Here is a 55,265-nt window from a genome sequence, read left to right on the forward strand (position 1 = left end):
TAGATTTATTGGGAGTTTCCCTGATTTGTACCCAGTAACGGGGTGCTGTAAATTCTCTTAATCCCTTCTACAGCACAGGTTATGGCCTTTTGTCAACGGGGAAGTCCAGGTATAATAGACGGACTACTATATGTTAAATCTATGGAAGCTCTAGATTTTTGCGATCAACTACAATGGACAGCAGAAGCAAAAGCAAAACTGAAAAATATTCCCTATTTTGTCCGTTCCCAAGCGCGTCAAAGGATAGAAGAATTAGCTCGTCATGCCGGTTCCTATCGAGTTACCGTGGAAATGGTAGAACAGGCTAGAATAGAATTCGGACAGTAGATTTTTAGCCGCCAATTTGCGACATAGTACGGGTATAAATGCCACTTGATGTGCCGGAATCACGCAGTTTAAAGTTTATTTCTGCCTTCAGTTCTATTAATTCCCGCACTCTTTCCCTGATTTCTGCTGGCGAAATTCCCTGACGGAGGGCAGTTTTTAGGTCAATTTGTCCGGTTTCGTTGAGAAGACAGGGACGCAACCAACCATCGGCCGAAAGACGTAGGCGGTTACAGCGATCGCAAAAACATTCCGACATCTGACTGATAAAGCCAATTGTACCCTTAGCCCCCGGAATTTGAAAAACATCGGCCGGACCATTTCCCCGCACTTGACCCTCATTTAAGCCCCATTTTGCCCGAATTCGCCCCCTTAATTCCTCGCTCGCAATCCAAGCTTTTTCTTGAAATAAATCACCGTTACCGATGGGCATAAACTCGATAAAACGGACGTGCCAACGCTTATCGATGGTCAAAGCCGCTAAATCTTCCACTTCTGCCTCATTTATCCCCGGAATCACCACCACATTCAATTTTAAGGGGTCAAAACCCACTCTCTGGGCTGCTTGAATACCTGCCCAAGTTTTTTGCCAACGACTCCGGCCGCGATTACCGATAATTTTATCAAAAGTGTCGGGGTCGAGGGAGTCCAAACTGATATTAATCCTTCTTAGTCCGGCTTCATACAACATTTCGGCTAAATTGTCAAGTAAATAGCCATTAGTGGTCAAGGCTAAATCGCTAGTGGCAGATAAAGAGGCGATATCGCGCACAATCTCCACTACTTCGGGATGTAAGAGAGGTTCCCCACCAGTAAGGCGAAATTTGCGGAAACCGAGGGGAATAAAGACATTTTTGACTAAAGTAAGAATTTCCTCCCGGGTGAGTAAGTCTTGCGCTCGAACAGATGCCAATTCTGCATCTTCAGGCAGACAATACTGACAGCGAAAGTTACAGCGATCGATTAAACTAATCCTGAGATAGTCAATTTGGTTCATGTTCACGAGCAAATACTGTTATAAAACTTCATGAATTTATCATAACAATTCTGGCTCGATCGATATCTAGACATCGGCTACATCTAGATTTTAGTCTATGATGACAATAGATTTGCTCAATGGCAAGGGCAAATAACGATTGGTAAATTTGATAATTTTTCTTGATTGTACTTAAGTAGGTAGGCGTTAAAAATTATCAGACACCCCCCTTATCAAGGGTAGGGTTGATTCATGAATCAACCCTACCTTATCAAGGGGGGATTAAAGGCAAAATCGATTTTTAATTTAATTATAACCAACTACTTAACTAAAAAGGTCGGCTAACACCCCAAAGAAATATTAAACAATCCTCTAGATATGGACAAACAGAATACTATCTAAATGGAGCGAGCCAGTAATGCTATGATCAAAAAATAATTATCTTGAGATGGTAATTTGTGTGATTTTACCTTTTTTACTACCCATTGCCCAAACTCCTCCTATTGTAGAAATAATTCGACCGGCGCAGGTGCGTCCTTTGCCGAATCAACTAGATCAAGTTCCCGTTTTTAATAGCAATAGTCCTGAATTATTGCTAGGAGAAGGGATTTTGCTTTCGACTTTTCCCCCCCAAGAGAAAAGTTTCCCCTCGGCCCATTTAAATTATGCTTTTCAGGGACGCTTTGATATTTTTGCCCACCATGTAGCGAGGGGGAGTTTTCCCGATAATTTACGCACCCTTTATCTGGGTATATTACTCCACAATCCCAGTCCTAATCCCGTCACCGTTAAAATTCTGCAAGGGGCCAGTTATTTGAGTCAACCGGATGCAGCTTTTATCGATTTACCTGCACAAGTGGAAAATAATCAGGGGACAGTTTTTGCAGGTCCAGGAAGTCGGGTAATGGGGGATATTTTAATGGGGCAGCGTCAGGATATTTTTCCCGATAGTCAGGATATTTTTCCCGATAGGATTATTATTCCGGCGGGGGAGAGTTTTATGGTCTTAAATGCGGCGATTCCCGTGCGCGATTTGACTCCCCCTTTAAACGGTAGGTCCACTTATCTCCGTCTGGAAAGTGACGGTCTTCTCTACGCTGCTAGTTTAGCTCTTTATGCACCCCTAGATGAAAATGGACAGGAAAGACCACCAAATCTGACAGAGTGGCAAAATTTGCTAGAAAAAGGCGATTTATCGACTCCGCGCGATCGAGCGCCCACTCCTCCCCATAGTCAAGGACAGATAATTTATGGACGGGTAGCGGGGGTGTCCCAAGGTTCAGCCTGGCCTGCCCGATTGGTCGATCGAGCTTCTTTATGGTTAAATATTCCTGATTCTGGTCAATCTATAGCCTATGGGATTAGTACCCTACCCGGGGGCAAATTGGGAACGGAACAAAATCAAAGTGCTAGTATGTTAGTTCGCTATCCCGATACGGCCTATCAAGCTCATGGTAATTACGGTGTGGAATATAGGTTAAGTTTACCTCTATTTAATGGGAGTGATGAGGCGAAAACGGTGACTATTGCGCTAGAAACACCGATTAAAGAGGATATTATCGGGCAGGGTTTGCGTTTTCTCGATCCGGCTGCCCCACAAGTGTTTTTTCGGGGAACAGTAGCCGTCAATTATAGCGATGACCAGGGACAGGCACAAAGCAGATTTTTCCATCTCGTCCAAAGACGCGGACAAGAGGGGCAATCTTTAGTGAGTCTGACTATTCCTCCGGGGGATTGGCGTGTAGTACAGGTAAATTTTTTATATCCACCAGATGCCACTCCTCCACAGGTTTTAACGATTAAGACCGAGTAGAACAAGTTTAAAATTGGCCGTTAACGATCGCAATATTCCATTGACCGTCTTGGTTGGTTTCAAAGGCAATTTGGCGACCATCACCGCTAATAGTGGGATTGCGGACGCTTCCCCGCAGGTTAGCGGTTAACAGGGTTGCACGGGATCTGGAACGATCATAAACCATAACATCACTTTTACCGCGTTCGCTGGAGATATAGGCAATTAAACGACCGTCAGCATTTAAAGATGGCTGATCTTGGCTAGAATCGCCACGATTTAGGTTAGGAAGATTAACTAGGCGCTTTTCTTGCAGATCGAATAAATATATACTACGACGACCGGAGCGATCGGAAGCGAAGGCTAAATAGCGACCATCAGCACTATAACTGGGAAATTGATCGGGAGCAAAACTATTTAAACCACCGGTGGGAACTTGAGGAGTGATCAAAAGAGGGGAATTACAGCCACTTATCCCCGATAACAGCCCAAAAGAGGCCAAAAACCGCCCCAGCCAGACAAAAAAAAATTTTTCTTTCATCTTGACTTTTGACCCCAAATGTGCTAGTAACTTTCTTCCTTGCCGACGGTTTTGAGGGTCAGTAGTTGATTGCCTTGACTGAGACTATCGGCGATCGCTTCTCGAATCGGCAGGTCAATACTGGTTTCAGCGAGGATTTCTTGGGCTTTTTGCCGCAAATCTGCCCCGGTATCGGCATCTACTTGGTCTAGATCGAGTAATTCCTGCGATAGCTGTTCGATCGAATTCGGGTTAGTCATAGCTCAGGCTCCCAACAAGCTTAATTACAATCCCATTGTAAAGAGGGTCCGGTCCCTAATTGGGGATTTTTTGGCTTTAATTCAGGATTGATAAGCTGTTCGTAATTTAAATTGCTTGTTGAGATCAGGCGGTCGGCAGGAGGCCGGAGATTATTTTTATTTATTCTCCCCACTCCCCTCTCCCCCCGCAACGGCTCGCAGTGGTCTCCCCCCACTCCCCAATTCATAATTCCTCCTCTCCCCACTTCATAATTCATCATTCATAATTCATAATTCCCTCCCCCTCAAAAAAATTTTCCTGGAGGTGCTTGACATAACCCTGATGATGAAGTTACAATCAGAATTGTCGCAAAAATGGGATTGTAGTTCAATTGGTTAGAGCACCGCCCTGTCACGGCGGAAGTTGCGGGTTCGAGCCCCGTCAATCCCGTAGAAATTTAGGTTAGAGTCACCCAGGGCTAGTTAACCTGTGGGCAGTAAGATAAATGAACAGGATCCCACTGCCTAGATTTGTTCTAATTTACCGATAAACCAGCATTAGCTTGAATATAATCGGGTAATTCAATCTTTACCGGTTGTATCCGCCAGATTTCCTCGCAATATTCCCGAATCGATCGATCGCTAGAGAATTTTCCCATGCGGGCCACATTAAGAATTGCTAAACGACTCCAATGTTCTTGATCTTGATAGGCGCGACCGACTTCTTCCTGACAGTCGATATAGGATTGATAATCGGCCAGTAACATATAGGGATCATCGTAGATAAGATTATCCACAAGCGGACGAAATAAACTACTATCACCCCGGCTAAAAAATCCCGAACCAATGAGGTCTAATACTGCCCGCAATTCTTCGTTATGGTAATAGTATTCTTGGGGATTATAACCGGCAGCTTTCTTAGCATAAACCTCCTGGGTGGTCAAGCCAAAAACAAAGAAATTTTCCGCCCCCACCTCTTCACGAATTTCGATATTTGCCCCATCGAGAGTACCGATAGTTAAAGACCCATTCATGGAGAATTTCATATTACCAGTTCCCGAAGCTTCTTTCCCGGCGGTGGAAATTTGTTCGGACAAGTCGGCAGCCGGATAAACCCGTTGACCGAAGGTGACATTATAATCGGGGAGGAAAACCACTTTTAACCGTCCTCCAATTGTCGGATCATTATCGATCACTTCTGCCACAGAATTAATCAATTTAATGATTAATTTCGCCATAAAATAACCCGGGGCTGCCTTACCACCAAAAATAAAGGTACGGGGGGTAATATCGAGATTGGGATTATTTTTGAGGCGATGATAGAGAGTAACGATATGTAAAACGTTGAGATGTTGCCGTTTATATTCATGAATGCGTTTTACCTGCACATCAAAGAGGGTACTAGGATCAACTTTAATGCCGACTTTTTTATCGATATAATTGGCTAAATCTGCCTTAATATCGTATTTAATTCGTCGCCAAGAGTCCCGAAATCCCCCATCATTCACATAGTTCTCTAAACCGCGTAAATCCTCCAGATGTTTAATCCAATTTTCGCCGATTTTTTCGGTAATCGCAAAAGTTAAGCGGGGATTACTAGAAACTATCCAGCGCCGGGGAGTAACTCCATTGGTTTTGTTGCTAAACTTTTCGGGAAAGAGTTCATAGAAGTCGCGCAGAACATCTTTTTTAAGTAATTCTGTATGGAGGGCTGCCACCCCATTAATTGCCTGGGAACCCACACAGGCGAGGTGAGCCATACGGACGTATTTTTCGCCGCTTTCATCGATTATAGACAAACGGGACATTTTGCCGTCATCATGGGGATAAATAATGCGAATTTTATCCAAGAAACGATAGTTAATTTCGTAGATAATTTCCATTAATCGGGGGAAAAGACGACCAAAAATACTCAAAGGCCATTTTTCTAAAGCTTCTGGCAAAAGAGTATGATTAGTATAGGCGAAGGTATTTTGAGTAATAAACCAAGCTTTATCCCAATCGAAATGATGCACATCAATTAACAAGCGCATTAACTCAGCTACCCCGACGGAAGGGTGAGTATCATTCAATTGTACTGACCATTTTTGATGAAAATTATCGAGACTGGGGTTCTCATGTAAGTGAATACGAATCATATCCTGTAGGGAACAGGAAACAAAGAAATATTGCTGTTCTAAACGCAGTTCTTTGCCTTGAATTGGTTCATCGTTAGGATAGAGAACTTTACTGATATTTTCCGAGTGAACTTTATTATCCACCGCACCATAATAATCGCCACGATTAAAGCGACCAAAATCAAAAGATTCACAAGCTTCTGATTTCCAGAGACGCATGGTATTAGCGGTGTTAACTCGATAGCCGAGAATTGGGGTATCGTAGGGAATTCCTTTGACTACATAATCGGGAATCCAACGACTGCGATAATTACCATTTTCGTCGGTATAGGATTCGGTATAACCGCCAAATTTTACCTCTACCGATGATTCTGGTCGGGCAATTTCCCAGGGATTTCCATACTGTAACCACTTATCGGTTATTTCCACCTGCCAACCGTCGTGAATTTCTTGATCAAAGATACCAAATTCGTAGCGAATACCGTAACCAATAGCCGGAATTTCTAGGGTAGAAAGGGAATCAAGATAACAGGCAGCTAAACGACCTAAACCACCATTTCCTAACCCTGGTTCTTCTTCCTGGGCAATTAATTCTTCTAGTTTTAATCCCGATTCGCTGACAGCTTTCTGAACCTGTTCGTAGATACCGAGATTAATTAAATTATTAGCTAAATGGGGACCGACTAAAAATTCGGCCGAGAGATAACAAACGGTTCTGACATCTTTTTTTAGATAGGTTTGTTGGGTGGTTAACCAACGCTGCAATAAACGATCGCGTATGGTATAGGCCAGGGCCATGTAAAGATCGTTTTTGCTGGCTAATTCCGGTAATTTACCTTGAATATAGAGTAAATTATCCCTTAAAGCCCGTCGGATAGTTTCTGTGTCTAATCCTGTTCTGTCGTCTTCGATGATAATCGGACAAACAAAAGTTGACTCTGGAGATGGATCCATAGGAGTTTTTTTACTGAAGATTGGCTGCTCTTAGTTTAAGATAACCAGACCCAAAATTATATCAAGAAAAGCTTAAATCTTGACTAAGATTAAGGTATAGTAATGACAGAGTTAAAGTGATTAAATTTCAATTACCGACAGAAAGTGAAGACAGGGGAAAGTTTGAACAATGGGTGCTTTTGTGACGGGTGGAACGGGTTTGAGCGGGGCGATAATCTTGGGAAAATCGCCCTCTATACCCCTTGATGGCGTGAAAATGTCAAAACAGTCCATTTACTAAGATTCCTCGAAGGCAGTTGGTTTCAAACCAGTGGAGATATTACTTATTAAGACTGAGTAGGAAAGGAAAAAGATGGTCTCAACTGTGCTGAGATGCTTAAGTAGTTAGGTGTTAAAAGTTGTCAGACACCCCCCTTATCAAGGTAGTAGGGTTGATTCATGAATCAACCCCATGAATCAACCCTAGGGGCAGGGGGGATCAGACGCAAAATCTATTTAATAACTCATCTAGGAAAACCTGTTCTTGCTAAAATAACTCCAATTTTAAGTGCCATCATCCCCCCAAGAACACTGCCCAACCAGTAAATTAAACCGAAAGTTAAGTTTCCCTGCTCTAAAAACTTGTTGACCTCTAAACTATAGGTGGAAAAAGTTGTATAGGAACCACAAAAACCCGTGGCAATCATCAATCCTAATTCTGGGGCAATTATGCGAATATTTTCCCTAATCATAGTAAAAATATAGGCAATAATTAAACAGCCAGAAAGATTAACAAAAAATGTCCCCAAAAATTGCCATTCTTGACCGAAAAGACTTTCAACTAATTTTGCAATATAAAAACGACTCAAAGCCCCAAAAATAGCCCCAATCGCCACGGATAAACTATAACGTCCCCTGAAAAAATTCATGCTGTCTCTCCTGCCCTTCAATAGTCAATAAATTGGAGAATTAAGTAGCTGGTTATAATTAAATTAAAAATGGATTTTAGGTTCGATCCCCCCTGCCCCCCTTAATAAGGGGGGTGCCGATAGGCGGGGGGATCCCCCCTGAGTCCCCCCTTAATAAGGGGGGCATCTGATAGTTTTTAACGCCTACCTACTTAACCTAGAAAAACTTCGGCAATAGCTGCCCCAATTCTCACGGCAATCAATCCGAAAATGATACTAGCAACGGCAAAAAAAAGACTGAGAAAATTTTGTTGATTGCGCCAGAGTATCAGGGTATCTAAACTATAGGTAGAAAAGGTGGTATAAGCTCCTAAAAATCCCGTTCTAACCATTAAATCTAGTTGGTGGGAATAAAAGGAAAAACTGGGTAAAATAGCCAAAAAGAAACCGATAGCTAGACAGCCAGTTAAATTAATAATAAAGGTTCCAGATGGAAAGCGCAAGCCGAATTTTGCTTTTGTCCATTCGGTAATGTGATAACGAGATAACGCCCCCGGAACCGCTCCTGCTACAATTGCGAAAACATCGTTCAAATCTGACATTGTCTCTAATTTTTTTGCTATCTTTGCCTAGGCTCTATGATAATTGATGCGGTTATCGATCGCATGACCCATATTTTCAGGGGTGTTATTGTCGAGGACAACCCTCTGATTTTAAAATAGAGGTATGAAAATTCAACCGCGTAAACGTTTTGGACAACATTGGTTAAAAGATGAATCGATACTCGATCGCATCATCGGCGCTGCTAATTTACAATCAGAGGATCGGGTATTAGAAATCGGCCCTGGTACAGGCATTTTAACCCGTCGTCTTCTCGATGGCGCTCAATTGGTTGTCGCTGTAGAAATTGATCGAGATCTATGGACAATTTTAAATAAAAAATTTGGCCAACAAGATAACTTTCATCTCATCCCGGGCGACTTTCTTAGCCTTAAACTGGAGCAACTGCCGCCGGTTAATAAAGTAGTGGCTAATATTCCCTATAATATCACCGGTCCGATCCTCGAAAAGCTGCTCGGTTCGATCGCCCATCCCTTCACCCCCCCTTATCAGAGTATTACCCTCTTAGTACAAAAAGAAGTCGCCGAAAGATTAGTCGCTGTCCCCTCCACCAAAGCTTACAGCGCTCTCAGCGTCCGCATTCAATACCTTGCCGATTGTCAATGGATTTGTGACGTACCCCGGCGGGCCTTTTCCCCCTCTCCCCGGGTAGATTCGGCGGTAATTCAGCTTTTACCCCGTGTTTTGCCGAATAATGTCAGTAATCCAGCCTTTTTATCCACTTTAATTAGCTGGGGTTTTGCCAACCGGCGCAAAATGTTACGCAATAATCTAAAAAATTGTCTAGATAGCGATCGATTAAGCCAAATCCTGACACAATTAGAAATTAATCCCCTCGCTCGCGCCGAAGATCTCAGTTTATCGCAATGGATTGACTTGGCGGAAAAATTAGGTCAATTGCCAAAATTTTAGATTTTTTTTCTTGACAAATGCACAGTTATACCCTTCTAGCCCCCGCTAAAATTAACTTATATCTAGAAATCGTTGGCGATCGCCCTGATGGTTTCCACGAGTTAGTCATGGTGATGCAGACGGTGGGATTATGCGATCGCATCACTCTCCGGCCGAACGGATTGCAGGAATTCCGCCTCTTTTGCTCTCATCCCCTCGTCCCCCAAGATAGCAGTAATCTCGCCCATCGCGCCGCCACTTTGATGGCGAGGGAATTCCCCCGCATCTTTGCCAATTACGGCGGCATCGATATCACCATCGAGAAATATATTCCCGTGGCTGCTGGTTTAGCGGGGGGTTCCACCAACGCGGCGGCGGTGTTAGTTGGCATCGATTTAATCTGGGAATTAGGCTTAACCCGTCCGGAATTAGAAACTTTAGCGGCAAGATTGGGGTCCGATACTTCCTTTTGTGTGACAGGAGGAACGGTTATCTGTACGGGAAGGGGAGAAATTCTCGATCCGATCGCTCCTCTGACCGGATTATGGGTGATTTTAGCCAAATACGACCATTTATCCGTTTCTACACCCTGGGCCTACCAAAGCTATCGGCAAAAATTTCAGGATACCTATCTGTCTTCTCCAGAGGACTTTCATCACCGTCGTCAGCAGGTGAGTTCTGGGGCTTTGGTACAAGCGATCGCCCAGAAAAAACCAGCCGCTATCGGCAAATTTATCCACAATGACCTCGAAAAGGTGGTTTTAACCGAATTTCCCCTCGTAGCCGAGTTAAGACAGGTTCTGGGCGATTTAGGCGGCTTGGGAACGATGATGTCAGGCTCTGGCCCGACGGTTTTTACTCTCTGTTCATCTCAGGAAGTGGCGGAAACTATCGTTAAAGAGGCCCGGGAAATTCTCGTCGCTCCCGATCTACAATTTTGGATAGCCCCAATCACCGATACAGGCATTCAAGTGACTTGAAAAAATGATAATTAACCTCTTGTAAAAATCAAAAATTGTTGTTAGGGTTAGGAGTCAGTAGTCAGTAGTCAGGAGAATTAAGAATGAATGATAATCAGTTAAATGGTCTATTTACAGATTTTATGCGATTTAATCCTTATTTTTGACGTTTTTGAACCCTCAAAAATTAATTATGCAAGAGGTTTCATTAACCGCCTTCACCAAGATAACCAAACTCGCGGAATAATTGCCTCTCGATCGCTCATTTCTCGCCTTAAAATTTGCCAAACCTGCTGAAACCATTGTCGCACTTCACCGCTAGAATTACCCCGATAACGACATAAAAGACCATCTCCTAAAGTGCTAGTAACTCCCATCTCTCCTTCTAGGGAAAAATCTCTCACTTTCTCAATTAAATTTCTGCCTACCGGTTGACCGATATAAACTAAAGTACCGATCAGGGCGCTATCATTTAAACCAGAAAATCCCTCGATCATTTTACCACCCAACAGGAAGGAGCGATCGAGCCATAAAGGTTGTCCAGATCGCCAAATTTCCCAATTAGAATGCCATTCTCCCGCTAAAAATTTCTCCCCTCTCGCACTGCGACCAAAACGGGTAATTTCCCATCCCAACCAACTGCTATTTTCCCCTAAATCCACTCGTAAATGTTGGCGAAATGCCGCCCCATTAAAGATAATTGTTTCTTGGGGTAGCCATTCTAAACCGGCATTGTCATCGATTTTAATCTCGATTAATTGTTGAGCTATCTGACCGTTACTCTGGTAAACTTTTCCAGCAGAAGCAGTGGTAATCAGGGCATTAGTAGCGGCTTGGAGATGAATTTTTTGTTGCAGAACATCACCGCCAACTATTCCCCCCGCCGTGTGTAAAATCACCGTATGACAAAGGTTTTTTCCTTCGGGATAAAAAGGTCTTTGTACTTTTAAAGGGGCGGTAGCATAGACGTGATTAATCTCGGTTGCGAGATTTTTTTGCTTGTAAATTAGTTCTAGGTTTCCCTGCCACATTATTGCTCCTCGGTCATGGTTTCTAAAAATTGCCGATAATTTTCGGGACTGAGATTAATTTTAACTTCTATTTGCTGTTCTTTATCCCTGATCAGTAAAATATATTCACTTTCCGCTTTTTTGCCGACCAGGAGAGGATTTTTTAGCTCGAATTTTTGATAAACCAGATGGGGTTTTGTCACCCGAATAACTAAACTAGGTTGGGATTGGGGATAAATGTATAATCGCTCCTGTTCCCGATCTAAAATTAATTGTTTAGGTGTCATGCTTCTTTCGTCAGCAAAAGTAGATTTATGCCAATAGAGGGTAATCCCCCGAATTTGGGGCATTTGAATGCTAAATTTTTCATCAAAACCTTGCTGCTCCCAATTAATATCTTCCAGAGAGCCAGTATCGGTAATTAAACGCTGTTGCCAGAAGACTTCCTTAAGATTTAAATCTTGCCACCATTGGCTAATAATTTGGAAATTATCCAGACTATCGGGGTGGGGATTGGCACTTTGCCAGAGGAGAGGAGTAAGCATTTTGGGGGAATTTTTGCGCTGGGAAAATCAGGTTAATAGTCTTCGCTGGAGTTAAGGGATCATTAATCTCAATTATCATCGATTCTCGAGCTGCCGATCGGGCCATGGTATTAACTCTCGATCGCATTTTTATTTTATCCTAATTATCGAGGGAAAAACTGCTAAAAGTAGTCTTCACCATTTGCTTTTTCCTGTTGTGATCGCTGCTAACTTGACACTATTCTAAACCCCAAAAAAGAGAGATTTTATGGTAAAATAGTCGTACAAATGGGCATATTCTGCACATCAAAAGGGTAAAAACCCGACTTTTAGCGAATTTAATCACAAAAACGCTTTTTTTGCCTTGTTATTGGAGTTAACCCCCCTATGACCGCCGCCCAGGATCATGTCGTCCCCACAGACTTAAGCAATGAAATGTCCCGTTCCTACCTAGAATACGCCATGAGCGTCATCGTTGGGCGAGCCTTGCCCGACGCTAGGGACGGACTGAAACCCGTACACCGGCGCATTCTTTATGCGATGTACGAACTAGGATTAACCCCCGATCGCCCCTTCCGGAAATGCGCTAGAGTCGTCGGGGAAGTATTAGGAAAATACCACCCCCACGGGGATACTGCTGTTTACGATGCTCTCGTCCGCATGGCCCAGGATTTCTCCATGCGCGATCCCCTGATTAACGGTCATGGTAACTTCGGATCGATCGATAACGATCCCCCGGCGGCCATGCGTTATACCGAGTGTCGTCTGCACACCCTGGCCACTAACGCCCTACTACAGGATATAGAGTCAGAAACCGTCGATTTCGCCGATAACTTCGATGGTTCCCAACAGGAACCCGTGGTTTTACCCTCTAGAGTCCCACAACTGCTAATTAATGGCTCATCGGGCATCGCCGTCGGTATGGCCACCAATATCCCCCCCCACAACCTGGCCGAGATTATCGATGGAACCGTTGCCCTCATCCATAACCCGGATCTCACCGATACGGAATTACAGCGTTATATCCCAGGGCCGGACTTTCCCACCGGGGGGCATATCCTTGGCAGAGACGGTATTCAGGAAGCTTACACCACCGGCCGGGGTTCTATTACCCTGCGGGGAGTCGCCTCCTTTGAAACCATCGAACAAAGGGGAAGACCCGATCGAGATGCTATTATTATCACCGAACTGCCCTATCAAACCAATAAAGCGGCATTAATCGAAAAAATCGCCGATTTGGTCAATGATCGCAAAATAGACGGTATTTCCGATGTGCGGGACGAAAGCGATCGCGACGGCATCCGGGTGGTGATCGAACTGAAACGGGATGCCTATCCCCGCGTCGTCCTCAACAATCTTTATAAACAAACGCCCCTCCAGTCCAATTTTGGGGCGAATATGTTGGCATTAGTCGATAACGAACCGAGATTACTGACTTTAAGGGAGTTTCTCCGGGTTTTCCTCGATTTTCGCCTAGAAGTTATCACCCGTCGTACCCGTTATGAACTCCGCAAGGCCGAGGAAAGAGATCATCTCCTTCAGGGTTTACTAATTGCCCTCGCTAGTCTCGATGCAGTCATTGCCCTGATTCGCAGTGCTGCCGACACAGCTAGTGCAAAAGAGGGATTAGTGCAGAATTTTGGTCTTTCAGAGGTGCAAGCGGACGCAATCCTACAAATGCAGCTGCGACGGTTAACCGCCCTAGAATCGGAGAAAATTCAGCAAGAACACGGGGAATTACTGACAAAAATCGGCGATCTTCAGGATATTTTAGCCAGAAAAGAACGCATCGACAGCATTATCGAGGAAGAACTGCAACAGATCAAAACGATTCACTCTACCCCCCGTCGCACTCATATTGAACAACGGGAAGGAGAAATCGCCGAAACTGACCTGATTGCCAACGAACAGGCCTTAATTCTCGTCACCGAACAGGGTTACATCAAAAGAATGCCCGTTAATACCTTTGAGTCCCAAAATCGGGCAACAAGGGGCAAAGCTGGCGCAAAAATGAAAGAAGACGACGGCATCGATCACTTTATCACCTGCCGCGATCACGATAGCGTCCTCTTTTTCACCGATCGCGGGGTTGTCTATAGTCTCAATGCCTATCATATCCCCACCGGTTCGCGTACCGCTCGCGGCGTTCCCATCGTGCAACTGTTAGAGATTCCCAAAGGGGAGAAAATTACCTCGGTGGTGGCAGTCAGCGAGTTCAGCGAGGATAATTACCTGATTATGCTCACACAAAAGGGATTTATCAAGAAAACCGCCCTCGCTGCCTTTAGTAATATTCGATCGAACGGTTTAATCGCCATTTCTCTCGAAGACGGTGATCAACTACGTTGGGTTCGCTTGGCTAAAGAGGAAGATAGCGTCATTATCGGTTCTCGTCAGGGGATGGCCATTCATTTTAAGGCCGATAGTCAACAATTGCGCTCCTTGGGAAGGGCAACTAAAGGCGTAAAATCGATGAAATTGCGCTCAGGTGACGAATTAATTAGTATGGACATCCTGCCTAGTCAAATTGTCGCCCAAATCGCTGAATCTAACGAAGAAGAAACCGAGGACGAAAGCGAAGAAATTAACCCCGAAGTGGCTAATAATGGCCCCTGGGTGTTAGCGATTACCATGGCAGGACTAGGAAAACGGGTTCCCGTTACCCTCCTACGTCTGCAAAATCGGGCGGGATTAGGAGTCAGAGTGATTAAATTCCGCAAAAAGAACGATAAATTAGCGGCTCTGCACGTTGTTAACCCCCACGAGGAATTTATGATTATCACCGAACGGGGCATTATCATCCGTCAATCCGTCGATGCGATTACTCCTCAATCGCGCTCGGCCGGAGGCATCCGGGTGCAAAAACTTGATGAGGACGATGCGATCGCTGCGGTGGCCCTAGTTCCCCCTAGTGATGCGGAGGAATCTGAAGACATTTAGATTTGCTGGGAAGTGGGGAAGTGGAGTGTGGGGAGTGGGGTGTGGGGTGTAGGGTGTGGGAATTATGAATTATGAATTATGAATTATGAAGTGGGAAGAATAAATAAAAATAATCTTCTGACTCCTGACTCCTGACTCCTGACTCCTGACTCCTGAATCCTGTCTCCTGTCTCCTGACTCCTGACTCCTGACTCCTATCTCCTGTCTCCTTTCCTGAGTATTTGGGATTAAAACTGGAAAAAGTGCATTAATTGGGAGATTTCCTGAGCGTCTAGGGATAAACGCCCTTTAAAATCCACAATATTCTTAAATAATCCCTGTTCTTCTCTGCTTTTAATAATGGCAGCTGCCAAATTATCGCTGATTAGGGGCAGGGTGGTTAACTGCTCGATCGAAGCGGTGTTAGGATTGATTTTAGGGGGTGCGAGGTGACTTTCGGGACTATAATAGGCAAATTCTAGAATCGGTTGCCAAGCTTTCAATCTAGCCACAGGAACACTCAAAGCAGCCGCTAGATCTTCAAGACAAAGCAATTCTACCCCCATACCCAACAATTCCACCAACATCCGCGCTTGATGGATGGATATCCCCGGCAATCGCAGCCAATCATCCACACCCGCTTGACTGACATTAATTTTAATGCCCAATTGCGCCGCCATAGCGATCTCATCGAGGGAACGAAAGCGATAATAGGGATCATTGCTAATTTTGGCTTTTAAAGGGTTAAAAGTGCGCCCTAACCAGTTTTGCGGTGTCATTATAGTAGTTGTCGCCGTTTTTCTTCAAATTCGTACTCAGAAATTAATCCTTCTTGCCGGAGGCGCTCTAATTCCCTTAAAGCTGCCCCGATCGCCTCTACTTGTTTAGGCTCTAAACTGGGGACAGTGGCAGCAGTGGTGGCAGTGGGAAAATAGTTAGCGAAAAATTGGTTATCTTGGATTAAATACCACACCGCATCGATCGCGCAAGCCACCCGGGGAATCGGAGTTTGCCAAAGGAGAAGATAAATAATTCCCCAGAGAGGTTGACCGAGATAGAATTTATGAATACCGGCGATAGGAAAGGGTAAAGCGAGAATGCTGCCGATAAAAGCCAGAAAAATCGCTAATTTACGGCTTTTGGGCTTACTTAATAATTTTTCCACCAGAAGCATGAGACCTGTTCGAGATTGATTTTAGCCTGATCTGAACCTTCTATCGTGAACTACTCTCAAGGTCTTTGAGAGCTTCCTATTTCACGGGGGATTGCCTCAAGACGGACTTACGCCCAGCTTTTGGTCTTATATCCCCTCTATAGGCAGTATCGCTAGTTCCTAACGACAATATCCGTAAGGCTTCATCTCTGATATTTATCGCCGCATTTATGTCCCGGTCATGGATTGTTTTGCAATGTTCACAAGTCCATATTCTAACATCAAGCGGCAAACTACCCACTTGATTCAGACAGACATGACAAGTCTTAGAACTAGGGAAAAACCTATCAACTTCAATATAGGTTTTTCCCTCCCATTCTGCCTTGTATTTAAGCATTGTACAAAACATTCCCCAACTACAATCACTAATAGCCTTAGCTAAATTATGATTGCGTACCATGCCTTTGACATTGAGATTTTCTACCGCAATAACTTGGTTTTCGTTAACTATCTTACGGGATAGCTTGTGGAGAAAATCCTCACGACATCTTGAGATTTTAGAGTGAACTTTAGCTACTTTACCTCTAGCTTTTTGACGGTTGTTACTGCCTTTCTTTTTACGCGATAACTTTTGTTGTTTCCTTTTTAGATTACGTTGATGTTTGGCTAAATGTCTAGGATTATCATATTTACTACCATTACTGGTAATACAAAAATGAGTTAATCCTAAATCAATTCCTATGGCTTTTCCATCTATCCCCCCGCCTTCGTCACCCCCCTGCTCCCCTTGATCAGGGGGAGATTGCCCGTCATCAACTAAAATAGAAGCGTAGTATTTACCGTCTGGGTTTTTTGAGATAGTAACGGTTTTAATTGTTCCTGCAAATTCCCGATGACGAACACAATAAACTAATCCAACTTTACCCGGTAATTTGAGGTAGTCACCTTCAAATTTGACATTAGCTGGATAGCTAATTGATTGTTTACCATGTTTAGATTTGAATCTTGGTAATCTCGCCCGTTTCTCAAAGAAATTTTGATAAGCTTGGGATAAGTTCAAAGCGACAACCTGTAAGCACTGGGAATAAGCATCTGTCAACCACTCATATTCTTTTTTGAGACTAGGCAATAGTCCCTGAATATAGTTTCGTGTCAGTCCTTTTCCTGTGGTTTTATAGGTTTCTTGGCATAAATTCAGGGAATAATTCCAAAACCAACGACAACAGCCAAAGCTTTTTGCTAAGGCTATTTCTTGCTCGGTATTAGGCTTAAGTCTGAATTTGTACGCTTTGTACATAAGAGTTATCAAGAAACCATAACTATGATAACATGGTTTTCGAGAATTGTCTGTATACAAAGTCAGCAGAAGTCCATAAAAGCGAGGGACTTTTGCTGACATTCAGTTAAAATACTCTTTGGTTCTAACATAGGGATAAGCGATGACTACCAGAATCAAGGAAATCTTTCAAACAGGACAACCCGATCAATCCGTCACCGTGCAGGGTTGGGTGAGAACAAAACGAGAATTAAAAGAATTTACTTTCCTGGAAGTTAATGATGGCTCATCCCTGGCCAACTTACAAGTTATCCTCGAACCGACTTTACCCGATTATGAAAATGTACTAAAAGCAATTAGTACAGGAGCGGCGATCGCTGTTTCGGGAAATTTGGTTCCTTCCCCGGGTAAAGGGCAAAATATCGAGTTAAAAGCGGCCGAAATCACCCTTTATGGTGACTGTCCTGCGGATTATCCCCTACAAAAAAAACGTCATTCCTTTGAATTTCTGAGAACCATTGCCCATCTGCGAGCAAGAACCAACACCCTAGGAGCAGTAATGCGGGTTAGAAACGCTTGCGCTACCGCTATCCACACTTTTTTCCAAGAAAAGGGCTTTATTTGGGTACATACTCCCATTATTACCGCTAACGACTGCGAAGGTGCGGGAGAATTATTTACTGTCACCAGTTTAGATTTAAAAAAACCAGCCAATTTTGCCGAGGATTTCTTTGGTAAACGGGCCTATTTAACCGTCAGTGGACAATTACAAGCGGAAGTAATGGCCATGGCTTTATCTAATGTTTACACTTTTGGCCCGACTTTTCGCGCCGAAAATTCTAATACTTCCCGTCATCTGGCCGAGTTTTGGATGGTGGAACCGGAAATGGCTTTTTGTGATCTGGAAGGGGATCAGGATTTAGCAGAAGCTTTTCTGAAATATATCTTTAAATTCGTCTTAGAAAATTGTCCCGAAGATTTGCAGTTTTTTAACGAACGTATCGATAAAACGGTGTTAAGTACGGCCGAGAATATCGTTAATAGCGAGTTTGGCCGGATTACCTACAGCGAAGCGATCGAGTTATTAGAAAAAGCCGATCGTCAGTTCGAGTTTCCAGTAGAATGGGGCGTAGATTTACAGTCAGAACACGAACGTTATCTAGCGGAGGAACTATTTAAAAAACCCGTGATTGTCACTAATTATCCCAAGACAATCAAAGCTTTTTATATGCGTCTAGATGACAATAATAAAACCGTTTCTGCTATGGATATTTTAGCACCCAAGATCGGCGAAATTATCGGCGGTTCCCAACGGGAAGAGCGATTAGATGTATTAATCCAAAGAATGCAGGAACAGGGAATGAATCCCGATGATTTGTGGTGGTATTTAGATCTGCGTCGCTACGGTTCCGTTCCCCACGCCGGTTTTGGTTTAGGATTCGAGCGTCTGGTACAATTCATGACGGGAATGACCAATATTCGCGATGTGATTCCTTTCCCCCGTACCCCTTTAAGTGCCGACTTTTAGAATGATGTCTAGGATCGACAGGAGAAAGGAGGAATGTAGATATTTATTAAATTGTAGCTTAGGCTACAGACTTGGAGTAGAAAATGTTTGTTGTTTCACTGTCCCCCTCTACGTTCTTTGTCCCCTTTCTCCTGTAACAGTTCTTAATGGGTTTGTCTGAGTTTAGCCTGATTGATAATGATAGCGAGCTTGTAAAAAATAAACCTTATTTCCTGTGACTTTATAAACCAAACGATGCTCTAAATCGATCCGTCGTGACCAAGTGTCGGCAGCAATATACTTAAGAGGTTCGGGTTTACCCAATCCTGTAAACGGATCGCCATCCAAAATATCTGCTACTAAGTCTAAAATTTTATCGCCTTTTTTCGGTTCGTTCCGATACCACCAAGCTAAATCTGCTTTGAAATCAGGACTAAAAACGGGCAAATAACCATGAATAGGATTGTTTTTAGGTTTATCTGGCTTATTTTCTCTTTTAGGACTCAATTCCTAGCTCCCCTTTCAATTCAGCTAATGTTTGAGGAGTTGCATCTTCTGTCTGGGTCCATGCTAAAGAGCGAAATAAGCGTTGGGCATTTTCTGGCGATCGCAGTAAATAAACACACTCTAATAAACTGGAAAGCTCATCTTCAGCAATTAAGGCCACATTTTTCTGATTGCGACGCTTAATGACGATAATTTGAGATTCGTCACACACCTGATCTAAGAGACTCGCTAAATTCATTCTCGCCTGAGAGTAGGTGGTTTCTTTGCTTAACATGATTTTTAGGGGAGACTTGTACAACCTTATTGTACAATTTCAAGCTCTTGAACTCCCCAAAAACCCCAAAATCTGAAGGGGGAGAAATATAAAGATTTATTAAATTGTAGCTTTTAATACAGTTGTGGGGGGGGGAGTGTGTATTGTTCTACTATCCGCCTTTAGTGTTGGGTTGGGTTGTTGCTTCACCTAGCTGCGAGGGGACGAACACTTATGTACTGAGTAGCGAATGGTGATGAAAAAAGGATTTTTCAGATGGCTACCAATTTTAGCCTTAACTATAGCTTTATCTTCTAACTTCTATCAGAATCACGATGATATTGCTCAAGCCCGTAATTCGAGACGTGTAAGCAATGGTTTTGCTTTCGAGATTCAGAATTGTAATAAAGACAATAATTCTGTAGTTTGTACTTTTATGGTTGCAAACTTAGGGGAAGTCAGAGATCTTTATTTTTATCCCAAAGACTCTATCATCATTGATTCTACCGGCAAGCAATTGACGGGATCGGAGGGCTGTATTGGAGGAATAGGTCGTGATATAGTATGGGTAAGAGATATGCCTTCTAGAGTCCCCATTAACGGAAAAATTCTCTTTAAAGGAAATTTGCCCGGAAGAATCGTTTATCTGCGATTAGTAGGTTCTGGTTTCTCAGTTGAATGGAGGTAATATATTACCTCGTTCTCAGGTTCTACCTGAAGATTTTTCCTGTGGCAGCAGCATTAAGTAGGGGCGAACGCAATTCGCCCCTACAGGTTTTTTTCGCCCGCTCGCACTTTAATATAGGAACAGTAGGGTGGGCATTGCCCACCCTACCCATTTTTCCTGAATACTGAACCTTATTATTGATTGAGAGAAACAACAACTATGTACACCACAACTTACAACTTACACAATCTTGAGCTATAATCGGCAATGAGGTCGAATCCGAAAAACGATCAGAAAAAACTGCTGATTGCTGAACTTAGAAAAGCAGCAATCAAACATACCCCAGAAAATATTATCAGAATTACTAAAGATCCTAGCGGGAAAATTGTTTTTCTAGAAACAGGAAAAGGAGGAGAGAGAGGTTCTGGATTACTGCATATTCTAGAAAATCATCGAGAAGATTTCCTCCAGAGAGGTATTGCCGAAGAACAAATTCCTGATTTAATTATAACAGCTATTAGTGAGGGGACAATTATTGGCATACAAGGAAAAAGTCGCATAATTTATCAAGTAGAAATCAATGGAATTATTCAGTATGTTTCTCTAGAAATTAGTCATAATGGTTACTTAGTGAGTGCTAATCCAACTCCAACGCGATTAATTAATAAACTTATTCAGGAATGATAGTTATGGCAATCAGAATCAAACTTTGGGCAGATTATGGAAGTTACCCACTTTGGGGAGTAGATGAAATTGATAACATTGCTCCTGAAGAATTACCATTAAGTCAAGCAACCATTCAACGTTTAAACGCATGGCAGGATACTTACGATAAGACTTTAAATCAAGACTATCCACCTTTATCAGATTTTCCTAATCAGCAAGCTGAAATGGATTTTAAACAAGAAGGAATTAGTTTATGGAAACAGTTATGTCTTGAACTGGCCCCAGATTATGAAGTTTTCTACCAAAATGAAGGTCAATTGTTCAGACATCCTAAGGAAATAACCAAAAAATCTACAGTACAAAAAATAACAGTTTGAGTATCATCACCTTCGGCTCTAGCGCAGCTTCAACCCTGAAGCGCCAACTAAAACCATCCAAACCATCAGAAAAAGAAACCACAAAAGTAGGCTAAATTGCTTCTAAAAATACCATAAATACCCCTTCATTCAATCTTGAGGGGGTTTATTTTTTTCTTCATCAACAATCTGTAAAACACTGCTGTATAAAGGTGCAGCCACCCAAAATCCTGCTTGATCAATCAAAGCGTCTAGTAGGGGTTTCACCTCAGAGATTAACCGTCGATTCTTCGCCTCAACTAAAATGCCCAGAATTCCTGTGTATCGAAGATTAAGTCTAGCAGCAATTCTACGACCACGACGCTCATCAATCAAAACTTGATCTGCTCCCAACTCAAGTGCTAAAGCAATAGCCTCAGCTTCTCCCTTATCTAGTTCATCTGCAAGAGCTTCAATCACTGTGCGGTTAGTTACCGTTCGAGTTTGAATCCAATCTAAGGTTTGTACCTCTATTGAACCTGCTACCAGAAAATCAGGCTCAGTTAATTCTCGATAAACTGCTTCGGGAATAAAAACTATTTGGTAAAGTTGTTGTAGCAGATGAAGTTGATTAATGGCGGCAAGATTGTTGATAGGGGATGTATCACTGACAACAATCACAATCTTCCCATCTCCCGCAAGTTCTTAATATCCTGTTCAAAATCTTCGACATCGTAGTGTACCGGAATTTGACGACTTGCAAGTAGGTGTTGAAAAGCAATACGATTCATTCCTGCAAATCGACTCGCTTGAGCAAGGGTGAGCTTCTCTTTTTGAAAGAGCATGACCGCAATTTCCTGCCTCATCTCAGCTTCAGTCATGCGTGTGGCACTGAGAATTTCATCGGAGATATCAATACTCATGGCTATAACCCTATCTATCCCTTCCTATTGGAATGATATCATAACCCCCTTCATTTAGTCAGTTGAGCAGGTTTATTTTTTGCGTCTCTTCCCCTTACACATTTTACACATTAAGAATCGGTTTTATGCTATTGAGTTACCAAAGCCAATAGAAGAGGCTTTATTATCAGTTGCCAACTAAAACCCTCTAAATCCACTGAAAAAGCAACCACAAAAATAGGATAAATTGCCTCTAAAAATACCATCAATACTCCTTCAATCAATCTTGAGGGGGGTTTGTTTTTTTATATCTCTTTTTTGGCAATAGATGCTATAATGAAAGGCCACTCTTTAAGATTGCTTGCTCGATCGTGGACTTTGAGATGATCAGCGATATTACGAATATCGAGATTATTGCCACAGGAACAGGAATTCGTAATCGGGAACGGTTGCAAAAACAGTATGGCAAAGGTAAATGGAGAAAATTAAAGGGCATAGCCCAAGTTCAGCTTGCCAATGGTATAGTAAGGTTAGCTGAAGTCCATTGGTATGAAGCTCATGGCATCGGCAAAAAAGAATTTAAGCTCAAGTTACCGTTTCTAGATTGACCATGAAAATAGAGTCATCTCCCACAAATAAGTTCGCAGTTTGTCTCAATAATGAAGGCTACGAAGCTTCACTAGAAGTTGGCAAAATATACCGCGTTATCCCTGATGAGACAGCAGAAATAAACAGTCTAATTCGGGTTATTGATGAAAGTGGTGAAGATTACGCTTTTTCTGTGAATCGGTTTCATCCTATTGAGTTACCAAAGCCAATAGAAGAGGCATTGTTATCAATGGCCAACTAAAATCCTGCCAATCCACCGAAAAAGAAACCACAAAAGTAGGCCAAATTGCCTCTAAAAATACCATCAATGCCCCTTCAATCAATCTTGAGGGGGTTTATTTTTGGCATCTATTAATACTTCTAAAAATAAAAATTGTCAAACTTATTAATGATGTCTTGAATTTGCTGCGCTGTGATGTCTGTTTGGTCAGATTTGGCATAGATGAGGAGCATCAAAACACAACTATTGTCTTTAAGTTGATAGATAGCACGATAGCCGCTACTTTTGCTCTTTTGAATATCGCTGTTTTTGAGGCGAACTTTAAAGACAGTGTAGCCTATTCCTGGTATTTTATCGCCGATGAATTTGCCTATCTGAAGGTCATCAATTAGGGGTTGTATATCAGTACGAATGCTCCGATAGCGTTTGGCGAGGATGCGAAGTCGATCCTTGAATTGATCGGAGAAAAGAAGCTTAATGGGGGGAATTTTTTCAGTCATCTATGCCATCCCACAGTTCAGAGATGGGATGTACTTTGCCCTCTTTAGCTTGCTGAAGAGAAATACGAAGACTGGTGAGGATGAGTTCTTTTGGTTCGTCGTCGGGATCCGTGGGTGGAGTGAGGATATTACGCGATACTAGCAATTGGTAGAAATCATCGAGTGCCATTCCCGTTAGTTCGGCTGCTTGTTCAAATTGAAGGCGTTGCTGCTGATAGAGCATGATAGCGATTTCCGTGAGCATTTGAGCTTCAGTCATTTGGACTGTTTGCAGAAGTTCAGTAGGAAGGGTGAGGCTCATAGAGGTTTCATTAAGTGGTGGTAACTTCATTGTATCGCCATTAAAAAGTAAACGACACAAGTAGGCTAAATTGCCTCTAAAAATACCATAAATACCCCTTCAATCAATCTTGAGGGGGGTATTTTTTTGCATTCCTCCCTCAAAAAATTCTCAGTGACACTAGAAAAAGGCGACAAACTCTGCTGGAGTAATAATTGGAATCCCTTGATAAGTATTGAGAATTAAAAGAGCATTATCGCCTGTTATCATGTATTGTGCCATTCCAGACACGGCTAATTCTAAGAATTTATTATCATCTAAATCGGAACAAACTCTCGTTTCATGCAATATATCAACAAATAAGCTCCTATTTTTAAGAGACGACAAGAAATCTAACCTATCATCTTTTTCTAAATATTTGTCAAATTTCTTTTTACTTATTCTCGTTGCCAATTCTTGATAAGTTGCCTCGCTCTGGAGAATAGTAAATTGACTAACTGCTATATTGATTACTTTTTTGGGTGTTCCTAGGGGATTGAGTAAAGCACTAATAAAAACATTGGTATCTATAACAACTCGATTAGGATTCATCTACTAATAGTTCTGTTAGTTTATCTTCTGTCAAACCTTTAGCTTGAGCCTTTTTACCGACTTTATCCATAATTGAGATAAGACTTTCTGAATTTTCCTCAATCGTCAGATTAACTTCTTGTTCAGGAGAAAGACCTAACTGAGCGATTAGTGTAGGAATCTCCGATACCTTAATATTTTTGAGAACTTGTTTCATGGCTTAACTAGGTAACTAGGTGTATCTTCAACTTTCATTGTACTCTATTTAATCACATTTAACAGTGTTCCTCAAATCGTCCTCGACCTCTTCGCCACAACTTCAACCCTCAAGCAGCAACTAAAGCAATCCAAACCAACAGAAAAAGAAACCACAAAAGTCGGCTAAATTGCCTCTAAAAATACCATCAATGCCCCTTCATTCAATCTTGAGGGGGTTTATTTTTTTACTTTCGCTTATTAAACAACTATTCAGCCTCTGTTTCCCTTTCTAACACTTCTTGTAGTTGTGGCACTAAAGTCGGTAAATCTTCTTGAATTGTTGCCCAAACTCTACTTAAATTAACTTGAAAATATTCGTGAGTTGCAACATTTCTCATTCCTGCCATCAAACGCCAAGGAATAAGAGGATAGCGAGACTGAATTTCCTTTGGTACATTTCTAGTTGCTTCTCCAATAATTATAAAATCATAGAGAACCGCTTTGACATTTGTTTGATTCTTAGCAAATTACTCAAACGTCATTCCCTTTGTACGTTGTTCAATTTCAGTGATAGATTCTAAAATGTCTTGAAGGAGAATTCTCCAATCTCTAGAAGGCATTGATAACATCCTCCAACACAGGTTCTCGTAAATGTTCCCTTAAGGTATCCTGAGTTCCTAAATCCACAGAACATCCCAGAATATCTTCTAAATAATACTGTACTTGCAGAAGTTGAAAAAAACCACCTTCTTGATTAAATTCAACTAAAAAATCCACGTCACTATCACCATGAGCTTCATCCCTTGCCACTGAACCAAATAAAGACAAAGATTTTACACCCAGTGTTTGTAACTGTTTTCGGTGTGCCTCTAGAATTGCCAATACCTCATCTCGTTTCATCTGGTGTGTCCTTGAACCTGCCATCAATATTATAGCTTTGTGGCTGCAGCCCTCAAGCACCAACTAAAACCCTCTAAATCCACTGAAAAAGAAACCACAAAAGTCGGCTAAATTGCCTCTAAAAATACCATCAATGCCCCTTCAATCAATCTTGAGGGGGTTTATTTTTTTGCCCGTGTTTCCACATATTCTCGCAGGGCGCGATTAATACTGGTCTGATACCCCTCCTCTTGTGTGGCCTGGGTTTTGAACCAGTCTATCAGGTCAGCATCAAGGCTTAGGGTGATCTGCTGTTTAAGCGGACTATAAAATACACCACGCTGCGCCTTGCTCCAATCTCCCGTGGCCTCCGGGATCAGCTCTGTGCGGATAGGCTCTTGTGACGCAGCTAGAGCGTCAATTTCAGCCTGTATCTCTGGCGGTACTGGATTAGAATCTCCCTTCTTCATAATTAGCAGACCCAATCAAAATAAAGGGCGACCAAAAGAAAGGATGGCTTTTAATTTGACTAAGTTTGGCCTGTCGCATGGCTTCACTTTTACTCATGCCATTCTTGAGATTCTGATAAAATTGGGTCATAATTTCCGCACTGGTATTATCTTCAGCATTCCAAAGACTGGCTATTACTGATTTAGCGCCGGCTCTTTCTAAGACGTAAGCAAGTCCTGAAATTTCCTGACCGTCTGCGTTGGCTTCCTTGGCGGTTTGACAGGCACTCAGGGTGATTAATTCGGTATTTTTTAAGCCTAATAATGCAGCATCAGCGATGTTATATTGTTGATTATTTGCGAAAAGAATAGTATTAGCTTGCATACCCAAATTAGGACAGCCAGCGAGGTCAAAACAGCCGTGAGTTCCTAAGTGTAAAATCGAGAAGCGAAAGGCTTGTTTTTTGAATATATCTAGAGTTGCATTTGTACCGAGATATTTTTCACTTCCCGGAAAGATTTTGCTGATAGTTTCTGCTTCTATTTCTGTGCCTTTAAGTTCTTCTTGGGTGGGTTTAGGGTTAGCAAATGCTAGGCCTTGTAAGGGTTTTCTTTCGGTCGCGGGAGGGGTAGATGTGGAGATGCGAGTTAAATAATAAATTGGATATTTTTCTAGGAGAACTTGGTCATTTTTCTTATCGTAGAGGGTTTCAAAGGGAATATAGCGCAGTTGTCCGGTAGCGATGATGGCGATATTTTTCGGGGAACTGCTGGCAATTTGGGACTCGATGGGACGGATTAAAATCTCGTATAATTTACTACTGGTAACGAGGTAGTCGGCATTTTTATAGTCGGCTAATTGGGTACGGTATTGACTGACAAGTTGATTAAAATCATCGGCTTTTGCATCGCTTTGGATAACGATTAATTTTTCTCTAGTAACGAGAAATAGGGCGACTTTATCGCGGAGGGGAACGGGTTGAATAACGAGAGTATCAGGAGCGATATTTTTCTGGAGTTGGGCGATGTCGGTGGGTTTACTTTCAAAAAGTTCAGCAATTTCAGGATATTTATCTCCGATAGTTTCCGCATTTTTATACACTTTTTCCTCGAATTGTCGGATCTGTTGTGCCAGTTCTTCCGATAATTCTTCCTCTGAGAGCTTACCAACAGCAAGATCGATCCATATCTGGTATTTTTCTTGACTAGAAGCTTGAAGATCGTAGCCATTGAGCCTGAGAAAAGTCCTCGTCACCACATAGGCCGTTCTCTTATTCCCATCTACAAAAGGGTGATTCTTGACAATCCCATAAGCGTAGGCTGCTGCCAAAGAAGCCATGTCAGGAGGCGACTTAGAATAAGCCAGAAAATTTTGCGGTCGGGAAAGTGCGCTTTCTAGCAACCCCTCATCTCGAATACCCTCTAATCCACCATGCTCGGCTATTTGGCGGTGATGAATCGCGAGAGCTACCCCATCAGCTATCCAGATTAGCTGGTTCATGAGCCTAAGTTGCCAGCTTTCTCAAAACATTCCAGTCTTCGCGCATCACTTCCTCCGCCACTTCCATTTGCTGGACGAATTCGGGGTCGTAGGGTGTAAGCTCAAAGCCATTCGGCGTTTCCAAGACGTAGAGCATATCGCCTTTACTAAGGCGCAGCTTCTCCACCAACTCTTTCGGGAAAATCACCCCCATAGAGTTCCCTACCGTTGTGACTTTTAACTTAATCATCGTTTTTTGACTGAGTAAATATGTCAATTATAGCACCTCCCATATTGGTAAGTAGCTACACAACGGTTTACTTGAATCTCAATTTTGTCCGAGGGGTTAAATTTAATTTCCTCGACAACGTAGGAACTGTTACGCAATACATCCGATATTATACCTATTTGTCGAGGGTTTAGCGAGGTTAAAGTTACTTCCGCTTTTCCTTCATTAACATCAACAATTTTGAAGTTCTGTAGGGGTTCATGCCAGCGTCCTCTATTCTGTTGTTGTTCGTCATTTAATAATTCTTCTACTGCACTAATGACAAGAGATTGGGATTCTCTGATAATAACCTTGCCTTGAAACTCTATCTGTTTGATCTCTTTCATTGCCACTTCTTTTGTTTTTGATTCTCTCCCTAAAGCGATCGTTTTTGCTTGGGAATCGAACTTGATTAATCTCCCAGATAGAGAAGTGCCATTTTTTAAAGATACTTTTGTATTATCCGGTATGAATACGGGGATTACGGGAGATCTATCGCCGGTGGCTGGTAGATGATAGCCAGCAAGAGAGGCGATCAAAACTAGGCTAGTTGCGGTTATTATTGGGTAGAGTTTTTTCATCTTTACCTTGCCTGAATGATCGGGATTGGGTTGGTTCTGTTTTCGATCTTGGATGCGGTGGGTTAGGAGTAACAGTAACCCAACCTAGGGTTTTTTCTAGAGGGTTTTTTCCATATTTTAGCGTCGGGATTGTCAAAGGGGAAGCGTTTTATCTTCTCTTTATGTTAAAACTTATGAAGGTACTCCTTTATGCGGTAAGCGATAGAAATATGACTCTACAAGAGCTAATGCGGTGGGCGGAAAAATTATCCGCAATCGAGAAACGGCAACTGATCGAAAAAATTACCGCAGAAATGGCATCGGAATCGGCAGAAGTTAATCAACCCCGTCCCTCTTTATGGGGTATATGCGCCGATTTAGGACAGGCTCCCTCGGCTGAAGATATCGATAAAACCCGACGAGAAGCGTGGGGAGATTTTACGGCAGAGGATCTTTAAGTGTTAAAAGCAGTTTTAGATACTCATGCAGTTATCTGGTATCTTTACGCAGATCAACGATTATCCAATTTGGCTCGACAAACCATCGAACAAATTGGCAATAGTGGAGATACGGTTGCGGTTTCCTCGATTACTCTGGCTGAAATTGTCTATCTTGGTGAAAAAGGCCGGATTTCCGCTCAAACAATAGAGCGATTGTTAATGGAACTGGACAGGGAAAATTCTATTTTGATAGAAATCCCGCTCGCTCGCAATATTGTGGTTACTATGGGAGGAATCGAGCGCTCGGATGTTCCCGATTTACCCGATCGAATTATTGCGGCAACCGCCCTATATTTAAACGTTCCCTTAATTAGCCGAGATCGAAAAATTCAATTATCAACGGTTAATACGATCTGGTAGCAACGAACTAATCAAATTTCTATTCCCCGAATATAATTGGATGCGGTGGGTTAGGAGTAACAGTAACCCAACCTGCGGTTTTTGTCAATATATTTTTACTTTCCGAAACCTTTGTTCGGGCGGTTTTGTTTGGCAATACGGAGGGCTTTTCCGGTTTTGCCATCCTGTAGTGCAATCCGCATCGATCGCTTTTTCTGGTAGGATTGAATATCCGCCGCTAACGGATGATCGTTATCGATCCGTAGATGGGTTAAAGAACAGACAAGAATCGTTTGTTTTCCCGATTCGTTTTTTAGGGAACAAATAATTCCCCCCTCGTCTCCCGTGTAGAAAATTTTATCGATCGAAAACTGGTGATCGGGTTTGTATCGCTCGCCTTTTGTTTCAGCTATTTTTAACGTTTCGGGAGTTGCACGCACGGGGATCGGTAAACTTGCTTCCATTTTCTCAATTAAAAAACGAACTTGTCGGGGATCGTCGATGGACATGGTTATTCTCCTTGATAAAATACAAAGAACTGGCGATAGAACCCGATCGATCGAGTAGGATAGCGATCGAAAACGCCAATCAGGGACATTTTGCCGTGAGCGCTCCGAATTCTCCCCCTCCCGGAACACAGATACTAGGAACCTTCGCCAGTCTTCTCGGTTTGCTGGGGATTTTTCTCTATTTTACGGGATGGATTTATCGGTGGGCCTATTTCGGCTGGTTTAGCCTTGAGATCAACCGTCTGGACTTGCCCTTGCGTTCCTTCCTTTTCGTGCCGATACAGGTCTTCTGTGGCGATTTCGGGGCGTTGCTGCGAACTTTACTGGCGCTGGTTGCCGTTGCCTTCGCGATTCAATTTACTCTCTGGATTTTGTCTCCCCTGCCATCCTATTCAATTGTCAGTCAATCTAAACGGAAATTTCATCAAAAATTTCAGTTCCTAGGTTTATTAGTCCGGGGAATTCCCGAAGCTCTCCGAAAAGATTTGATCGCTGTTATTTGGCTATTAATTATTCTTTTTTGGTTAGCCCGAATTCAGGGATCGATCGATGCCCGTCGCGATGCAGTTAATGATAGTTCTACCTTACCAGTTATCACTTTAGTTTTACCGGAAAAACAGATAGCGATCGGTCGGAATCAGGAGGATGTTTTTACCGATCCTTCTCTCAAAGGTTATCGAATTATCGGTGAGACCAAATTACTCGAAGAGCTGCGGGGAAAAGAAACGAATGATAGCAAAGTTAATCCCCCGCGAGTTTGGCGGTTATTAATCCAAAATAACAATTGGACTTATGTTTTTCGCGGGTTATCCCCTCAGTCGGCAGAAAATGAACGTCCGGCGATTCTAGCCATTCGCGAGGATAAGGAGGGACAATTGATGATTCTCGCGCCAGATGTCCCACAATCCCAGTGAAACTCAATCGGGGAAATTATCGAATTACCCTTGAACATTGAAGCTTACTGCTATAATTACTTACGGACAAAGATAATAAATAAAATTTATGGGCGACTTTTTTGATAACGTGAGCCGTTACCCCCGCTATCTGATTAGCTTTAGTTTAGGGATTTTCTTCGCCTTTTTCGGCTGGTTAGCCCCTTTATTAAAAAATCCCCTCACAGCGATCGCACTTGTGGGCTTTCTGGGGGGAACTTTCGCCTTTCTTTATTTCACCCTCAAAGCCATGCTCGGATTAGCTTGATACAATGGTAAGGGTTTCGCTGTTTTTAGGGGACGAAAATTATGGCTAACGACCGTCGAGTATCTCGCGTGTCCTCGCTAATTAAGCGCGAGGTCAGCCAAATGTTATTAATGGAAATTAAAGATGATCGCGTCGGTGCCGGTATGGTTAGCGTTACCGATGTAGATCTCTCCCACGACCTACAACACGCTAGGATTTTTGTGTCTATCTACGGCAACAAAGATGCAAAGGCCGAAACTATGGCCGGTTTAAAAGCGGCCGCGGGATTCGTCCGGCGTGAACTTGGTCAACGCATCCGTCTCAGACGTACCCCCGAAGTGGTCTTCCTAGAAGATTCTTCCCTCGAACGCGGCGATCGAATGTTACACCTTCTTGATCATATTAAAAGCGATCGACCCCCAGAAGATGACGATTCCGCTATCAGTGACCAGTGAACAGTGATCAGTAGAGGATAACTAAATTTAGGCAAAACTGGCAACTTAAAACTTAAACCTGATAACTGATAACTGAATAGTGAGCGATCGCATTTTATCCCTAAAAGAACGTATTGGTCAGATGATAGTAGTCCGCGCTTCCGGCTATCTCTTTGACCAACAAATCCGCTATCCTGCTTGGGAACCCGTCAACGCCACCCTGAAACATTGGTTAGAAACCCTCCACCTCGGTGGGGTGATTCTCTTAGGAGGTAGCGCCGCCGAAATCGCTTTCCGTAGCCAACAATTACAAAGTTGGTCCGGCGATAATCCTCTCCTCATCGCCGCCGATATCGAGGAGGGGGTCGGCCAAAGGTTTTCCGGCGCTACTTGGTTTCCCCCCCCGATGGCTTTAGGAAAAATAGCCGAAAAAAGCTTGACAAAAGCCACAGAATATGCTAAGGAAATGGGAGCAATTACCGCTAAGGAGGCCCTAGCGATCGGGATTAACTGGATTTTAGCCCCAATTGTCGATGTGAACAATAATCCCGACAATCCGGTTATTAATATTCGTTCCTTCGCTGAAACTCCCGAAATCGTCGCTAATCTAGCTCAAGCTTTTATTTTAGGGGCCGATTCCTATCCAGTTTTGACCACGGCCAAACATTTTCCCGGCCACGGTGACACCAGCAATGACTCCCATCTCGATCTTCCCATCATCAACCACGATCATCATCGCCTAGAAGCGATCGAATTGCCGCCCTTTCAAGCAGCGATCGAGTCAGGGGTTGATAGTATTATGTCAGGCCATCTGTTAATTCCCGCTTGGGATGCCGAATTTCCCGCCACTCTTTCCTCGAAAATTCTCGGGGAAAAACTGCGCCAAAATCTCGGTTTTCAGGGTTTAATCGTGACTGATGCCCTGATTATGGGAGGAGTAACCAAAATTGCCAGCGCTGCCGCCATAGCAGTGAGGGCGGTACAGGCGGGGGCCGATATACTGTTAATGCCTCCCGATCCGATCGAAGCGATCGAAGCGGTGTATAGTGCCGTGCAAGCGGGTACAATTAGCGAAGCGAGAATTAATGATTCTTGGCAACGTATTCAACGAGCAAAGGAAAAATTAGGGCAAAGACAGCCATCCTTAGAATCCTTAAGCAGTTTAGCGGCACCGCAAGCTCTAGAGATTGTCAGCGATATTTTAAAAGATTCCCAAACAGTTAGCGGTAATTTACCGATTAAAGCCACTCAAGGCCGCAATTTAATCATTATTGATGATTTACTCAACTGTGACTTTCTCGATCGCTCTTGTCCGGCGGTGACAATGCCCCGACAATGGGGTTATCAAACCCGAATAATCGACCGTAGCACCTTTAATCAGTCCCTCGTCTCCCCAGAAACGACTCTCCTACAAGTATTTATCCGTGGTAATCCTTTTCGGGGTAGTGCTGGATTAGGGGAGGAAACAAAAGCTATCTATCAAGCTTTGCTGAAAACTGGACAGATTCAAGCATTGATTGTTTATGGTAGTCCCTACGTTTTCCAGTGGTTTCGTCAACAAAGCGGAGAAATTCCCTATCTTTTCAGCTACGGACAACAACCAAGCGCCCAAAAAATCGCCCTAGAAACTATTTTTGAGGGGCCCACTAGCGGCGAAAATCAGACCGATACTTTCGTTTAAGGGCAAAAATTGCCTAGTAACCATTGGGCAATGCGATCGGAGGCCCCGGCTGCCCCCATTCTCTGACGACCATTAAAGGCGATTTCTTGCCACTTTGGGGGATTTTGTAATAAATATTCTAACTTGTCCGCCACCGACTCGGCACTATCGCCCAAGAGAATTGAACAGCCTAATAAACGCTGTTGCAGTGTGGCAAAATGAGCAGTAAACTGTGGTCCAGATCCCGCAATTGTGATCGCCGGTTTACCCAAACCGACGAACTGTTCCGTGGCAGTTCCCGCCATGGCGATCGCTAAATGGCAACGGCCTAAATATTCGGCGTAATCCCTTTGAGAAATAGTTATAAATACCTCTTGACAAATAAACTTATTTGTGCTATGTTCTCCCCAACCCTGGGAAGTTAAAGCAGCCGTAAAAGATTCTAGGGGGAGAGAAGGAGCGATCGCTGCCAAAAATTCCAGCTTATAATCGGGAAAACGGCCGATAATGGCGGCCACAGCCTCGATAATTTTCTGCCAATTGTGGAGAGATTCGGGAAAGCGCGAACCGGGTAGCAGCAGAATAGTTAGGCAATCTTGGGGAAAATCGCCCGTTATCGAGGGTAAAAGGTCATCCATCATCGGATTACCCCCATCGACAACGAGAATTGACCACTGTTGTAAAATTTTGCTAGTTAAACTATCCCGGGGAAAAACCCCCCGACAGCGAGGATGAGCCATTAACCAGCGTTCCCAGGGATAATAATAGGAACCCCAGAGGCGATCGATCATCGAGCTACTATCTAACCATCCCTGCTCATCCCGGAGATAGTATTCTGATTTAGCCGTTCCCACAAAAGCATAATCTGTCTCGCTCAACCAAGCAAGGGCAAGGGGTAAGATATCTCCCACCGCGACAATTTTTCCCTTTTCTTGGCCCCAATTTCTGACCAGACGGTATTGACGGGAGGTTAATCCTAATAATCCCTCCCGCAGATCTCGCCATAATTGTTTGGCATCCCTGGTGATAAAACCCCCAGAGGGCATTTTTTGACCTCGATCGAGAAGGGGAATCCCCAGACGAGTATAAGCATAACCGTTACCCACGAGGGGTAAAGCAGTAATACCGGGACAGTGGGGAGATGATTGCAGTCTTTTGATAATCCGGATCGCGATCTCGTCTTCACCGTGGCCATTACTCAAAAATAATAATTTCACTGTTCCCCTTAACTTCTGGCTTAAAGTCCTAAACTTCGGTTGTTTTATTCCCTTCGACCCTAGACAATGCTGATGGTTAGGGAACAATCAATTTTATAAAAGCAGTTAACCAACTCCCATTTAGTCTAATCTACCGGAAGGTTTCGCCGATCGCCTATCTCTGTCCTGATAACGACCATTTGACCAAAGGTAAGACTAAGACATAAGGGATTAGTTTAACTGCTTCTATTTTTCTCGATCATAAAGACCAAATTTGGCCCCCCAGAGCCAAGGATGTCAGAAACCTGCTCTGATCGCTATATTAAAATCAGTGGTTAATGGGCATCCTAACGGGAAAAAATGATTATCGACTTACCCGATCGAGAAGCTACTGTCAATTTAGGCGAAAAACTGGGGCAAACCTTGGCCTCTGGCAGTGTAATTTTATTAAAAGGCGATTTGGGAGCGGGAAAAACCACCTTAGTACAGGGAATTGGCCTAGGATTGGGCATTCAAGAGCCTATAGCTAGTCCTACCTTCACCCTCGTTAACGAGTATAGCGAAGGCCGCCTTCCTTTGTATCATTTGGATTTGTATCGTTTGCAGGATCAAGATATCGAGGCGCTGTACCTAGAAAATTATTGGCAGGGAATCGAGGTAGATTTAGGGATAGTGGCGATCGAATGGTCAGAACGTTTAACTTTTTTGCCGGAAAATTATCTAGAGATTACTTTACTCGATCGAGGTGAGCAGGGACGACGAGCGCTGCTCAATTTTGTCGGTGGGGACGAAAAAAATAGGGACCCCACAGGAATCGCTATCAGCACTTGACTCTTTAAGCAATCAAACTTTAGCGCTAACTTTCCCCATCTAAGGTTAAAACATTTTACTTTCAGGTTATCTCCGATCAAATCGGATTAAACTACTTAAGTAGGTAGGCGTTAAAAGTTGTCAGACACCCCCCTTATTAAGGGGGGATTAAAGGCAAAATCCATTTTTAATTTAATTATAACCAGCTACTTAGGGTTTGCGGCAAAAAATCAGATAGGAAAAAAAAGTTATGATGCTAAGGGCAAATTCTGTTTCTTTAATGATAAGTGATTCTGTTGATAATTATCAATTAAAATCAAGATAACTGATAGAAAAGACCGAAAACAGTAACTTTTCTGATTTCGGACAAAAAGAAACAGTAAAACCTGCCGTAGCAGGGTAGAAAGATTAACCACTAAAAGGGGAATGGCGATAGAAGTTTCTGACGTTTCTGAAAGTTTAGTCATCACTCTATCGAGTCCAAAACGTCTTTTAGCTTGTCCAAATTTGCCCTCAATACGATTGCGAAACTTTTCATCTAACTGAGCTTGTTTTTTTATACCATTTCTCTAAATGAAAACTACACATCGAATTTAAGTCCCCCTTTTTAAGGGGGATTTAGGGGGATTAAACTTCTGTAGTCAGACTTTGGAGAATTGGTATTAGTTCAGCACTTCGATTCTTCGGTGGTCTTCCCAATAGTAATCCACTAATCAGGATTATTTCCTAACTTTTAACTGCCGACATCTGCCGCATTTCTAGATACACTAATAAAGCGTTAATATCGGCGGGATTGACTCCGCCAATTCGCGAGGCTTGGCCGATGGTGGCGGGTTTAATTTTTGTTAATTTTTCCCGCGATTCCATTGACAAAGTTTCGATTTTCATGTAGTCAATATCGGGGGATAAATGACGGTTACTGTGGCGACTAATTTGGTCAATTTGATTTTGTTGTCGTTTCAAATAACCGGAATATTTAATCTCAATTTCTACCCCTTCTCTTTCGGCTAAATTTATATCAGGATTACCTAAACCATAACGATCAAGATCGAGATAATGCAAGCTAGGACGACGCAGTAAATCCGCTAAAGAGAGAGAACCTTTGATTTTTTGTTCCGTATCCTTAACGATGGCAATTGCCACCTCATCCCGTTCTTTAATTCTCGTTTCGTGTAGGCGTTCTTTTTCAGCGATAATATTAGCCTGTTTAGTTTGGAATAATTGCCAACGCCGGTCATCAATTAAGCCAATTTCTCGCCCTAAAGGTGTTAATCTTTGATCGGCATTATCCGATCGCAATACTAAGCGATATTCGGAACGACTGGTTAACATTCGATAGGGTTCCCGCAGATCCTTAGTACATAAATCATCGACCAAAGTTCCTAGATAACTTTCCTCCCGGGGAAAAACAATTAACTCTTTTCCTAAAGCAAACCGCGCCGCATTAATCCCCGCCACCAGTCCCTGGGCTGCCGCTTCTTCATAACCGGTTGTCCCGTTAATTTGTCCCGCACAAAATAACCCCTCAATCTTCTTCGTCATCAGGGTTGGATAACACTGAGTTGCTGGTAAATAATCATATTCCACTGCATAGGCAGCACGCAACATCACACAGTTTTCTAAACCGGGTAAAGTCCGCAGCATTGCTAATTGAACATTTTCCGGCAGTCCCGTTGAAAAGCCTTGGATATAAAGTTCGGGAATATCGCGCCCTTCCGGTTCAATAAAAATTTGATGACTTTCTTTATCGGCAAAACGGACGATTTTATCCTCAATACTAGGACAATAACGCGGCCCTTTCGAGTCAATAAAACCGCCATAAATGGGGGATAAATGTAAATTATCTCTGATTAATTGATGAGTTGCCGCCGTGGTGCGGGTGAGATGACAGTTCATTTGTTCCCGTTCGATCCACACCTCCGGATCAAAACTAAACCAACGCACCTCGTCATCGGGCGGTTGCGGTTCCATGCGGGAGTAATCCACCGAACGCTTATCCACACGGGCAGGAGTGCCAGTTTTTAGGCGACCAGTCTCGAATCCGAGACGATTTAGGGTTTCGGTTAAACCCACCGCCGCAAATTCGCCCGCCCGTCCGGCGGCCATAGACTTGCCGCCAATCCAGATTTTACCGCCTAAAAAAGTGCCAGTGGTTAAAATCACGGCTTTAGCGGCGAAACAAGTGCCGAAATAGGTTTCTACCCCTAAAACTTGCTCATTTGCCCCTAAAATCAGGTCTGTGGCCATGGCTTCCCGAATAACCAGATTGGCTTGGGTTTCGACGATACCTTTCATCACCGCCGCGTATTCCCGTTTATCGGTTTGGGCGCGTAGGGCCCAGACTGCCGGTCCGCGAGAGGCATTAAGAACCCGTTTTTGCAGATAGGTGCGGTCGGCCATTTTGCCAATTTCGCCGCCTAAAGCGTCCACTTCGTGGGTTAATTGGGATTTAGCCGGACCACCGACGGCGGGGTTACAGGGTTGCCAAGCGATTTTATCGAGATTAAGGGTGAGGAGAAGGGTACGACAACCGAGACGGGCGCAAGCTAGGGCCGCTTCACAGCCGGAATGGCCCGCCCCGACGACGATGACATCAAATTCATCTTGAAAGTCTGCGGCTGAGGAGAAAGTCATACTCGATCGAGGGGAAAATTAATTAATCAGGCTAATATTCTAGCAATTTTTCTGAGTTTCCCCTCAAATATAATACAAGATTACTAACTATGTCATTGAATACCATCAAAGCGATCGCATAAATCTAAAAACAATCTATATAATTCCTATTTACCCTTGCCTTTTCAGGGCATTACTGGCTAAGTATTATAGGTGCTTATGATATCTTCACGATCGTTTAAAGATTGTAATCATGGATTTACTTGCCAATCCCGTCGCTTTGTCGCGGATACAATTTGCCGTCACCGCTATTTTCCATATGCTTTGGCCGGTGTTAACCACTGGTATGGGCATTTATCTAGTCATTGTCGAAGGATTATGGCTAAAAACCCGCAATCCTGACTACTATCATCACGCTCGCTTCTGGGCAAAACTCTACATTCTCAATTTCGGCATTGGAGTTGCTTCTGGTTTACCCATGGCCTTCCAGTTTGGCATGAATTGGGCGCCTTTTTCGGAAGCGGTGGGGGACTTTTTCGGAACTATCCTCGGTTTCGAGGGAACCATGGCCTTTATGCTAGAGGCTAGTTTTCTAGGAATTATGTTGTTTGGTTGGGGACGAGTTCCCCCTTTAATTCACTTCCTAGCGACAATTCTCGTCGCTTTCGGGGCTAATCTTTCCACTTTCTGGATTTTAACCGCTAATTCTTGGCTGCAAACCCCCGCCGGTGGCATCTTCGTGGATGGTAAATTTATCGTTCAGGATTACCTACAAGCGATTCTCAATCCCTTCATGGTTAATAGTTTCCTGCATATGTTTTTCGCTACTCTGGAAACTTCTCTTTTCGTCATTGGTGGGATTAGTGCTTGGTATTTGCTCAATAAACGTCACATTAGCTTTTTTAGTCGTTCTCTCAAAATTATTCTTACTCTAGCGATTGTTATTGCTCCCTTGCAAATTTTTGTCGGTCATCTTAGTGCCGAACAAGTGTATCACTATCAACCGGCTAAATTAGCCGCCATGGAAGCGCAATGGGAAACTATTCCTGCGGGAGAAACTGCCGGTTGGAGTTTGGTTGCTTTACCCAAGGATAAAGCGGAGACAAATAGCTGGGAAGTGAAAATTCCTAATGCTTTGGGTTATCTTTTGGAGTTAAAACCCAAGTTATCGGAACCTGTTCTCGGCTTAAAAACGTGGAAATACGAAGACAGACCGCACATGGTGGGGCTAATCTATTATTCCTTCCGGATTATGGTCGCTATCGGTCTTTTTCTTGCTTCTTTAATGACTGTAACTGTCGGGCAATGGCTGTGCGGTCAACTGAGTAACGAAAAAATCGACAGTCAAAAATGGTTACTGCGCGCTTGGGTTTTTGCGGCCCCTCTGGGTTATCTTGCGGTTGAAACCGGTTGGATTGTCCGTTGTGTCGGTCGTCAACCCTGGACGGTTTACAATCAAATCCGGACAGTGGATGCTGCTTCTAAACTGCCCGCAGGCGAGATTTTAACCTCTTTAATCGGAATTACGGCGATTTATGTCGTTTTCTTGGTTTCTGCTCTCTATTTCGGTAGTCTTATTATCCGTCAGGGACCAAATCTTAACTTACCACTGCCGGGGACTCAACAGGAAAAAGTGACCTCACCAGAACTAAATCCTCGTTCCCTAGAAGCGCAACAATAGGAGGAACTATGGAACCGTTACAGTATTTTTTGCCACAAATTTGGTTTTTTATTCTGGGTTTATTCCTGTTTCTCTACGTCCTTCTCGATGGTTTTGACTTGGGGGTGGGAATTCTTTCCCTGACTTCCTCCTCCGAGAAGCGTCGCAGTATTTTAATGACCAGTTTGGGCAATGTTTGGGATGCTAACGAAACTTGGATTGTTTTGATGGGTGGTTCCCTGTTTGGGGCGTTTCCCCTAGCTTACGGGACAATTTTAAACGCTTTATACCTGCCTGCTGTGATTATGGTGGTGGGGCTATTATTTCGGGCTGTTTCCTTCGAGTTTCGTGAACATTCTCGCCAGAAATTGTTCTGGAATTATGCCTTCGGACTCGGCAGTTTTTTGGCCGCTTTGGGGCAAGGATTCGCCCTCGGTGCGGTTTTTGAGGGCATTAAAGTGGATGAATTGGGTCATTTTGCCGGCGGCCCCTTTGATTGGTTAACATGGCGATCGATTCTAGTGTCTCTAACTTTAATCCAAGCTTATGTTTTAGTGGGTTCCACTTACCTAATTCTGAAAACTACGGGTAATTTACAGGAAGTTCACTATAAAACGGCAAAAATTGCCGCTATTACCACTTTTATCGGTGCTGTCTTTATCACCATCAGTACGCCGCTGCTTTCTGACCATATCCGTCAGCGTTTATTTGACCCTCGACTAATTTACATCTTTATCCTCATCCCGATTTTAGCTGTGCTGTTACTGGGTTTATTATTGCGGAGTTTGCAACTAAAGGAAGAAAACACCCCCATGGTCTGGACAGTATTGCTGTTTATGCTCTCTTTTCTCGGTTTGGGATTGTTGATTTTCCCCGATATTATTCCCCCGTCAGTGACAATTTATCAAGCGGCGGCCGCCCCTAGTTCTTTGGTGTTTATGCTGACTTTTGTGGGTTTTTTAATCCCAATTTTACTAGCCTATACAGTTTATAATTACATCGTTTTTCGGGGCAAAATTACTGCTGAATCCTACGGAGAATAGATGGCGTTGCCGATTTCAGATATGAATCTTCTTTGGTGGTATTTTTAAGGGGAAACTCTCTACCGCTGATGCTAAACTGAATTTATTCTAGGAGGTCTTTGGGTGTAATTAACTCGTAACGCTCGAAGGGTTGATGAATCCAAGGATTATCGGGGTAATATTCCACATAATAGTCAGGTTTGATTCTTGATGCCGCTTTGTACCAGATCACCGCAGTTTTGATATTGGTAATCCCGTATTTTTCCCGTAACAAAATCGAGGTTTTTTGGAGAGTGATTCCCGAATCGACTAAATCATCCACTAATAACAAGGGACTCTTTAATTTGGGTTCGATCATGGCTAAATTCGAGGAAATAGTTAATTCTCCCCGAATTTGATGATTTTCCCCCCCGTAGGAAGCAGCGTAGAGAATGGCTAGGGGTTGACGAAAAAGACGACAGAGAATGTCACCGACGCGCAATCCTCCCTTAGCTAAACAGACAATCTGAGCAAATTGCCAACCAGAATGATCGATTTTTACTGCTAATTTTTCGATCAGACGATGGTATTCATCCCAAGAAACATAGACATCGGCCATATTTTCCATTCCCGATTGAGAATTACTTATTTTCGGCAGGTCGATCACTACTCCAGGCCCACCAAACTCGATCGCATTGACAATGATAGAATTCCTGCCATTTACGACGGGAATCTTCTCCTAAAACGGGTGCGCGGCGATTGATCCAAACGGCCTGAGCTTCTTTAGCTTTTGCCCCACAGTAAGGACAACAAAAATTGTAGGCGTGAACGGCATTCTCTGTCCAGTCAGGGGGAAAGGGACTAAAAGCATCCATAATCTCTGGGTTAAGGGGGTTAACAGTCAAAAAGGGGCTTGAATCGCTGGTGTTTAGGCTATAGTTCTCAATTTCTACCTCGATAATTTTTACAGCGTTTCCCATAGAGATGAAGTGTAACCTAATTTGGTATTGATGACCGACTCCACCAGAGGAAAACTTTGTACCTCACTATTAAGATAAATGCTATAATAGGTTTTGACAAGCTGTAAATCTTCAAATATGGAAAGAAGTTATACAAAAGTTGCTTTTATAGATAGGAACATAAATTAAATATACCCTAATAAGGGTGAATAAGCCAGGCTTATAATTTTACCAAAACTAATGAAATAGCTTCTCAAACCACTCCCCAAAAATGATTATTTTACATAAGTACATTTACCTTGATGTGCTGCTGGGTAGGTTTTGTGCTGGCTAAAAGTATCGTTGGCATGAGACACCTAAGTGCGCTCGTGAAAATGCAAGGAATTAATGTCAATTATAATCGCCAAAGTTTAAATAAAATTTTGAAAAAAGGCACGTTAGAAACGCGCCTCAAAAATTATTAATTAAACTTCAGTTAAGAGATCTAAATTTAGACTATTAGCAGCCTAAACGACGTTTGTAGCCTTCAAAATCTTCACGCATTTTCTTATAGGCCAGATCTCGTTCTTGGGGCGACATATAAGCACGATCGCTTAGAGTGCTTGGCTGCGTCATATAAGCTAGAGTAGAAATGTCTCCTCAAAATTATTTTAAAAAGCTTCGTCTTAACGCCTTACATCAATCCATTACCCAAAACCCCGAACTAACGTTAATTTATCAAATTGCCGAAGAATTAGGTTTTTTTGAGCGAGGACATCTTGCCTCTGATTATAAACAACTGTTTGGTTATTTTCCCTCTGAAACTTTTAAAAATAGAACATAATGAGCCATCTTAATTGTCATTGTGAGCGGTAATAAATTCTAATCAGGACAAAAAATTGTGCGAAAACCGATATGATTGGTAGAAGTGTCGATATCTTCGGGATGGCGAGCGGCGGGACGGTAACGAGCGCAGTAGTTAGGGGCGCAGAGGAAAGAGCCTCCTTTGAGGACTTTACGGGGTTTTCGCATTGAGGGATGAAGTTTGAGGTTATAACTATCTTCTTCGGTTCCGCCTAGGGGATTTTTCGGGGTACAACAGGCTTTAGTCGGGTTTTTGGGATGTTGTTCCTGATACCAATCTTGTGTCCATTCCCAGACATTACCTATCATGTCATAAAGTCCATAACCATTGGGGGGATAGCTTTCTACTGCTTCTGGACCGGGTGCATGAGGTTTGAGATTTTGCCAAGGAAATTGTCCTTGCCAAGTATTAGCCATGACTTTACCATTAGGCATAAATTCATCACCCCAAGCAAATTCTGCCCCCTCTAAACCCCCTCGTGCAGCAAATTCCCATTGTGCTTCAGTTGGGAGTTCTTTTCCTGCCCATTTTGCATAGGCAAGGGCATCTTCATAGACAATATGTACTACAGGGTGGTTTTCTCGATTTTTAATCGAACTATCGGGACCTTCAGGATGTCGCCAATTTGCCCCCGGCATATATTGCCACCAGCAGACAGTACGAGGATCAACGGGACGATCTGGTTTCACAAAAACGGCAGATCCGGGAACTAATATTTCAGGATCAGCATTAGGATAATCTTCTGCTTTCGGTGGTTTTTCAGCAAAGGTAATATATCCTGTTTCTTTGACAAATTTTCTAAATTGTTTATTAGTGACCAAATATTTATCCATCCAAAAGCCGCTAACGGTTACGGTGTGGACGGGTCCTTCTTCAGGATATTTACGACTGTTTGACCCCATTTCAAATGTTCCCCCCGGAATCCAGATCAGATCTTTATGGGGAGGTTTACCTGGAGCAGATGAGGGGTTTTGAGATATTTGCATACTCAAGATATAGCCTTTATTTTATCAAGGGTTAGAGTGGGTAGGGGCAATGCAGAAATTACCCCTACAGCTTTGAAAGCAAATCGGGTCTATGCTACAGACTAAGCAGATTAGTCACGCCACAACATCCCTATTAATTCTGTCTCAGGATCGATCGCGCCCGCACCCGCGTCATTTTTAATCGTGACAATGACTTTTTTCAGCTTCGCACCTTCAAACTCGAAAAACTCGAACTCATGTTCGTAGTCTGATGATACAGGCTGTCCGGGATCTCGACCAATATTAAATCCCACCCCAAACTTACCCGGTTGAGTCAGGAATTGATCAGTATATTCTGGGAAAGCTTCCTCAATCGTGGCATTTTGATTAATACCATTGATATAGAGTTGTACCTCTCCTATGGTACTACCACCAAACTTGCTATCCGGTTGTTGATTGGGCTTCTTGTTAAATACAACTTTGAGTGTATTTTCCTCGTCGGCAAGATTAGAGATAGAGAGTGGACAAGTGATCTTCTGTTGCTGTTGTCCTAACCAGTTATAGACATAACAGAGTTTGCCCTCGTAGATATAGAAACTATATCCACCAAAACTTCCTCCATGAGCTATCATTACCCCTTTAGGAGTCTCACCCGTGGAGAAATCAACAATGGCTTCGATTTCGTAAGAACGACCTCGGGTATTCGGAGCAACGGCTTCGGGAATTTCTGATCCCCCTGGATAATAGGTGTAACTGAAGGTAGCATCCTTTGGGTCATCTTGAGCAAATGCTGGGGGACGTAATTGGGGACGATCTCCACCCATAGCCGAGCGATCATCAATAGGCATACCTTTGTATAACCCTGCTTGCACGAACCACATATACTTCATCTGTTCGAGTTTATCGGCATATTTCGGGTCATTAGCTAAGTTACGAGATTGAGTCGGATCGGGAGTTAATTCCAGATCCCCATCCATACAGTACAATTCCCAGATATCCTTCTCAAAATTACCCCAATTAGAAGGTGCAGGAGCATGGACAGTACAAACGTGCCAACCTTTATACCAGACTCCCCTTGTTCCTAACATGGAATAGAACTGAGTTTCTCGCACTTTTTTGGGTTTTCCATTGGCATCCTTGGGTTTTTGCTTGTCAGAGAGTCTGTAAGCAAATTGATACTCAGGTTGAGCATATTCGGGAGCGAAAGTATAGGCGAAGCTAATTCCCTCAATGGGATTTTGGGTGTAACCTTTAACCACTTCTGGGGGTTCTACACCACACATTTCGTAAAGGGTAGGTACTAAGTCAACCGCGTGAATGTACTGTTTGCGAATCCCCGTATCTGCCATTCGTGACTTCTTAATACCCGGTCCACACATCATAAAGGGAGTTGCAGCACCACCTTCATAACCTGACCAACGTTTCCAGTATTTGAAAGGCGTATCAAAGCCCCAAGCCCATCCTGTAGGATAGTGATTATAGGTTTTCAGTGTGCCTAAATCTTGGAGAAGGGCAAAGTTCTTGTCAAAATCATCGGGAATACCGTTAAAGAACAGGTTTTCATTCACTGAACCATTAGGCCCACCTTCTGCACTAGCACCATTATCAGCTACAGCAACAATGATGGTGTTATCCATTTGACCCGTTTCTTCGAGAAAATCGAGCAAACGACCGATTTGTTCATCGGTATAGGTGGAGAATGCCGCATAAATCTCGGCCATACGGATAAATAATGCCTTTTCTTCGGGACTTAATCCTTCCCAAGGTTTTACCCAATCAGTTTGAGGCCACGTCTTACCATCAGGAACTCCTTGGATCTTAGTGTGGTCAGGGTTATGTTGTGCAAGCTCACCTTCACCATGAGGATTAATCACCGAGGGTTCTGTTACCTCATCCCCAAAGATGCCTAATTCTTTCATTTTGGCAAGGACTTCTGTGCGATAGACTTCATAGCCATCTTTAAAGATACTTGTCTCGACAAAGGATAAATCTTCTGGATTATCGGGATCTCCCAGGCTCGTGTTATAATCATAATCTAGGATCTTCTGAGGCCAGATTTGATGGGGTGCATGGTTGGCACCGGGACAGAAGTACATCAGCCAAGGTTTATCTGGAGCGATCGCCTTTTGATCTTGGATAAAGGCAACTGCCTTATCTACCAGGTCTTTCGATAGATGATAACCGTTCTCTGTATCCCCCATATTGGGACCATAAGGAGGTTCAATCAGATGGTTATCATAGACCAGATCTGGATACCATTGATCGGTTTCTCCGCCTAAAAAGCCATAATAGCGTTCAAAACCACGACCTAAAGGCCAATGCCGCTTCGTGGATGCCATATTTGCCTCTTCTTCTGGCACTAAGTGCCATTTACCAAGGGCGAAGGTACTCCAGCCACGCTCACTCAATACGGCTGGAATCATGGCATTTTCAAAGGGAATGCGACCATTATTACCAGGGAAACCCGCTGTCACCTCTTCGATACAAGACATCCCGTTACTGGTAGCATTGCGTCCATTTAATAGGGATGAACGAGTGGGAGAACAAAGAGCGGTAGTGTGAAAGTTGGTATAAATTAAGCCTTTTTGAGCAATACGAGCTAAATTGGGCATTTTAATTTTGCCACCAAACATTTCCCAGGCACCAAATCCCGTATCGTCAATGACTATGTAAAGAATATTCGGTGAATTTGCGGGTGCTTTCGGTTCGGCGTAGGGTTCCCAATCGGGTACGGAATCACGAATATCGAGGGCGATTGTCCCGTTGAATTGTTTAGCCATAGAGTCTCCGTAAGAGGCTTGTCACAGGTGTCTGATTCGCTCGTCTGAGAGCGGCCCATTTCAAGTTTGAAGCATACCAGTACCTGACTGACTAGATGCAGAAACGTTGAATCCTGTCATAAAACTTTACCTTGACGGTTCTTCGTTACTTGTTATGGTTCGATAGGGGGGCATAAATCGACTAAATCTTTATCTGGCAAAAGATTTAATTGAACGGTGGCGGCGAATTCAGTGGCGGTGAAACAAAGCAGTTTATTGATGAGTGTGGGGTATGGCTATTTTTTATTTCATGAAAAAAATATCAAACAAAGACTATTTGGTTGTATTATTATACTAGCTGGTGTTTCTCTGTTAAGCATTCTTTAGTAAAATAAGAAAAGGCTCTTCTGGATCAAGGATGATAATCAAAAATTATGGCGAAAGGCTGGCTAAAAAGCGGCAGCGCATATTTTCAAAATCAGGAATCGCGCCTCTAGGAGGGTTAGTGATTCTCCTTCTCCGCTGCCCCACCAGAGTCCTTCCACAGAGTCAACGGTTAGATAATTACTGTGAAAATTATACAACCAATGGATTAACTGAGGGCATGAATACAAAAATAAAGCCTATTAAAAGAATAAGTTATGAATTAAAGCAATCTTGAACATTTTCGACTTAAGCTGTTTGCTGGCTTTAATTCATAACAAAAAGTAAAACACGAAAACCAGAATACCCAAATCTGAATGGCTTATTAATAACTGGAAAAACTGACTCAATAGACAATCTCCTTGTTTACTTTATCACTAAAAAAATATGGCTAAAGGGGATCAAATATACGCCTATCGGGAATTGCTCAATCTTCAGGGTGTTTATGCTCATCATGGCATCGATTGCGGTGATGGTAGCGTCATTCATTACCGAAAACCGAGCGAGATTGTGGAACGAACTTCCCTAGAAACCTTTGCTAGGGGCGGTAAAATCTATGTGGTGCGCCATGTAGAGGTGGGATTTTCCTTTATCCCCGATGTGGTGGTAGAAAGGGCGCTAAGTCGTCTGGGGGAGCAGAAATATAATCTTCTTTTTAACAACTGCGAACATTTTGCCACTTGGTGTAAGACCGGTATTAGCAAAAGTCAACAGATAGAAGAATTTATCCCGATTATTACCCATTTACAAGCGGTGGGACTCTACGAACCTCTGAAAAAATCCCTCATCGGAGCCGACCCCAACAATGCCCAAACCCTATTAAAAGGGGCTTTAAGCAATCTTAAGGTGAGTTGGGATGAAATTCAACCCCAGTACAAAAAAGCCATTCAAGAAGCAGAAACATGGAATCGAGTAGCGATCGAAGCTTTAAGCAGAAATCGCGATGATTTAGCCCGGGAAGCCCTGAAACGCAAGGTAGAAGCCAAAAAACAGGCAAAACGCCATCAGGAACAATTGGATCAAATAGCGGCCATGACCGAAAATGTTCTTAAAAGTCTGGTGATTGCTAACGGTTAGTCTGGATGTCAGTAAACGGTTCAGTATCTAACCCTCTGCCAATTGCCTCGGTTGATTCCTATTCAAATCAGGTAATTTTAGTCGCTCGCTATGGAAATCTGGATTATTTTACGTTTTTCAATCGCCGCTGCCATTATCGCTTTAGTTTGCTGGTCTTTAGCCAGTGCCGTGCGCGATAGTTGGCAAGTTGCGCGACGGATGCACTCCATCCCTTGCTCCCACTGCCGCTACTTTACCAACGATTATCGCCTCAAATGTAGTGTACAACCCAGGAGCGCCAACACCGAACAAGCGATCAACTGTGGCGATTATTTTCCCGATGCCTAGTTTGCCATAATACCGAAAAGCTTTTCGAGATGGTGCGAAATTTGCTAGTCTAGGCTAAATAGGTCTGAAATAGTATAGAAACGTGGATACAATTATTGGTCGGGGCAAAACAGCCCGTAGAGCTTACGGTATCGATGAAATCGCACTTGTACCCGGAGTGCGAACCCTCGATCCTAGTTTAGCCGATACCCGTTGGTCTCTCGGCAATATCGAGCGGGAAATCCCGATTATCGCCAGCGCTATGGATGGGGTGGTGGATACTAAAATGGCCGTCCTTCTCTCCGAGTTGGGGGCGCTAGGGGTACTAAACCTCGAAGGTATTCAAACCCGTTACGAGGATCCTAACCCGATTCTTGATCGCATTACCGCAGTCGGCAAAGCAGAATTCGTCGGTTTAATGCAGGAACTCTACGCAGAACCGATTAAACCGCAACTAATCGAGCTTCGTATCCAAGAAATTCAAGAAAAAGGCGGTATTGCGGCAGTTAGCCTCACCCCTGCCGGTGCCGTCAAATACGGTGCTATCGTTGCCCAAGCAGCGGCCGATATTCTCTTTGTCCAAGCAACGGTTGTTTCCACTGCCCATTTATCCCCGGAAGCTATCACCCCCCTCGATTTAGTACAACTGTGTCAAGAAATGCCCATTCCCGTGGTTTTGGGTAACTGCGTCACCTACGAAGTCGCCCTTAACCTGATGAAAACTGGGGCAGCCGGGGTTTTGGTCGGTATCGGTCCAGGGGCTGCCTGTACTTCTCGCGGCGTTTTAGGAGTGGGAGTTCCCCAGGCCACTGCTGTGGCCGATTGTGCCGCTGCTAGGGACGATTTTTTCCGAGAAACCGGTAAATACGTCCCCGTTATTGCCGATGGCGGCATTATTACCGGCGGTGATATCTGCAAATGTATCGCCTGTGGCGCCGATGCGGTGATGATTGGTTCTCCCATTGCCCGGTCCGTGGAGGCCCCCGGCCGCGGTTTTCACTGGGGTATGGCCACACCTAGTCCGGTTCTACCCCGGGGAACCCGAATTAGTGTGGGCAGTACCGGAACTATTGCCGAAATCCTCGTCGGACCGGCAAAATTAGATGATGGTACTCATAACCTCCTAGGGGCGCTGAAAACCAGTATGGGAACTTTAGGTGCTAAGAACTTAAAGGAAATGCAACAGGTGGAAGTGGTGATTGCCCCCTCGCTGCTGACGGAGGGTAAAGTCTATCAAAAGGCCCAGCATTTAGGTATGGGTAAATAAAAGTTATCAGTGAACAGTGATCGGTTATCATCAGTGTTAAGTTTTTTATTTTTGCTGGAGATGGGTTTTTTGCTTGGTATAACCATTCCGTTCAGGTTCGGTTCTACCGACTCCCACTATCTCAAAAAACTGTTAAATTGGAAGAACCAAAAGGATAGTTTATAAAAAAATTGAGTTCAGGAGATCAAAGGTGTATAGAGAAAACGATCGCCCTCACAATTTATTCGGTACCGATAGTGAATTTTCTGAGAGTTTGTGGCAGTATGTCCAGACCTTAAGTCCCGAAACAATCGCCCAACTCTCGAAACCAGAATCCCAAGAGGTTTTCCAAGTGATGGAACGCAACATTATCGGACTTTTGGGCAACCTTCCTTCCGAACATTTCGGTGTCACTATCAGTACCAGTCGCGAACATCTGGGCCGGTTATTGGCCTCGGCAATGATGAGTGGTTACTTTCTCCGCAATGCTGAACAGAGAATGAATTTTGAAAGATCCCTCGCTACTCTCCAGAGCGGTTCTAGCGATTTTTGAAGTTGAGCGGTAGTTAGGTTAGTTGGAAAGGGAAAAAGAAGCAATCGGTAATCAGCTATCAGTTGTCCATTTTTAGTTGTCTTTTATTGCATTAGTTAGCCATATAACTTTTATCTGACTAATAACTGATAACTGATAACTGATTAAAGACAATTTTGCTGCCAGATTAGCTCTTTTTCGATTCCCTGTTTTTCTCCGGGGGGTACAGTTCTTTCCCGCATAATATAAAGTTGCAGGGATTTAATCTGTTGATCACTACTGTGCTGCTGATTCCAGTTTTGACAGAGATACTGACCAAACTCTCCATAAACTGACCGACCGATAGCTCGATTAAGATTAATAAAATATTGTCGCCACTGCATGGTTTTATACAAACGATTGCGATCGCTTTCCGTGGGTTTATCCCAAATTACCGGCTGTCCTTCTCTAAATATATCTACCGTGGAACCATCGGCTAATTGACTGACTGCCACAAACCAAGCATCATCCCGGGGCGGACCAGGAGCAAAAATAGTCCAATATTGGTCTAAACGGGTAACTCTTGCCAAAATATCAATTGTATTAAAAGTACGACGGGTGAGCAAGCGATCGAGGGATTGAACTAAAGGTGTATTTAAATCGCCCCTATCGACCGATTGCCGGACAAAACTGCGTAAATTCCAGATACTGGCCAAAAATAAGAAGAAAACTACCAAAACATTTAAAGGTAAAGAGGATTTAATCGTCAGGGGACGAAACTTGAGAGGTTTGGTGAAATTGCCCATAAAACGACGATGGGAGGCAATCCACTCATAAATTCTCGTTCCCAAGGCCATGAGGGGCGGTAAACGCAAAATTGGCGCTAAAAACCAGAAAATTGGCGAAAGACTGACAATATAAACCACTGCTGACCATTTAAACCGACGTTTTCCCTGCCAATCTTCCACCACCCAAGAATTTTGGGCTACCATATCCTCGTATATTGAGGGGTTATCCTGAGCGACTAACAGGGGAGTGCCTGGTAAAATAAGAAAAGTGCGGAGAAGATGAACAACTTTTTTGCAAAATCCACAATCTCGATCATAATTAATCCTTAAACCTTCTCTTTCTGGGTTTCTCATCCGTTTTTGTCCCCAATCCCAGACAAGACTAGGGATGATGGGCAACCAATGGGTAACACTCAAAAACGGGAAAATTCCCAGATGAAAACTGAGACCAAAACCGATATGTAAGAGAATAAACGAAAGAATAGCGACTATTTTAAAGAAACTATTGCGAAAGGGAATAAAAATTAGCAGTGGACCTACCCATTCAAAGATTAACGCTGAAAAGGTCAGGATTTTTAGTAATTCTGGCGGTAAAGATAGTAAGAAACCGGCAAAAGCAGTACCGTATTGATCGTAACTGAGAGAGTAATAAACAGCCGTACCATCGGGCCACCAAGTTTCACTTTTGGTTTTAAAGGCCGCTGACCACATATAGATGTAACACACCTGTATCATAAAAGCCACCGTGGCAGCCGAAACCACACGCTTGGGTAAGGGGTTGGGATTGGTGTTTAAGGCACTTTCCACGGAATAACAAGCACCGAGGGGTAAAAACATCGCCCAGAATAATACTGCCCGGATTACGTCATCGGCGGCAAATAGTAACAGGGGGTTGCGATGATGTAAAGAGACGATTAGCGCCCAAGTGGCGATCGTGGCTAAACGGGTATGATAGCCAATTAAAAGCAATAATGCGATCGCTATAGCGACAATAAACAGGATACTCTGCACCAGTACCGAGTCACTGAGAGCAAAAATCGACCAGTAAAAAGGACTAGCAGAGACTTTTGATAAGCTTTCTAGGGGTAAAACCCCTAATTCACTGTAATGGGCAGTTACTTGGCTAAAACGAACCGATAAATCGACTAAAACCACCAACGCCAAGGCAATGCGAAATAAAGCCAGCGATCGCAGGTCAAACCCGAAAATCTCTGCCAGTCTTTGTCTAAATGATTTTGTCATTATCGCCATAGGATGATGATTCCCTCCATTTCTTAAATAAACCTACTTTATAGCAAGTAAAAAGGCCAAAGGCAAAAGAAAGCTGTCGGCCTTATCAGTTATCAGTTATCAGTTATCAGTTATCAGTGAGTAGTATGTATTAAGTGAGCATCATTAGACATCTCCAAAAATTATAACCCAGTCACAGCTTGCTTTTGGTCTATGTACTAACTAAGCAGTTCAATGGCTGTAATGTATATCTATCGTTGCTAATTCAATTTTACTGAAAAAATATGAGGCAATTAAAATAATTTTTATTCAGGTAGATTCCTTAACTAGAAAGACTTTTGGTCTTGGGATAATATTAGGTCGAGGTCTATTGGCAGTAACAGTGCTGTTTTTTCACTGATCACTGATTACTGTTTAGTGATCACTGATTATCGGGACGGGGAAGAATTGATCGGGGGTAAAGAAGGAGAAATTTCGCCACCTCGATCGAATATTTCCAGATTCCATTGACCGAAACGATTACTTTCAAAAGCAATAAAACGACCGTTACCACTAATCGTCGGACGACGCACTTCTCCTAAAATATTGTCGGTGATATTTTTTGCTTGCAGAGTTTGTCGATCATAAATATATATATCGGGTTTACCGGACTGTTCCGACACATAAACAATATAGCGACCATCGGCACTAATATCCGGTTGATCTTGATAGGTTTTTGCTTGATTTAACCCGGGTAGGGGAACTAAACGATTAGCCACTCGATCGAATAAATAAATCGTTCGTTGACCCCTGCGATCGGAGGCAAAGACCAGATAACGACCATCGTAGTTAAAACGGGGATTATCTTCAGAGGAAGGAGTATTTAAAGTATTTCCTAAAAGCTGTTGGGGAGGGGTGACAAAACCCGCATCACTACATCCCCCCAGACTGATGATATTAACCGCAAGCAAAAGTCCCAGAAGTTTAGGAAACCTGCTCATCGGTCGGCACCGGGGAAGGAAGGATACAACAATTAATATCATCCAGACAAACTTTACCCCAATGCAATGCCCAACGCACCAATTCCACCCGATTATCGGTTTTTGTTTTTGTCAAGATATTACTAATATGATTATCGACGGTACGCTTACTAATCTCTAGCTTTTCCGAGATTTCTTGATTAGTTAAACCATTAGCCACCAAATCGAGTATTTCTAGCTCTCGATCGGATAATGAAGCGGCTGTTTGAAACTTCCCAGCAGACATGAGTATAATTCCTCTAGTATATCTACTTATCATTCTAGAAGAAATTTTTCTCCTAGGAATCGATAATCAGTAATCAGTGATCAGTAATCAGTGAAAATACAGCACTGTTACTGCCATTTGATGATGCACACTTAATACATACTGCTCACTGAATACTCAAAACCTGACAGGAGGACAAACTGGCTGAACTCCTTACAGCACAGGCTTTTTGGGGTGTTCGAGCAAAAAAGTTCGATGCAGCTGATCCCCCGTTGTTGATAAAGATTTCTAGTAAGTTCGCCCAAATCCCTGATTCTCTCCTTAGCTTTTTGGCTGAAAGCGATGTATCTGTTTGTAACTGAGGAGTCTCAAAACCTTTACGGACAATGCTTTGAGAGGGTTTGTTCCCCTGTCAGACTCAAAACTGATCACCGATCACTGATTCAAGGCTGACGGCTGGTACTATATAATAAAAAACGCTCCTTAGTTAGATATTGAGAAAAACATGGAAGTTATCCCCGCTATTGATATTCTCGATGGCAAATGTGTGCGACTTTATCAGGGAGATTACCAACAATCGCAGGTTTTTAACGATAATCCCGCAATAGTGGCGCGAGAATGGGTCAATCAGGGGGCAACCAGATTACATTTAGTCGATTTGGATGGAGCCAAAGAGGGTAAATCGGTTAATTTGTCAACTATTGAAACAATTCTTAATGATATTGCCATTCCCGTACAGGTGGGGGGTGGACTGCGGGATCTAGAAACGGTGAGTAATCTCCTAAAAATCGGGGTAGAAAAGGCGATTTTAGGGACAGTAGCCGTAGAAAAGCCAGAATTAGTCAGCGAACTTTGTCAAAGCTTTCCGGGGCAAATAATTGTCGGTATTGATGCTCGCGATGGCAAAGTAGCCACGCGGGGTTGGTTAGAAACTTCCGAGGTAGAGGCGATCGCTCTTGGGCAAGATATGGCAAAAAGAGGAGCCAGCACGATTATATACACTGATATTCATCGAGATGGCACGCTTTCTGGCCCTAATCTCGCCGCTTTGCGAGAATTAGCCGAATCTGTCGAAATTCCCGTAATCGCCTCCGGGGGTATTAGTTCCCTGACAGACTTACTGAGTTTATTGTCTTTGGAACCTTTAGGAGTAACGGGAGTAATCGTAGGCCGCGCTCTTTATACCGGTGCAGTTAACCTCTCGGAAGCGATTAACGCCATCGGTTCGGGCCGTTGGCAGGATGTACCCCCGAATTTTTTCGCTTAACGGACTTGTTTGAGAGTATCCACCTGTTTATTGAACATATCGGTAAATAGTCCCAAAACGGTGCGATTTTCATTGACTTTGATGTTAACGCTCACGGACATCCCCGATTGCAGGGGTAGAGTGGATTGATCTTTCAAAACTAAATCTTGACTGTTCAAGCGTACCCGGACAGGGAACCGATAAAAACGGTGATTTTCATCGGGAGGTAAAGCATCGGAACCGATCGAGATTACTTCTCCCTTAATATCGCCGTATTCACTATAAGAAAAGGAATCAATGCGAATATCAGCTTTTTGTCCCTCGCGCACAAAACCGATGTCTTGGTTAGTCACGTCCACCTCTGCCACTAAACAACCTTTAGCGGCATCTTTCACCTCAGTGGGACAGCCATCGGGAACAAGTTTTAATAATGCTTCCGCTTGACTTGGTTGGGGAACAAACCCGGGCCGGGCCTTGAGATCGAAGACCACACCATCAATCGGGGCGGTAATTTTTTGATATTTAATCGTCTGTTGTGCTTGACTAATTTCACTATCTAACTCAGCAATGCGCTTGTTATTATCAATGATAACGCGACTGATCTGACTATCGATTTCAGCGATCCGTTTGTAATTGTCCGCCATTTTATCGCGCACATCTTTTTCCGTGATTACCGTGGTATTAATCAGCTTTTCTCGCGCTTGGGAGATCAACAGGAAATAACGCTTTTCTTCCTGTTCCAGGCGGGAAATTTCGGCGATGCGGGTTTGTACTTCTTTCTCTTGTTTTTCTCGATCGATTTTGCCGTTAGCCTCTTGCTGCTGTAATTCATTCTGGCGATCAGTTACCGATTGTTTTTGCTTGTTGATCTGATAACGGGCGACCGCCCCTTCTTCTACCAAGGGTTCAATATCCTTAAGAATATTACGCTCGATATCCAAGCTTTCTTGGCCCTGCTTCATCGAATTGGCATTACGAGTCTTAATTTCTTCTAAGACGAAACGATCATTGATTAATTGCGAGCGGGCATCGGCCAACTGTACCGTGGTTTGGGCTAATTGTTTTTCTAATTGTTCCATTTCCAATCTAGCGGCCGCTTGTCGAGAATTGGACTCCCGTCGGGCAGCCGCTAGACGGGCTAACTCATCCCCTTGTAAAGCAGAGCTAGAAGCAGCTCCACTGACCTGTGCTTGATAAAGTTGATTTTCTGCCACTAAAACGGCACGATTACGGGCTAAATCGGCGATTTCACTCGGTAATTTTAATTGAGCGATCGAACTCTCCACTTGTGCCGGTGTCAAATCCTGCGCCATTAAGAGACGATAGAATTGATTTTCCTTCTCGGCAGTGGCGCGAATTTTTGCCAAGGATTCTAACTGCACTTTCGAGGCACTGGAATCCATTAAAACCAGTAAATCACCTTTGTTAACTCGATCGCCGTCTTTAACTTTAACTTCCTGTACTACCCCATTCACCGGTGCTTGTACTTCTTGCACTTTGCCCTGGGGTTTAAGTTGTCCTTGGGCACCCACCACCTGCTCGATTTTGGCGAATGCTGACCAAATTAAAGCGGCAGTGGTGACACTCATTAATGTCCAGATAATCGTCCGCGACCAAATGGGCGATTGTTTCAGGATCACCGATTGTTCCGGTGGGCTGAAAGTGGGTAAGGAAGGGGTAATACTTTTATTTTTCGTGGTAGTGGCCACGTTTTTGCCCGCTTGGGTCAGTTCATCGCTTTTACCGTTGCCGTTGCCGTTGCCGTTTTGACCGT

Annotated in this window: 62 protein-coding genes, 1 tRNA gene and 3 pseudogenes (1 of these 66 running past the window's edge); 29 read left to right on the forward strand and 37 right to left on the reverse strand. The window is 43.3% G+C overall.

Going from position 1 to position 55,265, the window contains the following annotated elements; all coding sequences use genetic code 11:
• Window positions 1–141 precede the first annotated feature (141 nt).
• A complete protein-coding gene (locus LW728_RS01825) occupies window positions 142–327 on the forward strand; it encodes a PCP reductase family protein (protein ID WP_287764906.1) in 186 nt (61 codons plus the stop codon).
• A gap of 4 nt (window positions 328–331) precedes the next feature.
• Here the strand turns inward: LW728_RS01825 and moaA are convergent, their stop codons facing one another.
• Window positions 332–1,321 (reverse strand): GTP 3',8-cyclase MoaA, encoded by a 990-nt coding sequence (gene moaA, locus LW728_RS01830; protein ID WP_287764908.1) that lies wholly within the window; start codon window positions 1,319–1,321, stop codon window positions 332–334.
• 427 nt (window positions 1,322–1,748) lie between these two features.
• Between moaA and LW728_RS01835 the strand changes: the two genes are divergently transcribed.
• Complete coding sequence (locus tag LW728_RS01835) at window positions 1,749–3,113, forward strand: DUF3370 domain-containing protein (protein ID WP_287764910.1); 1,365 nt, start codon at window positions 1,749–1,751, stop codon at window positions 3,111–3,113.
• 7 nt (window positions 3,114–3,120) lie between these two features.
• On the opposite strand, the gene LW728_RS01840 is transcribed toward LW728_RS01835, so the two are convergent.
• Together LW728_RS01840 and LW728_RS01845 are read right to left on the reverse strand one after the other, a co-directional pair.
• Window positions 3,121–3,633 carry a TolB family protein gene (locus tag LW728_RS01840; RefSeq protein ID WP_287671239.1) on the reverse strand — a complete coding sequence of 171 codons (513 nt, stop codon included), beginning with the start codon at window positions 3,631–3,633 and terminating at the stop codon, window positions 3,121–3,123.
• A gap of 23 nt (window positions 3,634–3,656) precedes the next feature.
• Entirely contained in the window at window positions 3,657–3,872 is a 216-nt protein-coding gene (locus tag LW728_RS01845; RefSeq protein WP_002737387.1) for a hypothetical protein, read from the reverse strand.
• A gap of 356 nt (window positions 3,873–4,228) precedes the next feature.
• Here LW728_RS01845 and LW728_RS01850 point away from each other — a divergent pair.
• Window positions 4,229–4,302, forward strand: a tRNA-Asp gene (locus LW728_RS01850).
• Window positions 4,303–4,387: 85 nt separating this feature from the next.
• Here the strand turns inward: LW728_RS01850 and LW728_RS01855 are convergent.
• The 3 genes from LW728_RS01855 to crcB (LW728_RS01865) form a co-directional block, all read right to left on the reverse strand.
• A complete protein-coding gene (locus LW728_RS01855; protein ID WP_287764912.1) occupies window positions 4,388–6,922 on the reverse strand; it encodes a glycogen/starch/alpha-glucan phosphorylase in 2,535 nt (844 codons plus the stop codon).
• Between the two features lie 503 nt (window positions 6,923–7,425).
• The gene (gene crcB / locus LW728_RS01860) at window positions 7,426–7,830 is read right to left on the reverse strand and encodes a fluoride efflux transporter CrcB (RefSeq protein ID WP_287671245.1); all 405 of its coding nucleotides are present in this window, start codon (window positions 7,828–7,830) and stop codon (window positions 7,426–7,428) included.
• Window positions 7,831–8,021: 191 nt separating this feature from the next.
• Complete coding sequence (gene crcB, locus LW728_RS01865; RefSeq protein ID WP_287671247.1) at window positions 8,022–8,411, reverse strand: fluoride efflux transporter CrcB; 390 nt, start codon at window positions 8,409–8,411, stop codon at window positions 8,022–8,024.
• 124 nt (window positions 8,412–8,535) lie between these two features.
• Here crcB (LW728_RS01865) and rsmA point away from each other — a divergent pair, with 124 nt between their 5' ends.
• Together rsmA and ispE are read left to right on the forward strand one after the other, a co-directional pair.
• Entirely contained in the window at window positions 8,536–9,342 is an 807-nt protein-coding gene (gene rsmA, locus LW728_RS01870; protein ID WP_108937545.1) for a 16S rRNA (adenine(1518)-N(6)/adenine(1519)-N(6))-dimethyltransferase RsmA, read from the forward strand.
• Window positions 9,343–9,359: 17 nt separating this feature from the next.
• Window positions 9,360–10,301 carry a 4-(cytidine 5'-diphospho)-2-C-methyl-D-erythritol kinase gene (gene ispE, locus LW728_RS01875; protein ID WP_287764913.1) on the forward strand — a complete coding sequence of 314 codons (942 nt, stop codon included), beginning with the start codon at window positions 9,360–9,362 and terminating at the stop codon, window positions 10,299–10,301.
• Between the two features lie 197 nt (window positions 10,302–10,498).
• Here the strand turns inward: ispE and LW728_RS01880 are convergent, their stop codons facing one another.
• Together LW728_RS01880 and LW728_RS01885 are read right to left on the reverse strand one after the other, a co-directional pair.
• Window positions 10,499–11,311, reverse strand: a complete 813-nt coding sequence (locus tag LW728_RS01880) for an urease accessory protein UreD (protein WP_287764916.1) — start codon at window positions 11,309–11,311, stop codon at window positions 10,499–10,501.
• Window positions 11,311–11,835, reverse strand: a complete 525-nt coding sequence (locus LW728_RS01885) for a hypothetical protein (RefSeq protein WP_287671257.1) — start codon at window positions 11,833–11,835, stop codon at window positions 11,311–11,313. The genes LW728_RS01880 and LW728_RS01885 overlap by 1 nt, the downstream gene beginning before the upstream one ends.
• Window positions 11,836–12,201: 366 nt before the next feature.
• Here LW728_RS01885 and gyrA point away from each other — a divergent pair, with 366 nt between their 5' ends.
• Complete coding sequence (gene gyrA, locus LW728_RS01890) at window positions 12,202–14,754, forward strand: DNA gyrase subunit A (RefSeq protein ID WP_287764918.1); 2,553 nt, start codon at window positions 12,202–12,204, stop codon at window positions 14,752–14,754.
• Window positions 14,755–14,981: 227 nt separating this feature from the next.
• Here the strand turns inward: gyrA and LW728_RS01895 are convergent, their stop codons facing one another.
• From LW728_RS01895 to LW728_RS01905, 3 genes are all read right to left on the reverse strand, one after another.
• A complete protein-coding gene (locus tag LW728_RS01895; RefSeq protein WP_287764920.1) occupies window positions 14,982–15,512 on the reverse strand; it encodes a ComEA family DNA-binding protein in 531 nt (176 codons plus the stop codon).
• Window positions 15,512–15,907, reverse strand: coding sequence for an NINE protein (locus LW728_RS01900; protein ID WP_004268834.1), 396 nt, complete (start codon window positions 15,905–15,907; stop codon window positions 15,512–15,514). Before LW728_RS01900 ends, LW728_RS01895 begins: the two co-directional genes overlap by 1 nt.
• 76 nt (window positions 15,908–15,983) lie before the next feature.
• Window positions 15,984–17,183, reverse strand: coding sequence for an RNA-guided endonuclease InsQ/TnpB family protein (locus LW728_RS01905; RefSeq protein ID WP_287764922.1), 1,200 nt, complete (start codon window positions 17,181–17,183; stop codon window positions 15,984–15,986).
• Between the two features lie 142 nt (window positions 17,184–17,325).
• Between LW728_RS01905 and asnS the strand changes: the two genes are divergently transcribed.
• Window positions 17,326–18,690, forward strand: a complete 1,365-nt coding sequence (gene asnS, locus LW728_RS01910) for an asparagine--tRNA ligase (protein ID WP_287659571.1) — start codon at window positions 17,326–17,328, stop codon at window positions 18,688–18,690.
• A 162-nt stretch (window positions 18,691–18,852) separates the two neighbouring features.
• Here the strand turns inward: asnS and LW728_RS01915 are convergent, their stop codons facing one another.
• Together LW728_RS01915 and LW728_RS01920 are read right to left on the reverse strand one after the other, a co-directional pair.
• Window positions 18,853–19,176, reverse strand: a complete 324-nt coding sequence (locus LW728_RS01915; RefSeq protein ID WP_002771556.1) for a Txe/YoeB family addiction module toxin — start codon at window positions 19,174–19,176, stop codon at window positions 18,853–18,855.
• Window positions 19,166–19,450, reverse strand: coding sequence for a type II toxin-antitoxin system Phd/YefM family antitoxin (locus tag LW728_RS01920; protein ID WP_002737712.1), 285 nt, complete (start codon window positions 19,448–19,450; stop codon window positions 19,166–19,168). Before LW728_RS01920 ends, LW728_RS01915 begins: the two co-directional genes overlap by 11 nt.
• 229 nt (window positions 19,451–19,679) lie before the next feature.
• Here LW728_RS01920 and LW728_RS01925 point away from each other — a divergent pair, with 229 nt between their 5' ends.
• From LW728_RS01925 to LW728_RS01935, 3 genes are all read left to right on the forward strand, one after another.
• Window positions 19,680–20,117 (forward strand): hypothetical protein, encoded by a 438-nt coding sequence (locus LW728_RS01925; protein ID WP_002751838.1) that lies wholly within the window; start codon window positions 19,680–19,682, stop codon window positions 20,115–20,117.
• Window positions 20,118–20,363: 246 nt separating this feature from the next.
• Window positions 20,364–20,780, forward strand: a complete 417-nt coding sequence (locus LW728_RS01930; RefSeq protein ID WP_287764924.1) for a hypothetical protein — start codon at window positions 20,364–20,366, stop codon at window positions 20,778–20,780.
• 5 nt (window positions 20,781–20,785) lie between these two features.
• The gene (locus LW728_RS01935; protein ID WP_043997966.1) at window positions 20,786–21,139 is read left to right on the forward strand and encodes an immunity protein CdiI family protein; all 354 of its coding nucleotides are present in this window, start codon (window positions 20,786–20,788) and stop codon (window positions 21,137–21,139) included.
• A 129-nt stretch (window positions 21,140–21,268) separates the two neighbouring features.
• Here the strand turns inward: LW728_RS01935 and LW728_RS01945 are convergent, their stop codons facing one another.
• Window positions 21,269–21,778 carry a PIN domain-containing protein gene (locus LW728_RS01945; RefSeq protein WP_287764927.1) on the reverse strand — a complete coding sequence of 170 codons (510 nt, stop codon included), beginning with the start codon at window positions 21,776–21,778 and terminating at the stop codon, window positions 21,269–21,271.
• Window positions 21,775–22,020 (reverse strand): UPF0175 family protein, encoded by a 246-nt coding sequence (locus LW728_RS01950; RefSeq protein ID WP_002748168.1) that lies wholly within the window; start codon window positions 22,018–22,020, stop codon window positions 21,775–21,777. The genes LW728_RS01945 and LW728_RS01950 overlap by 4 nt, the downstream gene beginning before the upstream one ends.
• A gap of 350 nt (window positions 22,021–22,370) precedes the next feature.
• On the opposite strand from LW728_RS01950, the gene LW728_RS01955 reads away from it, so the two are divergent.
• Window positions 22,371–22,607 carry a hypothetical protein gene (locus tag LW728_RS01955; protein ID WP_287764929.1) on the forward strand — a complete coding sequence of 79 codons (237 nt, stop codon included), beginning with the start codon at window positions 22,371–22,373 and terminating at the stop codon, window positions 22,605–22,607.
• A gap of 2 nt (window positions 22,608–22,609) precedes the next feature.
• A complete protein-coding gene (locus tag LW728_RS01960) occupies window positions 22,610–22,849 on the forward strand; it encodes a hypothetical protein (protein ID WP_045361344.1) in 240 nt (79 codons plus the stop codon).
• Window positions 22,850–22,968: 119 nt separating this feature from the next.
• Here the strand turns inward: LW728_RS01960 and LW728_RS01965 are convergent, their stop codons facing one another.
• From LW728_RS01965 to LW728_RS02010, 10 genes and pseudogenes are all read right to left on the reverse strand, one after another.
• Window positions 22,969–23,328, reverse strand: coding sequence for a type II toxin-antitoxin system RelE/ParE family toxin (locus LW728_RS01965; RefSeq protein ID WP_287664473.1), 360 nt, complete (start codon window positions 23,326–23,328; stop codon window positions 22,969–22,971).
• Window positions 23,321–23,659: a UPF0175 family protein gene (locus LW728_RS01970; RefSeq protein WP_004268823.1), complete on the reverse strand. Its 339-nt coding sequence runs from the start codon at window positions 23,657–23,659 to the stop codon at window positions 23,321–23,323. The genes LW728_RS01965 and LW728_RS01970 overlap by 8 nt, the downstream gene beginning before the upstream one ends.
• Before the next feature lie 129 nt (window positions 23,660–23,788).
• Window positions 23,789–24,199, reverse strand: coding sequence for a putative toxin-antitoxin system toxin component, PIN family (locus tag LW728_RS01975; protein ID WP_287764931.1), 411 nt, complete (start codon window positions 24,197–24,199; stop codon window positions 23,789–23,791).
• On the reverse strand, window positions 24,189–24,395 hold the full coding sequence (locus LW728_RS01980) for a hypothetical protein (protein ID WP_002763776.1): 207 nt from the start codon (window positions 24,393–24,395) through the stop codon (window positions 24,189–24,191). The genes LW728_RS01975 and LW728_RS01980 overlap by 11 nt, the downstream gene beginning before the upstream one ends.
• Window positions 24,396–24,642: 247 nt before the next feature.
• A pseudogene (locus tag LW728_RS01985) lies at window positions 24,643–24,996 on the reverse strand (HepT-like ribonuclease domain-containing protein).
• Complete coding sequence (locus tag LW728_RS01990; protein WP_287764933.1) at window positions 24,986–25,276, reverse strand: nucleotidyltransferase family protein; 291 nt, start codon at window positions 25,274–25,276, stop codon at window positions 24,986–24,988. The pseudogene LW728_RS01985 and the gene LW728_RS01990 overlap by 11 nt, the downstream one beginning before the upstream one ends.
• A 161-nt stretch (window positions 25,277–25,437) precedes the next feature.
• Window positions 25,438–25,725 carry a BrnA antitoxin family protein gene (locus tag LW728_RS01995; protein WP_287664465.1) on the reverse strand — a complete coding sequence of 96 codons (288 nt, stop codon included), beginning with the start codon at window positions 25,723–25,725 and terminating at the stop codon, window positions 25,438–25,440.
• On the reverse strand, window positions 25,706–27,205 hold the full coding sequence (locus LW728_RS02000; protein WP_287764935.1) for a CHAT domain-containing protein: 1,500 nt from the start codon (window positions 27,203–27,205) through the stop codon (window positions 25,706–25,708). The genes LW728_RS01995 and LW728_RS02000 overlap by 20 nt, the downstream gene beginning before the upstream one ends.
• Before the next feature lie 4 nt (window positions 27,206–27,209).
• Entirely contained in the window at window positions 27,210–27,434 is a 225-nt protein-coding gene (locus LW728_RS02005) for an AbrB/MazE/SpoVT family DNA-binding domain-containing protein (protein ID WP_012267820.1), read from the reverse strand.
• A gap of 23 nt (window positions 27,435–27,457) precedes the next feature.
• On the reverse strand, window positions 27,458–28,033 hold the full coding sequence (locus LW728_RS02010) for a hypothetical protein (RefSeq protein ID WP_287764938.1): 576 nt from the start codon (window positions 28,031–28,033) through the stop codon (window positions 27,458–27,460).
• Between the two features lie 173 nt (window positions 28,034–28,206).
• On the opposite strand from LW728_RS02010, the gene LW728_RS02015 reads away from it, so the two are divergent.
• Together LW728_RS02015 and LW728_RS02020 are read left to right on the forward strand one after the other, a co-directional pair.
• Window positions 28,207–28,470, forward strand: a complete 264-nt coding sequence (locus LW728_RS02015) for a hypothetical protein (protein WP_002771281.1) — start codon at window positions 28,207–28,209, stop codon at window positions 28,468–28,470.
• A complete protein-coding gene (locus LW728_RS02020; RefSeq protein WP_061430929.1) occupies window positions 28,471–28,872 on the forward strand; it encodes a type II toxin-antitoxin system VapC family toxin in 402 nt (133 codons plus the stop codon). It begins immediately after the preceding gene.
• A gap of 95 nt (window positions 28,873–28,967) precedes the next feature.
• Here LW728_RS02020 and LW728_RS02025 read toward each other — a convergent pair whose 3' ends face one another.
• Window positions 28,968–29,360: a hypothetical protein gene (locus LW728_RS02025; RefSeq protein WP_287664453.1), complete on the reverse strand. Its 393-nt coding sequence runs from the start codon at window positions 29,358–29,360 to the stop codon at window positions 28,968–28,970.
• Window positions 29,361–29,371: 11 nt separating this feature from the next.
• Here LW728_RS02025 and LW728_RS02030 point away from each other — a divergent pair, with 11 nt between their 5' ends.
• The 4 genes from LW728_RS02030 (at window position 29,372) to LW728_RS02045 (ending at window position 32,654) form a co-directional block, all read left to right on the forward strand.
• Window positions 29,372–30,274 (forward strand): hypothetical protein, encoded by a 903-nt coding sequence (locus tag LW728_RS02030; protein WP_287764940.1) that lies wholly within the window; start codon window positions 29,372–29,374, stop codon window positions 30,272–30,274.
• An 88-nt stretch (window positions 30,275–30,362) separates the two neighbouring features.
• Window positions 30,363–30,560, forward strand: coding sequence for a DUF751 family protein (locus LW728_RS02035; RefSeq protein ID WP_002737592.1), 198 nt, complete (start codon window positions 30,363–30,365; stop codon window positions 30,558–30,560).
• Between the two features lie 41 nt (window positions 30,561–30,601).
• On the forward strand, window positions 30,602–30,994 hold the full coding sequence (gene rbfA / locus LW728_RS02040) for a 30S ribosome-binding factor RbfA (protein WP_002751761.1): 393 nt from the start codon (window positions 30,602–30,604) through the stop codon (window positions 30,992–30,994).
• 79 nt (window positions 30,995–31,073) lie between these two features.
• Window positions 31,074–32,654 (forward strand): glycoside hydrolase family 3 N-terminal domain-containing protein, encoded by a 1,581-nt coding sequence (locus tag LW728_RS02045; RefSeq protein WP_287764942.1) that lies wholly within the window; start codon window positions 31,074–31,076, stop codon window positions 32,652–32,654.
• Here the strand turns inward: LW728_RS02045 and LW728_RS02050 are convergent.
• Complete coding sequence (locus LW728_RS02050) at window positions 32,651–33,850, reverse strand: lipid-A-disaccharide synthase-related protein (protein ID WP_287764945.1); 1,200 nt, start codon at window positions 33,848–33,850, stop codon at window positions 32,651–32,653. The two genes, LW728_RS02045 and LW728_RS02050, sit on opposite strands and share 4 nt — an antisense overlap.
• Window positions 33,851–34,189: 339 nt before the next feature.
• Here LW728_RS02050 and tsaE point away from each other — a divergent pair, with 339 nt between their 5' ends.
• Window positions 34,190–34,660: a tRNA (adenosine(37)-N6)-threonylcarbamoyltransferase complex ATPase subunit type 1 TsaE gene (gene tsaE / locus LW728_RS02055; protein ID WP_287664441.1), complete on the forward strand. Its 471-nt coding sequence runs from the start codon at window positions 34,190–34,192 to the stop codon at window positions 34,658–34,660.
• A 227-nt stretch (window positions 34,661–34,887) separates the two neighbouring features.
• On the opposite strand, the pseudogene LW728_RS02060 reads toward tsaE, so the two are convergent.
• Window positions 34,888–35,196, reverse strand: a pseudogene (locus LW728_RS02060) (transposase); the annotation flags it as partial.
• Between the two features lie 169 nt (window positions 35,197–35,365).
• Entirely contained in the window at window positions 35,366–37,273 is a 1,908-nt protein-coding gene (gene mnmG / locus LW728_RS02065) for a tRNA uridine-5-carboxymethylaminomethyl(34) synthesis enzyme MnmG (protein ID WP_004268797.1), read from the reverse strand.
• Window positions 37,274–37,505: 232 nt separating this feature from the next.
• On the opposite strand from mnmG, the gene LW728_RS02070 reads away from it, so the two are divergent.
• Together LW728_RS02070 and cydB are read left to right on the forward strand one after the other, a co-directional pair.
• Complete coding sequence (locus tag LW728_RS02070) at window positions 37,506–38,933, forward strand: cytochrome ubiquinol oxidase subunit I (RefSeq protein ID WP_024970726.1); 1,428 nt, start codon at window positions 37,506–37,508, stop codon at window positions 38,931–38,933.
• A gap of 8 nt (window positions 38,934–38,941) precedes the next feature.
• Window positions 38,942–39,955, forward strand: coding sequence for a cytochrome d ubiquinol oxidase subunit II (gene cydB, locus LW728_RS02075; protein ID WP_150976589.1), 1,014 nt, complete (start codon window positions 38,942–38,944; stop codon window positions 39,953–39,955).
• 82 nt (window positions 39,956–40,037) lie between these two features.
• Here the strand turns inward: cydB and LW728_RS02080 are convergent, their stop codons facing one another.
• Together LW728_RS02080 and LW728_RS02085 are read right to left on the reverse strand one after the other, a co-directional pair.
• The gene (locus LW728_RS02080; protein ID WP_287764958.1) at window positions 40,038–40,532 is read right to left on the reverse strand and encodes a phosphoribosyltransferase; all 495 of its coding nucleotides are present in this window, start codon (window positions 40,530–40,532) and stop codon (window positions 40,038–40,040) included.
• A 22-nt stretch (window positions 40,533–40,554) separates the two neighbouring features.
• Window positions 40,555–40,788, reverse strand: a complete 234-nt coding sequence (locus tag LW728_RS02085) for a hypothetical protein (protein WP_002771307.1) — start codon at window positions 40,786–40,788, stop codon at window positions 40,555–40,557.
• Between the two features lie 715 nt (window positions 40,789–41,503).
• Here LW728_RS02085 and LW728_RS02090 point away from each other — a divergent pair.
• Window positions 41,504–41,695, forward strand: a complete 192-nt coding sequence (locus tag LW728_RS02090; protein ID WP_002757988.1) for a helix-turn-helix domain-containing protein — start codon at window positions 41,504–41,506, stop codon at window positions 41,693–41,695.
• Between the two features lie 38 nt (window positions 41,696–41,733).
• On the opposite strand, the gene LW728_RS02095 is transcribed toward LW728_RS02090, so the two are convergent.
• Both LW728_RS02095 and LW728_RS02100 read right to left on the reverse strand, forming a co-directional pair.
• Window positions 41,734–42,702: a formylglycine-generating enzyme family protein gene (locus tag LW728_RS02095; RefSeq protein WP_287764949.1), complete on the reverse strand. Its 969-nt coding sequence runs from the start codon at window positions 42,700–42,702 to the stop codon at window positions 41,734–41,736.
• A gap of 110 nt (window positions 42,703–42,812) precedes the next feature.
• Window positions 42,813–45,461: a sulfatase-like hydrolase/transferase gene (locus LW728_RS02100; protein WP_287764951.1), complete on the reverse strand. Its 2,649-nt coding sequence runs from the start codon at window positions 45,459–45,461 to the stop codon at window positions 42,813–42,815.
• A gap of 216 nt (window positions 45,462–45,677) precedes the next feature.
• Between LW728_RS02100 and LW728_RS02105 the strand changes: the two genes are divergently transcribed.
• The 6 genes and pseudogenes from LW728_RS02105 to LW728_RS02130 all read left to right on the forward strand — a co-directional run bounded on the left by LW728_RS02105 (window position 45,678) and on the right by LW728_RS02130 (window position 49,045).
• Window positions 45,678–45,827, forward strand: a complete 150-nt coding sequence (locus tag LW728_RS02105; protein WP_002757993.1) for a hypothetical protein — start codon at window positions 45,678–45,680, stop codon at window positions 45,825–45,827.
• Window positions 45,828–45,990: 163 nt separating this feature from the next.
• Window positions 45,991–46,141, forward strand: a pseudogene (locus LW728_RS02110) (transposase); the annotation flags it as partial.
• A gap of 109 nt (window positions 46,142–46,250) precedes the next feature.
• A complete protein-coding gene (locus tag LW728_RS02115) occupies window positions 46,251–46,940 on the forward strand; it encodes a lecithin retinol acyltransferase family protein (RefSeq protein ID WP_002736879.1) in 690 nt (229 codons plus the stop codon).
• Between the two features lie 90 nt (window positions 46,941–47,030).
• Window positions 47,031–47,267, forward strand: coding sequence for a hypothetical protein (locus LW728_RS02120; protein ID WP_287764953.1), 237 nt, complete (start codon window positions 47,031–47,033; stop codon window positions 47,265–47,267).
• An 82-nt stretch (window positions 47,268–47,349) separates the two neighbouring features.
• Window positions 47,350–48,513, forward strand: coding sequence for a GuaB3 family IMP dehydrogenase-related protein (locus tag LW728_RS02125; protein WP_002747415.1), 1,164 nt, complete (start codon window positions 47,350–47,352; stop codon window positions 48,511–48,513).
• 190 nt (window positions 48,514–48,703) lie between these two features.
• Window positions 48,704–49,045 carry a DUF760 domain-containing protein gene (locus LW728_RS02130; protein WP_002758759.1) on the forward strand — a complete coding sequence of 114 codons (342 nt, stop codon included), beginning with the start codon at window positions 48,704–48,706 and terminating at the stop codon, window positions 49,043–49,045.
• Window positions 49,046–49,188: 143 nt separating this feature from the next.
• Here LW728_RS02130 and LW728_RS02135 read toward each other — a convergent pair whose 3' ends face one another.
• The 3 genes from LW728_RS02135 to pedR all read right to left on the reverse strand — a co-directional run bounded on the left by LW728_RS02135 (window position 49,189) and on the right by pedR (window position 52,266).
• Window positions 49,189–51,042, reverse strand: a complete 1,854-nt coding sequence (locus LW728_RS02135; protein ID WP_287764955.1) for a hypothetical protein — start codon at window positions 51,040–51,042, stop codon at window positions 49,189–49,191.
• A 407-nt stretch (window positions 51,043–51,449) separates the two neighbouring features.
• Window positions 51,450–52,001, reverse strand: a complete 552-nt coding sequence (locus LW728_RS02140; RefSeq protein ID WP_287668480.1) for a TolB family protein — start codon at window positions 51,999–52,001, stop codon at window positions 51,450–51,452.
• Window positions 51,985–52,266 carry a photosynthetic electron transport-dependent transcriptional regulator PedR gene (gene pedR / locus LW728_RS02145; RefSeq protein WP_287668478.1) on the reverse strand — a complete coding sequence of 94 codons (282 nt, stop codon included), beginning with the start codon at window positions 52,264–52,266 and terminating at the stop codon, window positions 51,985–51,987. The genes LW728_RS02140 and pedR overlap by 17 nt, the downstream gene beginning before the upstream one ends.
• A 484-nt stretch (window positions 52,267–52,750) precedes the next feature.
• Between pedR and hisA the strand changes: the two genes are divergently transcribed.
• Window positions 52,751–53,512, forward strand: coding sequence for a 1-(5-phosphoribosyl)-5-[(5-phosphoribosylamino)methylideneamino]imidazole-4-carboxamide isomerase (hisA, locus tag LW728_RS02150; protein ID WP_004268779.1), 762 nt, complete (start codon window positions 52,751–52,753; stop codon window positions 53,510–53,512).
• Here hisA and LW728_RS02155 read toward each other — a convergent pair.
• Window positions 53,509–55,265: the 3' portion of a beta-barrel domain-containing protein gene (locus LW728_RS02155; protein WP_287668475.1), read on the reverse strand. 19 nt of this gene lie beyond the right edge of the window; 1,757 of the gene's 1,776 nt are visible here — the last part of the coding sequence; the start codon falls outside the window, past its right edge; the stop codon is at window positions 53,509–53,511. The two genes, hisA and LW728_RS02155, sit on opposite strands and share 4 nt — an antisense overlap.

The organism is Microcystis sp. 49638_E5 (genome assembly GCF_021300285.1).
Taxonomy (GTDB): Bacteria; Cyanobacteriota; Cyanobacteriia; order Cyanobacteriales; family Microcystaceae; genus Microcystis; species Microcystis aeruginosa_C.

What these genes read in the sequence shown, in the direction of transcription:
- LW728_RS01825 (WP_287764906.1), top strand. Translation starts at nt 142, where the DNA reads ATGGAAGCTCTAGATTTTTGCGATCAACTACAATGGACAGCAGAAGCA.
- moaA (WP_287764908.1), bottom strand. Translation starts at nt 1,321, where the DNA reads ATGAACCAAATTGACTATCTCAGGATTAGTTTAATCGATCGCTGTAAC.
- LW728_RS01835 (WP_287764910.1), top strand. Translation starts at nt 1,749, where the DNA reads ATGGTAATTTGTGTGATTTTACCTTTTTTACTACCCATTGCCCAAACT.
- LW728_RS01840 (WP_287671239.1), bottom strand. Translation starts at nt 3,633, where the DNA reads ATGAAAGAAAAATTTTTTTTTGTCTGGCTGGGGCGGTTTTTGGCCTCT.
- LW728_RS01845 (WP_002737387.1), bottom strand. Translation starts at nt 3,872, where the DNA reads ATGACTAACCCGAATTCGATCGAACAGCTATCGCAGGAATTACTCGAT.
- LW728_RS01855 (WP_287764912.1), bottom strand. Translation starts at nt 6,922, where the DNA reads ATGGATCCATCTCCAGAGTCAACTTTTGTTTGTCCGATTATCATCGAA.
- crcB (WP_287671245.1), bottom strand. Translation starts at nt 7,830, where the DNA reads ATGAATTTTTTCAGGGGACGTTATAGTTTATCCGTGGCGATTGGGGCT.
- crcB (WP_287671247.1), bottom strand. Translation starts at nt 8,411, where the DNA reads ATGTCAGATTTGAACGATGTTTTCGCAATTGTAGCAGGAGCGGTTCCG.
- rsmA (WP_108937545.1), top strand. Translation starts at nt 8,536, where the DNA reads ATGAAAATTCAACCGCGTAAACGTTTTGGACAACATTGGTTAAAAGAT.
- ispE (WP_287764913.1), top strand. Translation starts at nt 9,360, where the DNA reads ATGCACAGTTATACCCTTCTAGCCCCCGCTAAAATTAACTTATATCTA.
- LW728_RS01880 (WP_287764916.1), bottom strand. Translation starts at nt 11,311, where the DNA reads ATGTGGCAGGGAAACCTAGAACTAATTTACAAGCAAAAAAATCTCGCA.
- LW728_RS01885 (WP_287671257.1), bottom strand. Translation starts at nt 11,835, where the DNA reads ATGCTTACTCCTCTCCTCTGGCAAAGTGCCAATCCCCACCCCGATAGT.
- gyrA (WP_287764918.1), top strand. Translation starts at nt 12,202, where the DNA reads ATGACCGCCGCCCAGGATCATGTCGTCCCCACAGACTTAAGCAATGAA.
- LW728_RS01895 (WP_287764920.1), bottom strand. Translation starts at nt 15,512, where the DNA reads ATGACACCGCAAAACTGGTTAGGGCGCACTTTTAACCCTTTAAAAGCC.
- LW728_RS01900 (WP_004268834.1), bottom strand. Translation starts at nt 15,907, where the DNA reads ATGCTTCTGGTGGAAAAATTATTAAGTAAGCCCAAAAGCCGTAAATTA.
- LW728_RS01905 (WP_287764922.1), bottom strand. Translation starts at nt 17,183, where the DNA reads ATGTACAAAGCGTACAAATTCAGACTTAAGCCTAATACCGAGCAAGAA.
- asnS (WP_287659571.1), top strand. Translation starts at nt 17,326, where the DNA reads ATGACTACCAGAATCAAGGAAATCTTTCAAACAGGACAACCCGATCAA.
- LW728_RS01920 (WP_002737712.1), bottom strand. Translation starts at nt 19,450, where the DNA reads ATGTTAAGCAAAGAAACCACCTACTCTCAGGCGAGAATGAATTTAGCG.
- LW728_RS01925 (WP_002751838.1), top strand. Translation starts at nt 19,680, where the DNA reads ATGGTGATGAAAAAAGGATTTTTCAGATGGCTACCAATTTTAGCCTTA.
- LW728_RS01930 (WP_287764924.1), top strand. Translation starts at nt 20,364, where the DNA reads ATGAGGTCGAATCCGAAAAACGATCAGAAAAAACTGCTGATTGCTGAA.
- LW728_RS01935 (WP_043997966.1), top strand. Translation starts at nt 20,786, where the DNA reads ATGGCAATCAGAATCAAACTTTGGGCAGATTATGGAAGTTACCCACTT.
- LW728_RS01950 (WP_002748168.1), bottom strand. Translation starts at nt 22,020, where the DNA reads ATGAGTATTGATATCTCCGATGAAATTCTCAGTGCCACACGCATGACT.
- LW728_RS01960 (WP_045361344.1), top strand. Translation starts at nt 22,610, where the DNA reads ATGAAAATAGAGTCATCTCCCACAAATAAGTTCGCAGTTTGTCTCAAT.
- LW728_RS01965 (WP_287664473.1), bottom strand. Translation starts at nt 23,328, where the DNA reads ATGACTGAAAAAATTCCCCCCATTAAGCTTCTTTTCTCCGATCAATTC.
- LW728_RS01970 (WP_004268823.1), bottom strand. Translation starts at nt 23,659, where the DNA reads ATGAAGTTACCACCACTTAATGAAACCTCTATGAGCCTCACCCTTCCT.
- LW728_RS01975 (WP_287764931.1), bottom strand. Translation starts at nt 24,199, where the DNA reads ATGAATCCTAATCGAGTTGTTATAGATACCAATGTTTTTATTAGTGCT.
- LW728_RS01980 (WP_002763776.1), bottom strand. Translation starts at nt 24,395, where the DNA reads ATGAAACAAGTTCTCAAAAATATTAAGGTATCGGAGATTCCTACACTA.
- LW728_RS01990 (WP_287764933.1), bottom strand. Translation starts at nt 25,276, where the DNA reads ATGAAACGAGATGAGGTATTGGCAATTCTAGAGGCACACCGAAAACAG.
- LW728_RS01995 (WP_287664465.1), bottom strand. Translation starts at nt 25,725, where the DNA reads ATGAAGAAGGGAGATTCTAATCCAGTACCGCCAGAGATACAGGCTGAA.
- LW728_RS02000 (WP_287764935.1), bottom strand. Translation starts at nt 27,205, where the DNA reads ATGAACCAGCTAATCTGGATAGCTGATGGGGTAGCTCTCGCGATTCAT.
- LW728_RS02005 (WP_012267820.1), bottom strand. Translation starts at nt 27,434, where the DNA reads ATGATTAAGTTAAAAGTCACAACGGTAGGGAACTCTATGGGGGTGATT.
- LW728_RS02010 (WP_287764938.1), bottom strand. Translation starts at nt 28,033, where the DNA reads ATGAAAAAACTCTACCCAATAATAACCGCAACTAGCCTAGTTTTGATC.
- LW728_RS02015 (WP_002771281.1), top strand. Translation starts at nt 28,207, where the DNA reads ATGAAGGTACTCCTTTATGCGGTAAGCGATAGAAATATGACTCTACAA.
- LW728_RS02025 (WP_287664453.1), bottom strand. Translation starts at nt 29,360, where the DNA reads ATGTCCATCGACGATCCCCGACAAGTTCGTTTTTTAATTGAGAAAATG.
- LW728_RS02035 (WP_002737592.1), top strand. Translation starts at nt 30,363, where the DNA reads ATGGGCGACTTTTTTGATAACGTGAGCCGTTACCCCCGCTATCTGATT.
- rbfA (WP_002751761.1), top strand. Translation starts at nt 30,602, where the DNA reads ATGGCTAACGACCGTCGAGTATCTCGCGTGTCCTCGCTAATTAAGCGC.
- tsaE (WP_287664441.1), top strand. Translation starts at nt 34,190, where the DNA reads ATGATTATCGACTTACCCGATCGAGAAGCTACTGTCAATTTAGGCGAA.
- mnmG (WP_004268797.1), bottom strand. Translation starts at nt 37,273, where the DNA reads ATGACTTTCTCCTCAGCCGCAGACTTTCAAGATGAATTTGATGTCATC.
- LW728_RS02070 (WP_024970726.1), top strand. Translation starts at nt 37,506, where the DNA reads ATGGATTTACTTGCCAATCCCGTCGCTTTGTCGCGGATACAATTTGCC.
- cydB (WP_150976589.1), top strand. Translation starts at nt 38,942, where the DNA reads ATGGAACCGTTACAGTATTTTTTGCCACAAATTTGGTTTTTTATTCTG.
- LW728_RS02080 (WP_287764958.1), bottom strand. Translation starts at nt 40,532, where the DNA reads ATGGCCGATGTCTATGTTTCTTGGGATGAATACCATCGTCTGATCGAA.
- LW728_RS02085 (WP_002771307.1), bottom strand. Translation starts at nt 40,788, where the DNA reads ATGGATGCTTTTAGTCCCTTTCCCCCTGACTGGACAGAGAATGCCGTT.
- LW728_RS02090 (WP_002757988.1), top strand. Translation starts at nt 41,504, where the DNA reads ATGTCTCCTCAAAATTATTTTAAAAAGCTTCGTCTTAACGCCTTACAT.
- LW728_RS02095 (WP_287764949.1), bottom strand. Translation starts at nt 42,702, where the DNA reads ATGCAAATATCTCAAAACCCCTCATCTGCTCCAGGTAAACCTCCCCAT.
- LW728_RS02100 (WP_287764951.1), bottom strand. Translation starts at nt 45,461, where the DNA reads ATGGCTAAACAATTCAACGGGACAATCGCCCTCGATATTCGTGATTCC.
- LW728_RS02115 (WP_002736879.1), top strand. Translation starts at nt 46,251, where the DNA reads ATGGCTAAAGGGGATCAAATATACGCCTATCGGGAATTGCTCAATCTT.
- LW728_RS02120 (WP_287764953.1), top strand. Translation starts at nt 47,031, where the DNA reads ATGGAAATCTGGATTATTTTACGTTTTTCAATCGCCGCTGCCATTATC.
- LW728_RS02135 (WP_287764955.1), bottom strand. Translation starts at nt 51,042, where the DNA reads ATGGCGATAATGACAAAATCATTTAGACAAAGACTGGCAGAGATTTTC.
- LW728_RS02140 (WP_287668480.1), bottom strand. Translation starts at nt 52,001, where the DNA reads ATGAGCAGGTTTCCTAAACTTCTGGGACTTTTGCTTGCGGTTAATATC.
- pedR (WP_287668478.1), bottom strand. Translation starts at nt 52,266, where the DNA reads ATGTCTGCTGGGAAGTTTCAAACAGCCGCTTCATTATCCGATCGAGAG.
- hisA (WP_004268779.1), top strand. Translation starts at nt 52,751, where the DNA reads ATGGAAGTTATCCCCGCTATTGATATTCTCGATGGCAAATGTGTGCGA.